Annotated in this window: 63 protein-coding genes and 1 tRNA gene (1 of these 64 running past the window's edge); 57 read left to right on the top strand and 7 right to left on the bottom strand. The window is 44.8% G+C overall.

Annotation, left to right across the window (positions count from 1 at the left end):
* Positions 1–603: the 5' end (the start) of a DNA polymerase IV gene (locus tag ACSZLD_RS04375; protein ID WP_444684357.1), read on the bottom strand. Its footprint begins 624 nt before the window's first position; the window shows 603 of its 1,227 coding nt (coding positions 1–603); it begins with the start codon at positions 601–603; its stop codon lies beyond the left edge, outside the window.
* Positions 604–968: 365 nt separating this feature from the next.
* Between ACSZLD_RS04375 and ACSZLD_RS04370 the strand changes: the two genes are divergently transcribed.
* Positions 969–2,279 (top strand): anaerobic C4-dicarboxylate transporter family protein, encoded by a 1,311-nt coding sequence (locus tag ACSZLD_RS04370; RefSeq protein WP_444684356.1) that lies wholly within the window; start codon positions 969–971, stop codon positions 2,277–2,279.
* A 70-nt stretch (positions 2,280–2,349) separates the two neighbouring features.
* On the opposite strand, the gene ACSZLD_RS04365 is transcribed toward ACSZLD_RS04370, so the two are convergent.
* Positions 2,350–2,658 carry a CC/Se motif containing family gene (locus ACSZLD_RS04365; RefSeq protein WP_168008866.1) on the bottom strand — a complete coding sequence of 103 codons (309 nt, stop codon included), beginning with the start codon at positions 2,656–2,658 and terminating at the stop codon, positions 2,350–2,352.
* Between the two features lie 290 nt (positions 2,659–2,948).
* Between ACSZLD_RS04365 and ACSZLD_RS04360 the strand changes: the two genes are divergently transcribed.
* From ACSZLD_RS04360 to ACSZLD_RS04125, 48 genes are all read left to right on the top strand, one after another.
* The gene (locus ACSZLD_RS04360) at positions 2,949–3,866 is read left to right on the top strand and encodes an aldo/keto reductase (RefSeq protein ID WP_444684355.1); all 918 of its coding nucleotides are present in this window, start codon (positions 2,949–2,951) and stop codon (positions 3,864–3,866) included.
* Positions 3,867–3,881: 15 nt separating this feature from the next.
* Complete coding sequence (locus ACSZLD_RS04355; protein ID WP_444684637.1) at positions 3,882–4,769, top strand: DMT family transporter; 888 nt, start codon at positions 3,882–3,884, stop codon at positions 4,767–4,769.
* A gap of 169 nt (positions 4,770–4,938) precedes the next feature.
* Positions 4,939–5,139 (top strand): cold-shock protein, encoded by a 201-nt coding sequence (locus tag ACSZLD_RS04350; protein ID WP_168008860.1) that lies wholly within the window; start codon positions 4,939–4,941, stop codon positions 5,137–5,139.
* Between the two features lie 169 nt (positions 5,140–5,308).
* Positions 5,309–5,509 carry a cold-shock protein gene (locus ACSZLD_RS04345; RefSeq protein WP_168008858.1) on the top strand — a complete coding sequence of 67 codons (201 nt, stop codon included), beginning with the start codon at positions 5,309–5,311 and terminating at the stop codon, positions 5,507–5,509.
* Positions 5,510–5,680: 171 nt separating this feature from the next.
* The gene (locus tag ACSZLD_RS04340) at positions 5,681–6,895 is read left to right on the top strand and encodes an ISL3 family transposase (RefSeq protein ID WP_444684636.1); all 1,215 of its coding nucleotides are present in this window, start codon (positions 5,681–5,683) and stop codon (positions 6,893–6,895) included.
* A gap of 296 nt (positions 6,896–7,191) precedes the next feature.
* On the top strand, positions 7,192–8,283 hold the full coding sequence (locus tag ACSZLD_RS04335; RefSeq protein ID WP_444684354.1) for a phosphotransferase: 1,092 nt from the start codon (positions 7,192–7,194) through the stop codon (positions 8,281–8,283).
* Positions 8,284–9,034: 751 nt separating this feature from the next.
* Positions 9,035–9,754, top strand: coding sequence for a YveK family protein (locus tag ACSZLD_RS04330; protein WP_444684353.1), 720 nt, complete (start codon positions 9,035–9,037; stop codon positions 9,752–9,754).
* Positions 9,744–10,403 carry a CpsD/CapB family tyrosine-protein kinase gene (locus ACSZLD_RS04325; RefSeq protein ID WP_444684352.1) on the top strand — a complete coding sequence of 220 codons (660 nt, stop codon included), beginning with the start codon at positions 9,744–9,746 and terminating at the stop codon, positions 10,401–10,403. Before ACSZLD_RS04330 ends, ACSZLD_RS04325 begins: the two co-directional genes overlap by 11 nt.
* A gap of 225 nt (positions 10,404–10,628) precedes the next feature.
* A complete protein-coding gene (locus tag ACSZLD_RS04320; protein ID WP_444684351.1) occupies positions 10,629–12,434 on the top strand; it encodes a polysaccharide biosynthesis protein in 1,806 nt (601 codons plus the stop codon).
* A 14-nt stretch (positions 12,435–12,448) separates the two neighbouring features.
* A complete protein-coding gene (gene galU / locus ACSZLD_RS04315; RefSeq protein ID WP_444684350.1) occupies positions 12,449–13,336 on the top strand; it encodes a UTP--glucose-1-phosphate uridylyltransferase GalU in 888 nt (295 codons plus the stop codon).
* A complete protein-coding gene (locus ACSZLD_RS04310; RefSeq protein WP_444684349.1) occupies positions 13,333–14,418 on the top strand; it encodes a glycosyltransferase family 4 protein in 1,086 nt (361 codons plus the stop codon). Before galU ends, ACSZLD_RS04310 begins: the two co-directional genes overlap by 4 nt.
* Complete coding sequence (locus tag ACSZLD_RS04305; RefSeq protein ID WP_444684348.1) at positions 14,415–15,560, top strand: glycosyltransferase family 1 protein; 1,146 nt, start codon at positions 14,415–14,417, stop codon at positions 15,558–15,560. Before ACSZLD_RS04310 ends, ACSZLD_RS04305 begins: the two co-directional genes overlap by 4 nt.
* Complete coding sequence (locus ACSZLD_RS04300) at positions 15,529–16,398, top strand: glycosyltransferase family 2 protein (protein WP_444684347.1); 870 nt, start codon at positions 15,529–15,531, stop codon at positions 16,396–16,398. Before ACSZLD_RS04305 ends, ACSZLD_RS04300 begins: the two co-directional genes overlap by 32 nt.
* 14 nt (positions 16,399–16,412) lie before the next feature.
* Positions 16,413–17,504: an EpsG family protein gene (locus ACSZLD_RS04295; RefSeq protein ID WP_444684346.1), complete on the top strand. Its 1,092-nt coding sequence runs from the start codon at positions 16,413–16,415 to the stop codon at positions 17,502–17,504.
* Position 17,505: 1 nt separating this feature from the next.
* Positions 17,506–18,165: an acetyltransferase gene (locus ACSZLD_RS04290; protein ID WP_444684345.1), complete on the top strand. Its 660-nt coding sequence runs from the start codon at positions 17,506–17,508 to the stop codon at positions 18,163–18,165.
* Positions 18,146–19,303: an aminotransferase class I/II-fold pyridoxal phosphate-dependent enzyme gene (locus tag ACSZLD_RS04285; RefSeq protein WP_444684344.1), complete on the top strand. Its 1,158-nt coding sequence runs from the start codon at positions 18,146–18,148 to the stop codon at positions 19,301–19,303. The genes ACSZLD_RS04290 and ACSZLD_RS04285 overlap by 20 nt, the downstream gene beginning before the upstream one ends.
* A gap of 25 nt (positions 19,304–19,328) precedes the next feature.
* Complete coding sequence (locus ACSZLD_RS04280; RefSeq protein WP_444684343.1) at positions 19,329–19,679, top strand: helix-turn-helix domain-containing protein; 351 nt, start codon at positions 19,329–19,331, stop codon at positions 19,677–19,679.
* On the top strand, positions 19,676–20,809 hold the full coding sequence (locus ACSZLD_RS04275) for an SAF domain-containing protein (RefSeq protein ID WP_444684342.1): 1,134 nt from the start codon (positions 19,676–19,678) through the stop codon (positions 20,807–20,809). The genes ACSZLD_RS04280 and ACSZLD_RS04275 overlap by 4 nt, the downstream gene beginning before the upstream one ends.
* A complete protein-coding gene (locus tag ACSZLD_RS04270) occupies positions 20,810–21,913 on the top strand; it encodes a glycosyltransferase (protein ID WP_444684341.1) in 1,104 nt (367 codons plus the stop codon).
* A complete protein-coding gene (locus tag ACSZLD_RS04265) occupies positions 21,882–23,075 on the top strand; it encodes a glycosyltransferase (RefSeq protein WP_444684340.1) in 1,194 nt (397 codons plus the stop codon). The genes ACSZLD_RS04270 and ACSZLD_RS04265 overlap by 32 nt, the downstream gene beginning before the upstream one ends.
* Positions 23,072–24,106: a glycosyltransferase family 2 protein gene (locus ACSZLD_RS04260; protein WP_444684339.1), complete on the top strand. Its 1,035-nt coding sequence runs from the start codon at positions 23,072–23,074 to the stop codon at positions 24,104–24,106. The genes ACSZLD_RS04265 and ACSZLD_RS04260 overlap by 4 nt, the downstream gene beginning before the upstream one ends.
* Positions 24,103–25,242: a CDP-glycerol glycerophosphotransferase family protein gene (locus ACSZLD_RS04255; protein WP_444684338.1), complete on the top strand. Its 1,140-nt coding sequence runs from the start codon at positions 24,103–24,105 to the stop codon at positions 25,240–25,242. The genes ACSZLD_RS04260 and ACSZLD_RS04255 overlap by 4 nt, the downstream gene beginning before the upstream one ends.
* Positions 25,229–25,681, top strand: a complete 453-nt coding sequence (locus ACSZLD_RS04250) for an FAD synthase family protein (RefSeq protein WP_444684337.1) — start codon at positions 25,229–25,231, stop codon at positions 25,679–25,681. The genes ACSZLD_RS04255 and ACSZLD_RS04250 overlap by 14 nt, the downstream gene beginning before the upstream one ends.
* Entirely contained in the window at positions 25,672–26,670 is a 999-nt protein-coding gene (locus ACSZLD_RS04245; protein ID WP_444684336.1) for a glycosyltransferase family 2 protein, read from the top strand. The genes ACSZLD_RS04250 and ACSZLD_RS04245 overlap by 10 nt, the downstream gene beginning before the upstream one ends.
* A gap of 2 nt (positions 26,671–26,672) precedes the next feature.
* Positions 26,673–27,623 carry a glycosyltransferase family 2 protein gene (locus ACSZLD_RS04240; protein ID WP_444684335.1) on the top strand — a complete coding sequence of 317 codons (951 nt, stop codon included), beginning with the start codon at positions 26,673–26,675 and terminating at the stop codon, positions 27,621–27,623.
* 12 nt (positions 27,624–27,635) lie between these two features.
* Positions 27,636–28,586, top strand: coding sequence for a glycosyltransferase (locus ACSZLD_RS04235; protein WP_444684334.1), 951 nt, complete (start codon positions 27,636–27,638; stop codon positions 28,584–28,586).
* Positions 28,486–29,850, top strand: a complete 1,365-nt coding sequence (locus ACSZLD_RS04230) for a glycosyltransferase (protein WP_444684333.1) — start codon at positions 28,486–28,488, stop codon at positions 29,848–29,850. The genes ACSZLD_RS04235 and ACSZLD_RS04230 overlap by 101 nt, the downstream gene beginning before the upstream one ends.
* Positions 29,786–30,904, top strand: coding sequence for a glycosyltransferase (locus ACSZLD_RS04225; protein ID WP_444684332.1), 1,119 nt, complete (start codon positions 29,786–29,788; stop codon positions 30,902–30,904). Before ACSZLD_RS04230 ends, ACSZLD_RS04225 begins: the two co-directional genes overlap by 65 nt.
* Positions 30,905–30,936: 32 nt before the next feature.
* Positions 30,937–32,691: an ABC transporter ATP-binding protein gene (locus ACSZLD_RS04220; RefSeq protein ID WP_444684331.1), complete on the top strand. Its 1,755-nt coding sequence runs from the start codon at positions 30,937–30,939 to the stop codon at positions 32,689–32,691.
* 14 nt (positions 32,692–32,705) lie between these two features.
* On the top strand, positions 32,706–33,731 hold the full coding sequence (locus ACSZLD_RS04215; protein ID WP_444684330.1) for a glycosyltransferase family 2 protein: 1,026 nt from the start codon (positions 32,706–32,708) through the stop codon (positions 33,729–33,731).
* Entirely contained in the window at positions 33,728–34,768 is a 1,041-nt protein-coding gene (galE, locus tag ACSZLD_RS04210; protein WP_444684329.1) for a UDP-glucose 4-epimerase GalE, read from the top strand. Before ACSZLD_RS04215 ends, galE begins: the two co-directional genes overlap by 4 nt.
* Positions 34,765–35,664, top strand: coding sequence for a glucose-1-phosphate thymidylyltransferase RfbA (gene rfbA / locus ACSZLD_RS04205; RefSeq protein WP_444684328.1), 900 nt, complete (start codon positions 34,765–34,767; stop codon positions 35,662–35,664). The genes galE and rfbA overlap by 4 nt, the downstream gene beginning before the upstream one ends.
* A gap of 12 nt (positions 35,665–35,676) precedes the next feature.
* Positions 35,677–36,651, top strand: a complete 975-nt coding sequence (gene rfbB / locus ACSZLD_RS04200; protein WP_444684327.1) for a dTDP-glucose 4,6-dehydratase — start codon at positions 35,677–35,679, stop codon at positions 36,649–36,651.
* Entirely contained in the window at positions 36,648–37,229 is a 582-nt protein-coding gene (rfbC, locus tag ACSZLD_RS04195) for a dTDP-4-dehydrorhamnose 3,5-epimerase (protein ID WP_444684326.1), read from the top strand. Before rfbB ends, rfbC begins: the two co-directional genes overlap by 4 nt.
* Entirely contained in the window at positions 37,210–37,815 is a 606-nt protein-coding gene (locus ACSZLD_RS04190; RefSeq protein ID WP_444684325.1) for a sugar transferase, read from the top strand. The genes rfbC and ACSZLD_RS04190 overlap by 20 nt, the downstream gene beginning before the upstream one ends.
* A 9-nt stretch (positions 37,816–37,824) precedes the next feature.
* Complete coding sequence (locus tag ACSZLD_RS04185) at positions 37,825–38,748, top strand: metallophosphoesterase (RefSeq protein ID WP_444684324.1); 924 nt, start codon at positions 37,825–37,827, stop codon at positions 38,746–38,748.
* Position 38,749: 1 nt separating this feature from the next.
* The gene (locus ACSZLD_RS04180) at positions 38,750–39,775 is read left to right on the top strand and encodes a glycosyltransferase family 2 protein (RefSeq protein ID WP_444684323.1); all 1,026 of its coding nucleotides are present in this window, start codon (positions 38,750–38,752) and stop codon (positions 39,773–39,775) included.
* A gap of 22 nt (positions 39,776–39,797) precedes the next feature.
* Positions 39,798–39,944: a hypothetical protein gene (locus ACSZLD_RS04175; RefSeq protein ID WP_444684322.1), complete on the top strand. Its 147-nt coding sequence runs from the start codon at positions 39,798–39,800 to the stop codon at positions 39,942–39,944.
* Between the two features lie 133 nt (positions 39,945–40,077).
* Positions 40,078–41,529 (top strand): aldehyde dehydrogenase, encoded by a 1,452-nt coding sequence (aldA, locus tag ACSZLD_RS04170; RefSeq protein WP_444684321.1) that lies wholly within the window; start codon positions 40,078–40,080, stop codon positions 41,527–41,529.
* Between the two features lie 99 nt (positions 41,530–41,628).
* A complete protein-coding gene (locus ACSZLD_RS04165; protein WP_444684320.1) occupies positions 41,629–42,762 on the top strand; it encodes a DEAD/DEAH box helicase in 1,134 nt (377 codons plus the stop codon).
* Between the two features lies 1 nt (position 42,763).
* A complete protein-coding gene (locus tag ACSZLD_RS04160) occupies positions 42,764–43,297 on the top strand; it encodes a GNAT family N-acetyltransferase (protein ID WP_444684319.1) in 534 nt (177 codons plus the stop codon).
* A 164-nt stretch (positions 43,298–43,461) separates the two neighbouring features.
* Entirely contained in the window at positions 43,462–43,593 is a 132-nt protein-coding gene (locus ACSZLD_RS04155) for a hypothetical protein (RefSeq protein WP_444684318.1), read from the top strand.
* 162 nt (positions 43,594–43,755) lie between these two features.
* Positions 43,756–44,367, top strand: a complete 612-nt coding sequence (locus ACSZLD_RS04150) for a hypothetical protein (RefSeq protein WP_444684317.1) — start codon at positions 43,756–43,758, stop codon at positions 44,365–44,367.
* Between the two features lie 20 nt (positions 44,368–44,387).
* Entirely contained in the window at positions 44,388–44,990 is a 603-nt protein-coding gene (locus ACSZLD_RS04145) for a GGDEF domain-containing protein (RefSeq protein ID WP_444684316.1), read from the top strand.
* Positions 44,991–45,003: 13 nt separating this feature from the next.
* Complete coding sequence (locus tag ACSZLD_RS04140) at positions 45,004–45,336, top strand: hypothetical protein (RefSeq protein ID WP_444684315.1); 333 nt, start codon at positions 45,004–45,006, stop codon at positions 45,334–45,336.
* Between the two features lie 171 nt (positions 45,337–45,507).
* The gene (locus tag ACSZLD_RS04135; protein WP_377908060.1) at positions 45,508–45,660 is read left to right on the top strand and encodes a BH0509 family protein; all 153 of its coding nucleotides are present in this window, start codon (positions 45,508–45,510) and stop codon (positions 45,658–45,660) included.
* Positions 45,661–45,777: 117 nt separating this feature from the next.
* Positions 45,778–46,143, top strand: a complete 366-nt coding sequence (locus ACSZLD_RS04130; RefSeq protein WP_444684314.1) for a CidA/LrgA family protein — start codon at positions 45,778–45,780, stop codon at positions 46,141–46,143.
* Positions 46,140–46,808, top strand: a complete 669-nt coding sequence (locus ACSZLD_RS04125; protein WP_444684313.1) for an LrgB family protein — start codon at positions 46,140–46,142, stop codon at positions 46,806–46,808. The genes ACSZLD_RS04130 and ACSZLD_RS04125 overlap by 4 nt, the downstream gene beginning before the upstream one ends.
* Before the next feature lie 167 nt (positions 46,809–46,975).
* Here ACSZLD_RS04125 and ACSZLD_RS04120 read toward each other — a convergent pair whose 3' ends face one another.
* Positions 46,976–47,410: a GNAT family N-acetyltransferase gene (locus ACSZLD_RS04120; protein ID WP_444684312.1), complete on the bottom strand. Its 435-nt coding sequence runs from the start codon at positions 47,408–47,410 to the stop codon at positions 46,976–46,978.
* On the bottom strand, positions 47,407–47,922 hold the full coding sequence (locus ACSZLD_RS04115; RefSeq protein ID WP_377908064.1) for a YjcG family protein: 516 nt from the start codon (positions 47,920–47,922) through the stop codon (positions 47,407–47,409). Before ACSZLD_RS04115 ends, ACSZLD_RS04120 begins: the two co-directional genes overlap by 4 nt.
* 163 nt (positions 47,923–48,085) lie before the next feature.
* Here ACSZLD_RS04115 and ACSZLD_RS04110 point away from each other — a divergent pair, with 163 nt between their 5' ends.
* The 3 genes from ACSZLD_RS04110 to ACSZLD_RS04100 all read left to right on the top strand — a co-directional run bounded on the left by ACSZLD_RS04110 (position 48,086) and on the right by ACSZLD_RS04100 (position 49,120).
* Complete coding sequence (locus ACSZLD_RS04110) at positions 48,086–48,643, top strand: phosphatidylglycerophosphatase A family protein (protein WP_377908065.1); 558 nt, start codon at positions 48,086–48,088, stop codon at positions 48,641–48,643.
* 173 nt (positions 48,644–48,816) lie between these two features.
* Positions 48,817–48,990, top strand: coding sequence for a hypothetical protein (locus ACSZLD_RS04105; RefSeq protein ID WP_377908066.1), 174 nt, complete (start codon positions 48,817–48,819; stop codon positions 48,988–48,990).
* A 55-nt stretch (positions 48,991–49,045) separates the two neighbouring features.
* Positions 49,046–49,120, top strand: a tRNA-Val gene (locus tag ACSZLD_RS04100).
* A gap of 350 nt (positions 49,121–49,470) precedes the next feature.
* Here the strand turns inward: ACSZLD_RS04100 and nfsA are convergent.
* On the bottom strand, positions 49,471–50,217 hold the full coding sequence (gene nfsA / locus ACSZLD_RS04095) for an oxygen-insensitive NADPH nitroreductase (protein WP_444684311.1): 747 nt from the start codon (positions 50,215–50,217) through the stop codon (positions 49,471–49,473).
* A 368-nt stretch (positions 50,218–50,585) separates the two neighbouring features.
* Complete coding sequence (locus tag ACSZLD_RS04090; RefSeq protein WP_444684310.1) at positions 50,586–51,245, bottom strand: potassium channel family protein; 660 nt, start codon at positions 51,243–51,245, stop codon at positions 50,586–50,588.
* A 150-nt stretch (positions 51,246–51,395) separates the two neighbouring features.
* Between ACSZLD_RS04090 and ACSZLD_RS04085 the strand changes: the two genes are divergently transcribed.
* The 4 genes from ACSZLD_RS04085 to ACSZLD_RS04070 all read left to right on the top strand — a co-directional run bounded on the left by ACSZLD_RS04085 (position 51,396) and on the right by ACSZLD_RS04070 (position 55,480).
* Complete coding sequence (locus tag ACSZLD_RS04085; protein ID WP_444684309.1) at positions 51,396–52,505, top strand: mechanosensitive ion channel family protein; 1,110 nt, start codon at positions 51,396–51,398, stop codon at positions 52,503–52,505.
* Between the two features lie 28 nt (positions 52,506–52,533).
* Positions 52,534–53,562, top strand: coding sequence for an HD-GYP domain-containing protein (locus ACSZLD_RS04080; protein ID WP_444684308.1), 1,029 nt, complete (start codon positions 52,534–52,536; stop codon positions 53,560–53,562).
* A 78-nt stretch (positions 53,563–53,640) separates the two neighbouring features.
* Positions 53,641–54,354 (top strand): 2,3,4,5-tetrahydropyridine-2,6-dicarboxylate N-acetyltransferase, encoded by a 714-nt coding sequence (gene dapD / locus ACSZLD_RS04075; protein ID WP_377908071.1) that lies wholly within the window; start codon positions 53,641–53,643, stop codon positions 54,352–54,354.
* A 1-nt stretch (position 54,355) separates the two neighbouring features.
* A complete protein-coding gene (locus ACSZLD_RS04070; RefSeq protein WP_377908072.1) occupies positions 54,356–55,480 on the top strand; it encodes an N-acetyldiaminopimelate deacetylase in 1,125 nt (374 codons plus the stop codon).
* Between the two features lie 61 nt (positions 55,481–55,541).
* On the opposite strand, the gene ACSZLD_RS04065 is transcribed toward ACSZLD_RS04070, so the two are convergent.
* Positions 55,542–56,390, bottom strand: coding sequence for a mechanosensitive ion channel family protein (locus ACSZLD_RS04065; protein ID WP_444684307.1), 849 nt, complete (start codon positions 56,388–56,390; stop codon positions 55,542–55,544).
* A 261-nt stretch (positions 56,391–56,651) separates the two neighbouring features.
* On the opposite strand from ACSZLD_RS04065, the gene ACSZLD_RS04060 reads away from it, so the two are divergent.
* Positions 56,652–57,323: a potassium channel family protein gene (locus ACSZLD_RS04060; protein ID WP_377908074.1), complete on the top strand. Its 672-nt coding sequence runs from the start codon at positions 56,652–56,654 to the stop codon at positions 57,321–57,323.
* Positions 57,324–57,512: the final 189 nt, after the last annotated feature.

Here is a 57,512-nt window from a genome sequence, read left to right as displayed (position 1 = left end):
ACCGCGCATTCGGAGGTGGCGGCTCATTTTCGCGCCGGCCCGGAACAGCTTTTCGACCGGAAGAGGCCAGAGCCTGGATTCTACATCGTCTGACGTGAGCCGGGCCTGGCCGCTGCTGCTCTTCTTTGCAAACAAATCACACGCCATCTTAGCAAGCACTTTATTGTCGCCGATCCCGACACGTGCATAGACTCCCGTTTCCTGATAAACAGCTTCCTGAACGGCAGCAGCCGTCTTCTCCGGCGAACCGAAGAGGCGAATGGATCCGGATACATCCATAAACTGCTCGTCAATACTGTAAGGTTCCACTTGATCAGTAAACGTTTCAAAAATATCGGTGATTCGCAGGGACCAGTCGAGATAGTCCTGCATATGTGGGGGGACAATGCGCACGTTCGGGCACTTCAGCCGTGCGTCACGGAGGCGCTCTCCATTTGTAATACCAGCCTGCTTGGCTTCCGGACTTGCAGCAAGAATAACGCCGGATGGGCGCGAAGGAGCACCTGACACGACAAGCGGCGTTCCGGGGGCAAGTCCATACTTCTGCTGTTCCACTGAGGCGAAAAACGATTGCATATCGATAAGAAAAATAGTCTGGTTCATGTGGCACTCCTCCTGATGGAATCACTATGTTTATCTTACTCTGAACGAAAAAGCAGGTCAAGAACACATGTTCGCTTATTTATTTCCGCTTTTCGGTGATCATCAAACCTGATTTGATTCAAAAAAAACAGATTTGGGAGCAAATAACAGATGTAATCGATTTCATGATCTGATTGATGTGCATATGCGATAATACTCTTTAAAATAGGAGGAGCAGAAAGCTCAGAGCGTATTGAGAAAGCAGAGTCGGCAAAAATGCAAAGAAGCCGGCTACAGCTGACTCGTCTTCTCTGCAGTGTACTGCTATGATAAAGAGCGTTAAACAGACTGGACGTCTGCATAAATGAATCAGGAGGAACAGAACTATGTTTTGGATTCAGTTCGCGGTCGTTCTGGCCGCTATCGTAATAGGAGCACGAATCGGGGGTATCGGCCTCGGCGTCATGGGCGGGGTCGGCCTTGCCATTTTGACGTTTGGTTTCGGTCTGGAGCCGACGTCGCCGCCGATTGATGTCATGCTGATGATTGTGGCGGTTATCACAGCGGCCGGTGCCCTGCAGGCCTCTGGCGGTATGGATTATCTGATCGGGCTTGCGGAGAAAATCCTGCGCAAAAACCCGCAGCGCATCACATTTATGGCTCCGGTAGTCACCTATTTCTTCACTTTTTTTGCTGGAACCGGGCACGTCGCCTACACGCTGCTTCCTGTTATTTCTGAAGTTGCACAGGAATCGAAAGTACGGCCGGAGCGACCGATGTCCATCGCTGTCATTGCTTCGCAGCAGGCGATCACAGCCAGCCCGATTTCAGCTGCAACCGTTGCCTTAGTAGCTCTGCTGGCGCCGTTCGACATTACGCTCTTTCAAATTCTTGCCGTAACCATTCCGGCAACCTTTACAGCGATTATGATTTCTGCTTTCGTGATTCGGAAGCGGGGAGCTGAGCTGGAGGACGACCCGGAATATCAAAAGCGCGTGAAAGAAGGGTTGCGTCCTGCCGCAGTGAGAGAAAATACCGCAGAGGTAACAACCGTATCAAAGCTTTCGGTCTGGCTGTTTCTGGCTGCTGCGATGCTGATCGTTCTGCTTGGAAGTATTCCGGAGCTTAGACCTTCCTTTGCGGTAGACGGCGAAATGGAGCCGCTGTCGATGCCGTATACGATTCAGATCATTATGCTGACAGTTGCTGCAATCATCATTCTGGCAGGGAAAGTTAATGTGAATAAACTGGCAGAGGGAAGCGTATTTCGTGCAGGAGTTGTAGCTGTCGTTGCGATATTCGGGATTGCCTGGATGGGGGATACGTTCTTCCAGGCGAATATGGATCAAATTGAACCAGCGGTGCAGGGAATGGTGGAAACGGCCCCGTGGATCTTTGCATTTGCTCTGTTCTTCATGTCGATATTCCTGAACAGCCAGGCGGCTACAGTCAGCGCGCTGATGCCGCTTGCAGTAGGATTAGGCATCAACCCGCTGTTTCTGATTGCCATGTTCCCGGCAGTAAATGGCTATTTCTTTATTCCGAACTACGGTCCGCTTATTGCCGCAATCAACTTTGACCGCACCGGAACAACCAAAATCGGAAATTATGTATTTAACCACAGCTTTATGATTCCGGGACTGGTTGCGATTATTAGTGCCGTTGCATTAGGGTTTGCCTTTACGGCATTGTTCTAAAGCAAGTAAAACAAAAGAAGCCGTCCAGGCCGAGAGGCTGGGCGGCTTCTGTTTTAGCGGTAGAAAAGGTCTACCACGTATTTTCAGTAAAAAGACGGCGTACGCCGCTCACCTGCATCTGCTCAAACGGTGCACGTCCTCCGACAGAAAAGGTGACAGCGTGCTTCATCGTAAGGCTGCGGTGGAGATAAACCGTAATTCCATCGACATCAAACTGGTGATAAGCTTCTTTGTTCTCCGGCTCCGCGTGGGAAATATCATGATCAATCAGAATCCGTTTGTTTTTAATCAATCCCGGAAATACAAACGGATCAACCGTTACGACACCGCCCTGTTTCAGCAGCCATTGACGCGTACGCGTATTCATACGAACATCCATACAGTACAACCCTCCATAAACAAATATTTCTGGCGGCGGGAACCGGAGAACCCGCCTGATGCCAACAGAAAATCATGACGCATCACGTTTTTCCTGACCCAAATATAAACCGTATAAAGAGGGTAGGTAAATAAACCTGAATACTCAGATTTAAAAATAGTCAATCGTTTATTTACTCTTTTTAATCCCTTTTTATGTAAAAACAAAGTAAGCGGTTTCTGTACTGTCAGAAACGGCCTTATGCTACAATAAAACAGGTCTCAGATAAGAAGAAATCAAGGAGTGGTAGGATGAAAGTCATAAATATCGGAAACAGTCCTTTGCAGGCAGGGGAAGTAGCCCTGGGGTGCATGCGGATGGCAGACATGAGCCCGAAGGATGCAGAGAATGTAATCCGTACAAGCCTGGAAGAAGGGGTCACGCTTTTCGATCATGCAGATATTTACGGAAAGGGAGCTTCAGAGGAAGTGTTTGGAAAAGCCATTGACTTAAAAGGTGCCGATCGTGACAAGATGATTCTTCAGTCAAAATGCGGGATCCGCAGCGGGTTTTACGATTTTTCCAAGGAACATATCGTGACTTCCGTTGACAGTATTCTGAAGCGGCTCGGAGCAGATCATCTGGACATTCTTGTCCTCCACAGGCCTGATGCACTGATGGAGCCGGAAGAGGTGGCATCGGCATTTTCGGAGTTGAAAAAAAGCGGGAAAGTTAATTATTTCGGGGTGAGCAACCATCATCCCGGACAAATGGAGCTGCTAAAACAGTACGTAGACGTGCCGCTGATCGTTAATCAGGTTCAGCTTAGCCTGATGCATACACCAATTATCGATGCCGGGCTGCAGGTTAACATGCACCGGGATGGCGCGATTCACCGGGATGGGATGCTGCTGGAATACTGCAGAAAAGAAAACATCACCATTCAGGCCTGGTCACCGTTTCAGCACGGCATGATCGAAGGACCGTTTATTGACAATGATGACTTTCCGGAACTAAATAAAAAGCTGAGAGAGCTTGCTGAAGAAAAGGGGATATCGAAAACAACTGCAGCAGCAGCCTGGCTTCTGCGTATACCAGCTTCCATTCAGCCGGTAGTTGGATCGATGACTCCGGAACGGATCCGTCAGGCCGCCGCTGCTTCAAAGGTCGATCTGACCCGCGAAGAATGGTATGGACTTTATACAGCTGCAGGCAACGACCTGCCGTAAAGGAGGCAGCCCGTTATTTTACGTGGATCACTGCTCATGATGCTTGTTGTGCTGATATATTCAGGCAACATACTCACCGGCAAGGCAATTAACGATCTGCCGCCATTTACAATCGCCTTTCTGCGCCTCCTGTTTGCCTTTATCCTGCTGGCGCCGTTCGCCTGGCGCACCGCTTGGAAGCATCGGGATCTATTTCTGGAAAAGCGACGGCCTTTTATCTGGATGACGATAACAGGCGTGACGTTCTTTAATACATTCATATATGCTTCACTGCAATTTACAACTGCCTCTAATGTAGCTGTGCTGGAAACAGCTATACCTGCAGTTACCATTCTACTCGCTGCGATGCTTTTAAGTGAGAAGCTCGGCTGGCGTCAGTGGACCGGAGCAGCTGTATCCGGGGCCGGTGCACTGTTTGTCGTCACCGAGGGAGCGCTGTTTACGGGGAGAGGCATTGAATGGAATCCGGGAGATGTACTGATGATAGGAGCTGTGCTTTGCTGGTCTGCCTATTCTCTGCTTGTCAAAACCTATATGGGATTTTTTCCGGCATTTGCGGCGGTTTTTGTCATGAACGGTCTTTCTGTCGTCATTCTACTTCCATTCACAGCTGCAGAATGGTTTCTGCTGGGCCTGCCGCAGCCTGGATTGCCCGAAACAGCCGGAATTGTATATCTCGGCATCTTCCCGTCCATCGTTGCGCTGATCCTGTTTAACAAAGCCGTCGGTGAAATGGGAGCAGCAAAAGCGTCTGTTTTTCTTAATTTGCTTCCCGTCTTTACGATGGCGGGAGCCGCAGCCTGGCTTGATGAAAGTGTCAGGCTTCCGCATATTGGAGGAGCACTCATTGTGATGATGGGGGTATGGATGACGGCTTCCAGCAGAGGGAAAGAAAAGAAATAATAAAAAAGGGGTTTCCTTTTTAGGTTTCATGTACTATACTAGGAAATAGCTTATTGAGGTTCGGCTATGAAAGTAAGTGAAGAACTGGAAAGTTCCTCTTGCACGAATAAAAGAACTGCTCAATCAAGTAATATTATGCGGTTAAAATAACCGCGCAGGAGGATTATGCATGACTCAAGGTACAGTAAAATGGTTTAACGCAGAAAAAGGTTTCGGTTTCATCGAGGTAGAAGGACAGGACGACGTATTCGTACACTTCTCCGCGATTCAGGAAGAAGGATTCAAGTCTCTGGAAGAAGGTCAGACTGTTTCTTTCGAAATCGAGCAAGGACAGCGTGGACCACAGGCTGCTAACGTAACAAAGGGCTAATAACCAGCAGCATCTACTGTTCAAAGCAACACCAATTCACATTTTTGATCGCTTATTGAGATTTCAATCGTCACGTAAGATGAAGAACTAGTCAGTTCCTCTTGCACGATAATACGAGAGCTCAATTAAGTAATAAATATGCGGCACAGACCGCGCAGGAGGATTATCCATGACTACAGGTACAGTAAAATGGTTTAACGCAGAAAAAGGTTTCGGTTTCATCGAGGTAGAAGGACAGGACGACGTATTCGTACACTTCTCCGCTATTCAGGAAGAAGGCTTCAAGACTCTTGAAGAAGGTCAAACTGTTTCTTTCGAAATCGAGCAGGGTCAGCGTGGACCACAAGCTGCTAACGTAACAAAAGCATAATATCCTTTTTTAAGGATACAGAACTTCCGGGGGTTCTCCGGGAGTTTTTTTTGGGTTCTATAATATTTGTTGGGGTTTTAACACAATGGTGGCATAAAAAAACACGCAGGCTCCAATTCCTTTATACTTGAATTGCTGAGAAACAAGACAAAGGAGTGGAGCTGCGTGCACCTGCATGTTATCACAAAATCCATTGGATTAGAAGGCGTCATCGTGACCAACTGGACTTATCACAATCGAACCATTCAGATTCATGTCGAACTGCCTAAACGCCGACATACCTGTCCGGCCTGTCAGCGAAAGACTAGACGGATGCCCGATTACCGGATCCAAAAGCTGGATCATCTGAAACAGGCGGAGCGCTGGACGGTCGTGTTTTACCGAAAGCGCCGCTATGTCTGTTCCTGCGGAAAACGGTTCGCAGAAAGCGCCCCTTTCGTGGCACGGTATCAGCGTCAGACCATCGAGTGGAATCAAATGCTTACGCTAAAAGTCGTGAAAGCCAAAACGTTTACCGATACCGCAGAAAGTGCCGGTACCTCTCCCACGACCGTGATGCGCCGGTTTGACACCCTGGCCGCCCCGCAATGGAAGGCGGTAACCGAACTGCCTCCGGTGATTGCGATTGATGAGTACAAAGGGGATACACGGGCCGGCAAGTTTCAATTGATTATCGCGGATCCAGTCACCCGGCAGCCGCTGGACATTCTCCCGGATCGCCGGGCGGATACCCTCAAAGCGTATTTGCGGGAAAAGGGTCAGCGGGTCACCACGGTGGTGATGGACATGAGCCACAGCTTTAAGCATGCCGTGAACCAGGCACTCGGCCGACCGGTGATTATCGCCGACCGCTTTCACTATTGCCGGTATGTTTATTGGGCTTTGGAACGAGTCCGGCGCCAGGTCCAACAGTCATTTGATGACTACGACCGCAAAACCTGTAAACGGATGCGTCACGTGTTTTACAAGCGGGAAGCGAAGCTGACGGCGAAGCAGCGCTGGCACCTGGAACGCTTTCTGGCGAAGTCAGACGATCTGCGACAAGCACATGCGTTAAAGGAATCGTTCTGTGTTTGGCTGGATCAGGCAAAGGAACGAGGCGACCAGGATCTGGCGACGACCAAAACCTCCCTGCATGCGTTTTACCGCAAGGTAAAGAAATCCGGATTAGATGCCTTTCTTTCCGCCATCCAGACCCTCCAGAACTGGCAGCCGGAGATCATGAACAGCTTTGCCTATGGATATACGAACAGCTTTGTGGAGGGATTGAACAACCAGACGAAAGTGCTCAAGCGGAATGCCTTCGGCTTTCAGCGCTTTGATCGCTTTCGCATGCGCATCTTATTGCATCATCAGTACAAGGATATCAAGACTGGAATTGGATAAGGGGCAGGCGGAAGAACCACCTACCCCAACAATTGACTTAGAACCTTTTAATTTAACAGAAAGCGGTATGAAAAAACTATGTACATATATACTTAAAGAGAAGAGATGTAAACATGATCAGCGACTGCTGAAAAAATCTAATAAAGAAAAAACTCGAATAATTCAATAGTTGAAAAATAGCCAGATGTAAATAACAAACAATCTGTACTGCCGCAAAAATCCATCTAACAGCAGGAAAAATGTGCTTAATAGCGAACACTACAAAAGAGAACTAATTTGCACGGGGGGATGAAACTATGCACGTTTTATATCAGGAGATTGGAAAACGATGGGCTGTCATGAAGTCAAACGCGAAACAAATGGCGTTACATTTACAGGCTAACAGTCAATTCATGCAACAAGGTAAGTATATTGTGTTCGCTAACTATGCATTTAATAAAAATAACAGGCGGTTGTTTTACAATACATTTAATATAGTCAGAGAAAGCTCGGTTATAAAACATTTTCTAAAACAGTCAGGAAGTCGGCTGTTTACAGTGAGTGTAACAAGCGCTGAGAAGGATGATTTTCAAGCTGGAATCATGATCGTCACACGAGGCGGCGAATTAAAGCTATTTGATTTTTCCAAAGAAGAAGTAATGACAATTTATAAAGACAAAAAACAAATGATGCATGAAGCTGAAGCTTGGTCTGTCTTCAGTCCGTATTATCCGATGCCGGAGCTTATTGAGACTAATCAAGACACAATGACAATAAGAGAATCATTTGTATGGAACAGACCAAACAATATATGGAGTATTCAAGAAAAAGAAGAAGTGATGAATTCTGTACTGAAGCATACCGGATCGATGATTCGAAGTCGCATTCACTTATCATCAACAACTTCAGGAACAGAACTTGCAGCAGATATGGGAAATGGACCACTAAATCAACTATGGCCTGAATTAGTTCGTACAGCAGAGCCGCTGATGGCCGTTCGACTGCCGATTATAGAAACACATGGTGACTTGTATTTCCACAACATATTAAAACGGAATGATGGAACGATTTGTATCATAGATTGGGAAGGGTGGAAAAAAGCAACAGTGTTATATGATTTATTCAATTGGATATTTGAAGAAGCAAGACGATTTCGCGATGGTACTCTTTGTATACGCTATAGAAAAGGCTATTACGATGAAGTACTAGTAAGTGTATTAAGCGGTGCAGGACTTGATTTTAGAAGTGCTCCGAGAGAAAGCTGGATTAGTTTATTTTTATTGGAAAGGATGCACTTACATCTGGAATCAGGAGAACATTTTCAACGTGAATATGCACAAATTTATCAGCAGTTTTACGAGGACTGGGTAGTAAGACCACTCAACGAAGTAAAGCAGAAGAAATTCTAGTGAAACTAAAATGTATTCATTTAGTTAGTTTAGGAAGTGGTTTCCTTAACAAGAAAGTAAACTCAATAGCAGCAATTTACCCGGTAAAATCTCAGCAATACAAACATTAATGTTTTACTATGTAATGCACTCCAGGTAAATGCATAAAACAAAAAACAACACTAACTATAAAATTTTGACGGGAATGCGCGATAAAAGGTTACTTCTATTGTTAAACATGCATAAATTCAAGTATTTAAGGGACGGCTCTTTATTGAAAAGGGAAGTGTTTCTACTCGTACGTTAATATTGTATTGAATTTTGAAGAGAAGCGAATTCTCAAACGGAGCTGTCATTCCGAAAACTACTTTCCAGAAAGTGTTCACTCTCAAGCGAAAAGATTCCTGACTTTCTTGACCCCGCTGATGTTTACGTTTACCTGCAATTTAAATCAGGTATAGGCGATTTAATACTGTCAAAAAATGTCGCCACGTTAAATTGAATGGGGGTAGCATCAATTAGATACAGCGATTTAGCTAAACGAGCGTTATGAGAAAGTATTCTTCATGAGAGACGTAAGAAAAAAAGATCTCTCTTGAATAAATAGATCCAATCGTTCTTAAAAACGAATATTCACATAAAAAAAGAGAAAATAATCTAAAAAATCGGTTGACTTGTTCGTTATTACGAATTAAGCTTGTATAAAGAATTCAATAAAGAACAAAAACATTAATCTGTTCGTTATTAAGAATAGGTAGACAGGAGGCTTCAAATGAATGACAACGGTCAGGAAATCCAGCTTCGAAAAATCTTTCAATCGCTATTCCGAAAATGGTGGATTATTGTATTGCTGACAGTTTTAATCGGAGGAGGCGGCGCCTATGTATTTAAAGCAGAAACAGGCGAGCCGATGGCATCTGCTACAGCATCCGTTCTTGTCAATGACGGAGAGGGTGTTAAAGTGAACATGAAAACGCTCACGGCTATGATGAATGAACCAGCCGTACTGGAGCAGGTTGCATCGAAGCTGCCGTGGGAAACGAGCGTTGCAGCTTTAAATGGAAGTATATCTGCTGAAGAAGTGGAAGGATCACAAATCATCCGTGTGACAGCGGTAGGAGTGAATCCGGACCAAGCAGCAGAAACAGTGAATACTCTTGTAGAAACGTTCCCGGACATTGCCGGAGAAAAGGCAAATACACCGACGGCGATTGTGCTTTCAGAAGCTGATCCTGCAGAAGCAGGGTTCATAGCCGCTGAAGGAGCCGGAAGAATGATGCTGATTATGGTGGCGATAGGACTTGCAGCGGGAATTGGCAGTGCACTGCTGGTCGATGGCATGGATAGACGAATTCGCACAGAGAGAGAGGTGGAGCTGCTTCTGGAAGCTCCCGTGCTCGGTGCCACTTCAAAAATAAACAGGCTGGCCATGCGCCCTAAGAAAGTCAGAAAAAAATCCGTCGTCGTAAAAGAGGGTGAAAATGTTGTTTAAAACAAGGAAAGATATGCAGATTTTTTATACGGCAGCGGGAACAAAACTTGATCAGGAATATGGAAGAATTAAAGCAAACATCGTCTTTGGAGCTAAAAAGCGAAACACTCGAATCTTTAGCGTTTTATCTCAAAATCGTCAGGAAGGGAAGTCGACCCTGATTTCCTATTTAGGAATAGCCTTCAGTAAGGAAGAAAAAAGGGTGCTGCTCATCGATGGAAATTTTGAAAATCCAAAGCTTCATAAAATTTTCGGCATTGAAAATGATCAAGGCTTCAGCAATTTATTAGCAGACGGCGGGGGGATTCAGGAAACCGTACTTAAAACAGAATTTCCAGGCTTAAGCATTCTTCCTGCCGGAACGATCTCAAAGCAGCTGGAAACATCGATTCAGAGCAGCAGTATGGATGTGTTTCTGGAAAGTGCGAAAAGGAAATATGATTTTATCTTTATTGATACAGGTGCGCTTCAATCAACGATTACATCAAAATTACTTGCAGCTAAGAGTGACAGCAGCATCATCGTCGTCAGACGAATGAGAACGAACTCTCATGATCTTCAGGAGCTGAAAACGTCTTTAGAGAGTTACGATATTCATGTAACAGGCGCATTGTTTAACACAAGAAAGCTCGCATGGCTGAAGCGCTAATTTTTTTATAAAATTGTTCGTTATTAAGCACGTTAGTTCTTTTTAAAGTCAGGAGCCGCTGCTGTCTCCTTTATCAACGGCAGCACTCGTTTACGCTGTGGGTAGGAACCTTAGACGCAAGTCGTCGGTGGTGTGAAGTGAGGGTGGGTTAAAGGCCCGTTTTTTTCTGGTGAAGTGTCCGGACATGCCGGATAGTTCAGCAGAAAAAAAGAAAGGAGGAATAAAATGAAAAAGCGGGCATTTACCATATTGGATGCGTTGATCATAGCTGCGGCATTTACATCAAGCTTTATTATCGTGGATGTTGCAACTGTTGCATTTGATCAAATTTACTGGATCTCAATTGCCATTATTTTGATCAGCTACTTTATCAGTTCCGGCTATTTCCGTATGAACAGGCGTGTCTGGCAGTATGCGAGCATTGGAGAAATGAAGCTAATTATCAAAACGTTAACCGCGGCTGTATTCCTGAACGCGGTTATTCAGCTTGCAGTATTTAATTACATTCAATACCGGGTGCTGTTTGTTACCTGGGCGCTGATGCTGCTTGGTATTGGCGGACTGCGATTCATGCTGAGATTAAGGCAGGACAAATGGAAGCATGCCTCCGTTAAACGCAGAAGAACGATGATCATCGGAGCCGGCTCAGCAGGAACCATGCTCGCACGGCAGCTGATGCAAAATCCGGATTGTGACCTGCAGCCCGTAGTTTTTGTAGATGACGATAAGAGCAAGCGCGATCTGGATATATTATCACTTCCGGTTCATGGACCTGCCGAGCGAATTCCGGAAATAGCTGCACAATTTGAAGTTGAACGAATCATCATTGCGATTCCTTCCTTAAAAAAACGAGAGCTTTCAGACATTTACGAAGCTTGTTTAAAGACAGCTGTAAAAACGCAGGTGCTCCCGATGATCGAGGACCTGGTCACCGGAAAACTTTCTGTTAAAGAACTGCGCGATGTATCTCCGGAGGATTTGTTAGGAAGGGAAGAAGTGGAGCTGCATAAAGAGGTAATCTCAACAGGAATCGCACATAAAACGATTTTGATAACCGGAGCCGGAGGATCGATTGGTTCAGAATTGTGTCGTCAGATTGCTGCGTTTAAACCAAGTCGAATGATTCTTGCCGGGCACGGGGAAAACAGTATTTATCACATTTATATGGAGCTGAAACAAATTACTTCAGGAATCGAACTGATTCCGCTAATTGCAGATGTGCAGGATTTCCAGCGTATGCATCAAATCATGATGGAATACAGACCGCACCATGTCTATCATGCTGCTGCACATAAACATGTGCCTTTAATGGAAGTCAGCCCCCATGAGGCTGTGAAAAACAATTCTCTGGGAACCTATCATACTGCTCTGGCTGCATCCGAAGCAGGCGTTGATTCCTTTGTGATGGTGTCAACTGATAAGGCTGTTAATCCGACGAGCGTTATGGGGGCAACGAAGCGGCTGGCAGAGATGCTTATTCATCATTTAAATGAACAGAGTGCAACGGCTTTTAGTGTTGTTCGGTTTGGAAATGTACTTGGAAGCAACGGAAGTGTCATTCCACTTTTTAAAAAGCAGATTGAAGCAGGAGGACCGGTAACCGTCACCCATCCGGAAATGATCCGATACTTTATGACGATTCCGGAAGCATCGAGACTGGTTCTTCAGGCAGGCTCATTTGCAGAAGGAGGGGAGACATTTGTACTGGATATGGGCGAACCGGTAAAAATTAAAGATCTGGCAAAGAACCTGATCGCTCTAAGTGGTTATACAACAGAAGATATTCCTATTATTTATACCGGCATCCGTCCTGGTGAGAAACTTTATGAAGAGCTGTTAAATCCGGAAGAGGTACATGATGAACAAATCTACCCGAAAATTTATCTTGGAAAAGCTACTTCCATTCCGATGAACGAAATTGAACATATTTTAAACTCCTTTCATAAATGGGGTGAAGAAGAGATTAAAGAAGCTCTGCTGCAGGCTGCAAACCGAAAAACTGCTGCTCCAGCAGAAATTCCGACAGGATAAAGGAGGAATAGACAGTGAAAGTGAAAAAAGCCATTATACCGGCAGCAGGTCTCGGCACACGATTTTTACCAGCCACGAAAGCAATGCCGAAGGAAATGCTGCCGATCATCGATAAACCGACGATTCAGTATATTGTTGAAGAAGCTGTCGCAAGTGGAATTGAAGATATCATTATCGTAACCGGGAAAGGAAAGCGGGCGATAGAAGACCATTTTGACCATGCCTTCGAGCTGGAAGAGTCGCTGTGGAAAAAAGAAAAGCACGAGCTGCTTGAAAAAGTAAGGGTGTCCTCGACGCTGGTAGACATTCACTACATTCGCCAAAAAGAACCGAAAGGACTCGGTCATGCGGTATGGTGCGCACGCAAATTTATCGGGGATGAGCCGTTTGCTGTACTGCTCGGGGATGATATCGTTCATTCAGATAAACCGTGTTTAAAACAGCTTATGGATGAATTTGAAACACATCAGGCACCCATACTCGGGGTTCAGAAAGTACCCAGAAACGAAACAGGACGCTATGGAATTGTAGATGCTGCAAGCGTTCATGGACGTTTATACAAAGCATGTTCTTTAGTTGAAAAACCAAATCCTGCTGATGCACCTTCAGACCTTGCCGTTTTAGGCAGATATATTTTAACACCGGATATTTTTAAACGGCTTGAGCATGCAAAGCTTGGGGCCGGCGGAGAAATACAGCTGACTGACGCGATTAGGGATATTGCCATTGAAAAAATGGTTTATGCGTATGACTTTGAAGGAACTCGCTATGACGTCGGTGAAAAGCTCGGCTTCATTCAAACGACGATATCATACGCCATGAGGGACGCAGGTTTAAAAGAGGCGCTGATCCCTTTTCTGCAACATGAAATCAGGCAGGCGCTTCAGGAAGAACCGACATGAAAAAAATACTATTAATCGCGACCGTTTCCTATCACTTTAACGTGTTTCATCTGCCGTTTATTCGCTGGCTGAAGCAGGCTGGGTGGGAAGTTCATGCTGCTGCAGGAGGTTCAGAACAAATACAGGAAGTCGATCGGCAAATAAGGCTGCCAATTTCGAGGAGTCCGCTGGATCGAAACAACGCAGCCGCTTTTAAACAGCTGAAGAGACTTCTGGAAGCAGAGCAGTATGATATTGTTCATGCTCACACTCCGGTCGGCGGCGTATTGGGAAGACTTGCTGCGAGACATGTACCGCACACAAAACTCTATTACACGGCCCACGGCTTTCACTTTTGCAGCGGATCGCCGCTCAGCAGCTGGCTTATGTACTATCCAGTAGAAAGGCTGTGTGCACGTTGGACAGACACCTTGATCACCATCAATGAAGAAGACTATAAGCGTGCTGTAACCCACCGGTTTTCAGCAGGAAGAATCGTTCATGTCCATGGTGTTGGAGTAGAAAATACCGATGAACCTAAAACAAATATTCGACAAGAGCTCGGTATTTCAGAAGATGCCGTTCTTTTATTTTATGCGGCGGAATTAAATAAAAATAAAAATCAGCGATTGTTAGCTGAAATGCTTGCATACATGAAACATCCTGTTCATCTTTTGCTTGCGGGAAGCGGCGATCCGGAACCGGTAAAACAGGCTGCAATTGCCCACGGTACTGCTGACCGTATTCACTTTCTGGGAAACAGAGAAGACGTACGTAGTCTTTACCGGCAGGCTACCATTGCTGTTGCCTCTAGTCTGAGGGAAGGACTTCCAGTGAATGTGATGGAGGCTATGTCGGCTGAAACCCCAGTAGTTGCTGTGTCCAATCGCGGTCACCGGGAACTGCTCGCAGGTTGCGGACTTCTTGTCGGCCGGGATAAACCAAGGGAATTTGCTGCAGCCTTGGACACATTGTTAGACAACCCGGAGTTGGCGAATGATCTGGCTCAAAAAGCCAGAAAAAAACTAGAGAGAATGTATACAAGCCGGACAGTAGTCAATGAACTGGCTGGATTGTACGGAGAGGAGGCAGAAAAAGGATGAGAGAGCCGCTGAGAGTTCTGCACGCGGTCGTCAATATGAATCGAGGAGGAGCGGAAACACTTTTAATGAATTTATATCGAAGCATGGACAGAAAGCGAATACAGTTTGATTTTCTCACAAGCTTCGAAGGCGTGTACGATGACGAAATTCGTCGCTTAGGAGGACGAATATACCGAATTCCCTCGATTCGCAATGGACCTAAAAAGTACGTAAAAGGACTGGATACATTTTTTCGTGAGCATCCGGATACGATGATTATCCATTCCCATATGGATAAGCTCAGCGGCATCGTACTTGAACGAGCCGAGAAAGCAGGGGTGCCAATCCGGATCGCACACAGTCATAATACGTCGAGCGAAGGAAACAGTCTGATAAAGATATATAAATGGTCGGCAGGAAAAAAATTAAAATCCAGCGCAACGCACTTTATTGCCTGCTCAAAGGAAGCGGGTCGATGGCTGTTTCCGGATCAGAACGATTATCTTGTACTAACAAATACGATTCGGACAGAAACCTTCTTATTTAATAAAATGAACCGGCGTCGAGTAAGGGTTCAGCTTGGTCTTGATGAAACCCATACGCTTTATGGACATGTCGGAAGATTTCAGGCTCAAAAAAATCATTCCTATTTACTAAAACGGTTTGCGGCTTTACACGCACCTGAACCATCAGCAAGACTCGTTTTGATTGGCTCAGGCCCCCAGGAAAATGAACTCCGAAAACTTGCTTTACGACTAGGAGTAAACAAAGCAGTCCTGTTTGCAGGTATTCAGGAAGATATAGCAGGTTTTTTGCATGCAATGGATGTATTTGTATTCCCGTCATTACACGAAGGTCTGCCTGTATCGGTCATTGAAGCTCAGACAGCAGGACTTCCGTGCCTTCTCGCTGATTCAATAACGCCAGACATTGATATACAGGCAGGGCTTTGCAGGTTCCTGCCATTATCTGAACCGGAGCGCTGGGAAAAAATGATGGCAGGATTTATCGTGAGACGAAATGAGCGAAGGACAAGACTGATCGAAAAAAGGGCAGGGCTGTTCGACAGTAAGCAGGCAGCAGAAGATTTGCAGTCGTTCTATGAAAGCCGCAGTCGGGAGGTAGAGCGATATGGATCTGACTATCTTTACACCAACGTTTGACAGGGCTCATACCCTCCCACGCGTATATGAAAGCCTGCTTCGACAGACGGATAAACGTTTTATGTGGATGATTATTGATGATGGTTCAACAGACAGCACCGCTGCACTGGTGAATCAATGGAAGAGGCAGGGGGACATACCTATTATCTATCAGTATCAGAACAATCAGGGCATGCACGGCGCTCACAATACTGCTTACAGCATGATCAGCACCCGATGGAACACTTGTCTTGATTCGGATGATTTATTTCTTCCAGAAGCCGTAGCACATATTTACAGGGCTGCAGCTGAATGTCCGGATTACTGTACAGGTATCGCTTTTCATAACTGCAACATGAACAGAAATCGAATTGGAACAGCCTTTCCGGATGAGCAGACATCTACTCTGTACGATCTATACCGCCGGCACCGAGTAAAAGGAGATAAAAAACTTGTTTATAAAAGTAAATGGACCAGAAAGTGGCCGTATCCGATATTTGAAAAAGAGCGGTATGTAGGTCTTGATTATAAGTATTTGAACATAGATGCGAAAGGACCGCTTTACTTGTGCAGTGAGGAAATCTGCCAAGTGGACTACCGGGATGATGGGTCAAGTAAAAACATGATCAGGCAGTATAAGCGGAACCCGGCCGGTTTTTCCTTTTACCGAAAAGAAATGATGAAGCTGCCGCAAGCAGGTATTGGATTCCAATATCGAAACGCCATTCATTATGTCTCCAGTTCCTGGCTCATTCGGAACCACCGTTTTCTTAATGAAGCGCCGAAAAAATGGCTTACTGCAGCAGCAGTTCCGCCTGGAGCGATGCTCGCAGGCTATATCTGGTGGAGAAACAAGTAGATAGGAGGATAATCATGGAAATGCTCTGGCTGAACCTGGGGGCAGTTTTCGGATTTGCGGTGACGGCCAGATACTTTTCCAAATCCGTAACAGATACACTTCCGTTTCCCCCAAAAGTGAAACCAAATGCGGTGCTGGCTCTGCTGGCGCTTGCCATGATGGTAACAGTATCCGGGCTGCGGAGCGGTATTGGGGATACTTTTGTATACAGAGAAGATTATGATAACACCATTTGGACGCTGCAGGCAGCTTTGGAGGGAGACGAACCCGGCTTTGGCGTGCTTCAGTGGCTGCTTCAATCGATTTCCTACGACGGACAAATACTTATTTTCACTTGCGCACTCATTACGCTGACGATTATCACAGCGGTAACGTATCATTATTCGAGATTGTTCGAGCTGAGTCTTTACGTCTTTATTACTTCTGGTATGTTTCTTGTCTCCATGAACGGAATGAGGCAGTATTTAGCTGCTGCAATTGTATTTGCAGGTGCCTCCTTTTTATTCAACGGTAAGTTTATTCCATATGCTGCTTTAGTGTTGCTGGCATCCACCTTCCATCAAAGCGCACTGATCATGCTTCCGGTCTACTTTATCGTACGAAGGAAAGCATGGACAAAGCAGACAATTTTGTTGCTTTTTACAGGTGTCATTATCGCCTTCGGATATGAACAGTTCTCCTCTGTAATTTTTGGAGCGCTTGAAGATACGAGGTATGGCGGTTATTCAGAATTTGATGAAGGAGGAGCCAACATTATTCGCGTAGCCGTGGCTGCAGCACCGCTAATTGTAGCGTATATGGGGCGGCACAAGCTGGAGAAAATCTTTCCTCAGGCAGATGTGGTTGTGAATTTATCGTTAATGGGTGTCCTGTTTATGCTACTTTCAACCCAGCTTTGGATCTTTGCAAGAATGGCGATCTACTTCGATTTGTTTTCCCTGATACTCGTTTCCTGGATCGTGAAAGTGTTTGCCAAAAAAGATCAGCCGTTTATCTACTTTGCAATCGTCGGCTGTTATCTCATATATTTTGTGTTCGAATACTCAGTAACGTTAAACATTCAGTATAACAGCCAGTACATTCCACTGTTCAGAGGAGGTGAATGATGTGAAGGAACTGATTGTGGTAGGAGCAGGAGGGCACAGCAAAGTAGTGGAAGAAACCGTTGCACGAGAAGGGAATTACGTTATAAAAGCTGTGGCAGATGACAAATTTGATGAGGTTATCATGCACAAAGGACGTATTCATATGCCGCTAATGACGGCGGCATCGCTGCTGCAGCTGTTTCCGGAAGCACGGTGGATTATTGCTGTCGGTTCGAACGAAACGAGAAGAAGATTGAGGGAAAAGCTGCCGGTTCCACAAACAAAGTATGCTGTCATTATTGATCCATCAGCAGTTGTAAGCCCAAGTGCTGTCATTGGTTTCGGAACCGTCATTTTTGCAAATGCTGTCATTCAGGCGTCTGCCAAAATCGGGGAGCACGTCATCATCAATACATCCAGCATCATTGAACATGATGCGGTTGTAGGAAGCTATGTGCATGTTTCTCCGCAGGCGGTTCTTACCGGAGCCGTAACTGTTCTGGAAGGAGCACACATTGGAGCAAATGCCAGTGTTATTCCCGGGAAGACTGTAGGACAGTGGTCTATAGTAGGGGCTGGCTCGACGGTTGTGCATTCCATTCCAGGCTACGTCACGGCCGTAGGCTCGCCAGCGCAGCGGATTCGGAAGGGGGGGAAAGAAGTTGAAGAACATACGGGCTGAACCAATCTACTTGTCGCCGCCGCATCTCGGAGGTACAGAAGCAGACTATGTAGGGGAAGCATTTCGGGATAATTGGATCGCACCTGTTGGTCCTCATATTAAATTATTTGAAGAAGAAATGGCTGCATATTGCGGAGTGAACCGGGCGGTAGCGCTATCTTCCGGCACAGCAGCTATTCACTTGGCACTGGACGTGCTCGGGGTGGGAAAAGGAGACAGAGTATATTGTTCAACACTGACATTCGTTGCTAGTGCGAACCCGGTTTTGTATCAGCAGGCAGAGCCGGTATTTATCGACTCCGATCCGGAAACGTGGAACATGTCTACGGAGGTTCTGGAGAGAGCACTGAAATTTGATGCATCAAGAGGCAAACTGCCGAAAGCTTGCATTGTCGTGAATCTGTATGGTCAGAGCGCTGATATGAAGCCTATTAGTCAGCTTTGCAAAAAGTACGGTGTCTATGTAATCGAAGACGCAGCAGAATCGCTTGGTGCTGTTTATCAATCGTCATTCTCAGGTACTCTCGGGGACATCGGAATTTTTTCATTTAACGGGAATAAGATCATTACAACTTCAGGTGGAGGAATGCTTGTTACTGATAACGTGAATTTTGCAGATCAGGCGGCACACTTAGCGACGCAGGCTAAAGAAGCTGCCGAGCACTATGAGCATACCCGCTGCGGCTATAATTACCGGATGAGCAACATCAGTGCAGGCATTGGAAGGGGACAGCTGAGGGTGCTGAACAGGAGGGTGAATGAGAAGCGAACCATTTATCAGCGCTATGCAGAGTCAGCCCTGCCGTTTTCCTACATGCCGGAAGCATCATATGGAAGAGCAACTCGATGGCTGACAGCAGCTCTGCTGCCGAAAGGCGTTGCATCTGTGCCCTTTATCCATAAACTGCGGACTGAACGGATTGAAGCAAGACGTGTCTGGAAGCCGTTGCATTTGCAGCCGCTATTTAAACATGCTGATTCCTTTTTACACGAAAGAAATACCGCTGAAATGCTGTTTAATAGAGGCATTTGTCTTCCGTCAGGTACGGCAATGAGTGCTTCCATCCAGCAGGAAGTGATCGGAATCATGGAGGAATATTTCCATCAGTCCAATCCGCAGGAGGCGGTTGTTTTCTAAATCCAACCATAAAGAGGGTATGAACATGATTGGACAAAACATAACAAGACTCCGGAAAGCGAAGGGGATGACATTGACGGAGTTAGCAGAGCAGGCGAATATATCGAAATCAAATCTAAGTAATATCGAAAGAGGCATCAATGAGAATCCATCAATCAAAGTTCTGGAGAAGCTTGCTGAAGTTCTGGAAACAGATTTAATCGCCCTTCTTGGTATTCAGCCGGAAAGCGGAAGAACAGATGGACAGGAAAACCTGCTGGAGCGGATAAGAGAGTTAAATGTTAGTGAAGAAGATTTGAAAGAATATGAGAAAGTACTTGAATTTATAATCTGGCAAAAAAAAAAGGACGGTCTTGAAGGGGGGATGACAGGATGACAAAAATCGGTATATCCGGAACTGGTTTTATTGCCACAGGGCTTTATAAAAGACTTCAGCAGGATGAAGAATTCACCGTTTCCGGTATATTAACCCGGAGAAGACCTGAAGATGTCCTGCAAATAGAAACAACGCTGCTTACGAACGACATAGGGAAGTTTGCAGCTTCAGCTGAAATCATTGTCGAATGCAGCGGGGACGTACATCACGGAACGGAAGTGATCGAAGAGGCACACCGCATGGGACTTCCGGTTGTGACAATGAATGCCGAGCTTCAAGTAACAACCGGATCTTATTTCATAAAAACCGGCTACATTACCGAGGCGGAAGGTGATCAGCCGGGAAGTCTGGCTGCATTGAGAGAAAATGTCCTTTCTATGGGATTCACTCCAGTTGTTTATGGGAATATAAAAGGTTTTCTAAATCATCATCCATCCAGGCAGGATATGATGTACTGGGCAGAAAAAAAGGGATTGAGGTTATCCAAGGTCACCTCCTTTACAGATGGAACAAAAGTGCAAATTGAACAAGTATTGACCGCTAATGGACTGGAGGCAGACATTTTGCAGCAGGGCCTCACTGGCGAAACAGTGGATAATGTCGAAGAAGGAGGAAGAAGGTTGGCTGAAGCAGGTAATGGGCGGCCCGTCAGCGATTATGTTATTTGTCAGGCTGGACCTCCAGGAGTCTTCATCACAGCTTCCCACACAGGTGCACAGCAAGCGGCCCTGGATTATTTTAAGCTTGGACCAGGTCCTTATTACACCTTGACAACCCCTTTCCATTTATGTCATCTCGAGATCGTCAAGACGTTGCGACGAGTAGTAAACGGAGAGCCGCAGCTGCTTACAAACAATATTGCTCCACAGATTAGTGCGGCAGCTATTGCAAAGCGGACACTTGAACCAGGTGAGTTCATTTCGGAGGGATGCGGAAGTTTTGAGGTGCGAGGGGAAGCGGTAAAAACAGCACTTCAGCCGGATCATATACCGATTGGTTTAATAAAGGACGCTGTAGTGAAACGACCAGTGGCTGCCGGAAAAATACTTCACATATCAGACCTGGAGCTTCCGCGATCACGGGCATTATCCATTTGGAAATCGCTCCAGAGTGCTTCAGAGGTGAGATAAATGAAAAGCAGTACAGTTATTCACGTAACTGGTGCAATGAATATCGGAGGAACGGAAAAAATGCTGATGACGCTGCTTAGGATGAAGCCGCCCTGGAAGAGCATTTTTTTAACTTACGGCACCGGAACCGGTACGTTTGATCAGGAAATAAAGAATCTGGGTGGAGAAATAAGGACGATTCCCAATCCGGGATCGTTATCTGACCACTTTCAGCTTTTTCGAACTGTGAAGCCGGCGGCCGTTCACGCACACACTCTTTTTCAGAGCGGAATTCCCCTTGCAGCAGCAAAAGCGGCGGGGGTGCCAATCCGAATTGCCCACGCTCACACGACTGCGGACCCTTCAGACAAAAAAGGAAGGTTCATTTATGAAAAGCTTATGAGAGCAAGCATAGCGTTGAGCGCGACTGACTGTCGGGCCTGCAGCTCGGCAGCAGGAAATTATTTATTTGCTGGGAAATCGTTTGAAGTCATGCCTAATCTGTTTGATCCTAAGCAATTTAAACGACCTCCCGAAGCGGAGGTGCTGAGATTAAAACTAAAATACGGGTGGACGGATAAACTGGTATTAGGCAGCGTAGGCAGACTGACAAAGGTGAAGAATCATGCATTTATGTTCGATATGGTAAGCGAGCTGCAGAAGCAGGGGATAAAGGCTGTTTTACTGGTTGTTGGAGACGGAGATCAGCTTAAAACGCTGAGGCGGAAAGCAGAGGAACTGTCAGTTGCTGAATTAGTCACATTTACTGGTGCTGTCGAGGATCCATCCATCTACTATCACTTGATGGATGTTTTTTTAATGCCATCTGTTTTTGAGGGGCTTGGGATTGCAGCACTGGAAGCTCAAGCTTCCTTAACCCCGGTGCTAGGCTCAGAGGCTTTGCAGCCGGAAGCCGACCTGGGAGGAGGGTTGCTCTACAGACTGCCTCTGGAAGCCGGATCTGCAATCTGGGCAGAAAAAGCGGTATCTGTTGCAACAGATTCACATAAAGGTACAAGTGATCCTGTCGCAGTGCCCCCGGAAGAAGTGTTGAAACATTATTATCAGCTCTACAGGTGGAAAGGAGGCGGACATGAGCAAAAAACTGCTGATTATATCATTTGATCTGGGAATAGGCGGAGTCGAGAAGAGCCTGATATCCTTGCTTGAAGAGTTAAGTAAAAGCTCTTATGATGTTCATTTATTTCTTATGAGTCATACAGGAGAGTTAATGGATGAAATTCCCGATAACATAAAGCTCCTTCCTGAAATGCCTGCTTATGCTACATTTAGAAAATCAATTAAAGATACCTTTGCAAGTCGGTTTTTTAGAATAGGCTGGGAAAGACTGCTTGCTAAAGTGAAGGCAAATGCTGCTGGAAAACAGTTAAATCTGGAAGAGCCTGGATACAGGCAAATGCAGTGGATGTGGGATAGAACGATTAAACGGCTCCCACAAATACCAGGTACTTATGATATGGTGATCAGTTTTTTGTGGCCGCACTATGCAGCTTTAAAAGCAAAAGCCCCCAAAAAAGCGGCATGGATTCACACTGATTTCTCAAAGGCTGAAGTCGACCGGGAGCTGGATCAGAGAGTCTGGAAAAGCTTTGACACAATCGCTGCTGTTTCTGGTACAGTTCGTCATGCTTTTTTATCCGTTTACCCTGAATTCAGTCATAAAACAGTAGTAGTCGAAAATGTGCTTCCAACAGAGCGGATTATAAGGGAAGCACAAGCATGCGAGAAAGTATCCTCAGATAAAAAGCATATACTGACGATTGCACGTTTATCGCACGCCAAAGGAATTGATACAGCAATTTATACGGCGGCTGAATTAAAAAAGCGGAATCGCTTTTCTTTTTTGTGGCAAGTAATCGGATATGGCGGTGAAGAACCTGCATTAAAAAAGCTGATGGAAGAATTGAACGTGCAGGATTGCTTTCAACTACTAGGTAAGAAGCGTAATCCATACACGTATTTGAAAAGCGCTGATTTATATGTTCAACCGTCCAGATATGAGGGAAAAGCGGTCACCGTTTCGGAAGCGCAGCTCTTCGGTATTCCGATAGTCATTGCAGGCTATCCGACAGCAGCAGCTCAGGTGAAACATCTCGAAAACGGAATAATTTCCGGGCAGACATCAGCAGATTTAGCGGACAGTATTGAAGATGTGCTGCTTCATGAAGAAGTGGCAGCTCGGCTGAAGGCCGGTTGCGCAAAGCTCGATTTTTCAACTGAAAGCCAGATGGCTCAATTTCATGAATTGATCAGGGGGGGCCCATGAATACACTCATTACGCTTATCGTACCTGTCTATAATGTGGAACCCTATATTGAAGAATGCCTTACTTCACTTGTTCAGCAGACATATCCGCATTTACAGATTGTGATCGTGAATGACGGTAGTAAAGACAAAAGCAGGAAGATTGCAGCTTTCTTTCAAAAAGAGGATGCGAGAATCACGATCGTAGATAAAGAAAACGGCGGATTATCGGACGCTAGAAACGCAGGGATGGCTCTCATCAAAGGAGAATATACAGCGTTTGTAGACAGTGATGACGTACTCGCGAGGGACTGGGTGGAGAAATCACTCCGTGCTGCTTTACTGAACCGGGCTGATATTGTTCAGACCAATCATGTCTACATGTGGCCGGATAAAATGCTTATTGATTCCAGGACGCAGCATCACACTCTCCCGTTTCTTCTCGAACGTGAAGATGCGATGAAAGCACTCATAGATAACGTTTATCTGAAAAATTTTGCTTGGGGTAAACTGTATCGCTCAGAACTGATAAAAGACAAACCCTTTCCAGTAGGGAAGCTGTTTGAGGATATGTTCTGGCAGCATCTGGTGTTTCATGATGCAACGTTAGTTGCGTACGTGCAGGAAGCGTTATATGGATACAGGCAGAGAGAAGGAAGCATCATCGCTGCGTATTCCGTTAAACACCTGGACATTCTGGATGGAATTTTAGATCGCTGCAGGTTCATGAAACTGTATTACCCGAAGCTTTATGAAAAGCAGCGTGAAGAGGCTGTGCACATGCACCTCGTTCATTATAAGCTTCTCGCCCGAAAGCCGTTTAACAAACAATGGCAACAGGCCCGCAGGCGCATCAAGCGGGAAATGGTACAAGGATTATTAATGCAGCCGGTTTTATCGAGGGAAGAAATGATTAAACAGCATCGGCTGTTTCTAAAAAGTCCGCTTCTTTATATCGGCAGAGAAGGTATCGAGAAAGGAAGGAGAGCTGCAGGATTAACGCAGGCGGTATCACCTTTAAGGCCTGTAACAGGGGAGGCCGGCCTGATATGAACATAAAAGAAAAAGCAGCGTTCTTACTTCTTAAAGTGATGGCTATCTTTCCGGTTAAGTGGAACAGAGTGGTGTTCATGAGTTACGACGGTGCAGAATACAGCTGCAATCCCAAATATATCAGTGAAGAAATGGCCAGATCCCAAGCGCATTTAGAAGGAATCTGGGTGTTAATTAAACCGCGCACAGATGCAGCATACAAATCGGTAAAGCCGATGACGCTCGCATATTTTTATTATCTTGCGACAGCTAAAATAATCGTGACGAATCAGCGTCTGCCTTCTTTCTATCGTAAGCGGAAGCAGCAAAGATACATTCAGACTTGGCACAGTTCACTTAGGTTAAAAAAAATAGAAAAGGATGCATTCGATTTTTTACCGCAGTCTTACAGACAAAAAGCCCTTCGTGATTCGTCAATGTGTGATTTGCTTTTGAGCGGCTGCAGAACAAGTACTGATATTATGAATCAGGCTTTTTGGTATGATGGTCGGATTTCAGAAGAGGGTACTCCGAGAAACGATGTGCTTGTCAACGAATGGCGGAGAAAGATCACAGGAAAACAAGTTAAAAATAAACTTGGATTATCAGAAGACGAACAGCTTGCCGTGATTGCTCCAACCTTCCGTCAGCACGGTCAGCCGTCATTACCTAACGCTGAACATTTAAAACGAGTGCTTCATCAGTCCTTTGGAGGAAAGTGGCAGACACTCATTCGACTGCATCCTCATATCAGAACTTCTGACACAGCAGGCTACCGACGGACAGATGAGATTGATGATATGCAGGAGCTGCTTGCGGCTGCTTCAATTGTCATCACCGATTATTCATCGCTCATGTTTGATTTTATGCTGACGGCGAAACCGCTGCTGCTCTATACGCCAGATCTGGACACTTACTCTCAAGCAGAAAGAGGGTTTTATTTTACGTTTCATGAGCTTCCTTTTCCTGTTATTCGCGATGAGTCTCAATTGGTTGAGGTTTTGTCGAACTGGTCACAATCTGCCTACGAACAGAAGCGCCAGGCGTTTTTAGAAAAACATGTCTTCTTCGAAACAGGGAATGCTTCAGAAATAATAGCAGGTGAGATTGCCTCATTTTGTAAACGAGAGGAGATGAGCACAGTTGAAACAATATAAAACCGGATATACGACTGGTGTATTTGATTTGTTTCACATCGGACATTTAACTATTCTGGAGAAAGCTAAATCTCAGTGCAGTCATTTGATCGTTGGAGTCAGTACCGATGACCTTGTGATGAAGTCCAAAAATAAGCTGCCGGTTATCCCATTCGCTGAGCGGATATCAATTGTGGCTGCCCTTTCGTGTGTGGACGAAGTGGTCCCGCAATGGGATAAAAACAAGTACGCAGCCTGGGAGAGGCTTCGGTTTGATGCCATGTTTGTCGGAGATGACTGGAAAGGGAGCAGCTTGTTTCAGGAAACCGAACAAGCACTGTCTGTGCATGGAGTCGATGTGATCTACTTTCCATATACAAAAGGTATTTCTTCTACAATGCTTACGGAAAAGCTCAAAGTGATGAAAATAAGTGAGCTGGAGGGACAGCCGTGGAGCTAACTAAAATCAGCGTCATTGTTCCATTTATGAATGTAGAAGCCTATTTGGAGGAATGTCTGGAAAGCCTTGCAAAGCAAACTCATCCGAATCTCGAGATTGTCATGATTGATGACGGTTCGACAGACGGGGGCAGTAAGATCGCAGCAGCATATGCAGATCAATATTCACACTTTTATTTATATTCTCAAGCTAATCAGGGTGTAGCAGAAGCCAGAAACCACGGGATAAGACGAGCAACAGGCGAATGGATCGGCTTTGTTGATTCGGACGACTGGGTTAGAGCAGAGATGTTTAAGCAATTGCATAAGGCGGCTGAAAAAACATCTTCTGACATTGCTGTTTGTGGGCACGCCAGACAATATGGAGCGCGGGTCACAGCATTCAATGATGAAGTGAAGAGTATTGTTTTAAACAGAGAGCAGGCACTCCATGAACTATTCAAAGGAGAACTTTACAGGTTTGCACTGTGGAATAAGCTCTATAAAAAAAGCCTGTTCGTAAATATTACTTTCCCATCAGGTAAAATTCATGAAGATTTAGCCATTTCTCCATCACTGTTCACAAATGCTGAGAAAACTGTCGTCCTCTCTTGGACAGGGTACGTTTACCGCGCAAGAGAAAACAGCATTTTAATGGAGCGTTATCACAAAGGACGAATGGACAGCTACGAAGCCTGGGAGTACATCATTGAAAAGATGACTCTGGAAGAACCTGCGGTTATGCCTGAAGTGTGGAGGCGTTACACGTGGTGGACTATTGATGCTCTGTACACGGTGATGCAAGATCTTGCTTCCCGAAAGGAAGCTAATCAGTTTTTCGGAGCGATCCGCACTACGTTTTTAAAAAACTATGACGCAATAGCTCCACACATAACAGATAAAAAAACTGCAGCAAAAATAAAAATGATCAGGTCAGGTTTTTTTTACGCGAAAGAAAGTAATCGACTATTAGTAGTAACTATCATGCAAAGGCTTCAGCGGGGAGGTTAATCATGTGCAGGATATCTGTAATCGCTCTTGCATATAATTTAGAGGAATACCTGCCAGCCTGTATTGAATCTGTTTTGAATCAGACCTTTCAAGATTTTGAATTAATCATTATCAACGATGGGTCTACAGATAACAGTGGCGATATATGTGACAGTTATGCTGCCAAAGATGAGCGCATTACGGTCATCCATAAAGAAAATAATGGCATCGCATCAGCAAGAAACACCGGAGTAAAAAACGCCAATGGTACTTATATCAGCTTCATCGACTGCGATGACTGGTACCACCCGGAAATGCTGGAAGCTCTATATCAAGCCGCCATCAGTGAAAAAGCCGATATGGTTCTTTGTAATTATCAGGAAGTGATAGATGGTGAACCTGCAGCTTATTTTACCAGCTGGCCTGCACCTGTATTAATTGAAAAAGAAAACGCATTGGAAAAACTGTTTGATGACAAACATACATTTATCGTTCCGTGGAACCGCTTGTACCATAAATCATTGTTTAGTCGCGTCACCTATCCCGAACGAAAACATTACGACGATGAATTCACGGCCCATTCGTTTATCAATGAAGCGGAGAAGATAGTGCACATTGAACATGATTTCTATTTCTACAGAATAAGGAGCAGCAGTGAGACTAGAACAAGCATGTCTGCAAAGAAGTTCGATAAAATAGAAGCTGTTTCCAACAGGCTCATCTATTTAAAACCACATAAACAGCTTTATCAGAAAGGCCTGGTTCATTTTCATCATCTTTTCTTCTGGTATTATAACCAGTCGAAAGGAATGGTAGAACCTTCCGTAAGAATTCGTGGTAGAGCATGTTTTAAGAAGCATTTTATTCAACTGCTGATGACTAACCACCTGACAGTAAAAGAAAAAGCGGCTTCTGTATTGTTTTATCTATCTGATAATTGGTATGAGAAACTAATTACTAACAAAAGAGAGTAAGGAGTGGGAGCAGTGATCTCATGCATCGTCATACTTGATAAACATTGGAAACAGCAGTTCCGGCTGATTGAATCTGTGCTGAAAGGGACCTGCATGCCGGATGAATGGATTTTTATAACGGATCCACGTCATACTGATTTTTTGAAGAAAAAGCTGGAACAATATTCGCTGGCTTTTACGGTGGTAGAAGAAGAGATTCCGAATGAGGGAAGAGCACTCAATCAAGGCATTGAACGGGCTGCTCATTCGTTCGTATGGATGCCTGATATACGAGATGAAGTACATGAACGCATGCTTGAATTAATGAGAGAAGAAGCCAGTCATGCGGATCTTGTCATCGTCTCCCATCGCCCTGTTGAAGAAAGTGAAAACTGGGACGAGTCTGAAGCACACAGGAATTTTGAAATCGATAAAGCGGTTGTCTCAAAAAAAGAGAGCATGAGGCTGCTTATTGAATTAGATCGGATATTCTTCATTAACTGGAATAAACTGGTGAAAAAGGAGCTTTTGCAGCAGGGGCCATTTCCGGAAGGAGTCAGTGAACCGGAAGAATGGATTGCTCATGAACTTCTTCATCATGCCGCTAAAACCGTATGGATTAAGAACAAACTGTATTTTTACTTAATTGAGCCTGTAAGAAAAGGAAGTGCCGAGGCGATTCAAATGGAAGCCTATCATTTTGACAAACTTCCCGCATTAAAAGGAAGATTTATGTATTTGAACGATCATTACAAAGACCTGTCTTCCCAAGCACTTTATCAATACTTTCAGCAATTTTACTGGTGTTATAAACAATCACTTATTGAAAGGCCGGACCTGCAAGAGGAACGGGCAAAAGCCTATAAAGATTGGAAAAAACTGAATGGAAAAGTATTATTCTCTTCAAGGTTTAACTGGAAGCAAAAAACAGCTAATACAGTTTTTTGTACGAATCCAACGCTTTATGAGAAGATATTTAAATAAACAGAGAGAGGTGGAGGGAGTGAGGATTCACATAACGATCGAATCGCTTGAATGCGCAGGAGCTGAAAAAAGTCTGATTACGTTTTTAAACTTGATCGATTATAGCATTCACACAGTTGATCTCCAGCTGATTACTAAAGGAGGTCCCCTCGAAAAGATGGTACCTGCTGAAGTTAACGTTCTACCTGAACTTGAGTATGTATCGAAGTGCAGAACATCAGCTGGTGTCATGTTAAAAGAAAATCTCAGCATGAGCAGTGACAGAATTCGTTATTCTGTGCTGATACGGCATCCAAAAGCAAATAATCGCAGAAAAGCTAGATATTTCTGGCAGACGGCTGCAAAACACATTCCAATAAATCAAAAGTCTTATGATGTAGCGATCGCATATTCTCAGGGAATTCCCACGTTTTATGCCGCCGAAAAAGTAAGATCCAATTCTAAGCTGGCATGGGTTAATGTGAGCTACGAGTTAAATAAGAAGGAAGCACAGTTTCAACGTGTTTTCTACGAGCAAATGAATCAAGTCATTGCGGTATCAGAGTCAGCCAAGGAAATATTTATTAGCAATCAGCTGATGGAGCCTGAAAAAATAACTGTTTTTGAAGATATTCTAGATGCTGGCCTGATACGCTCACTGGCAGCGGAAGCAAGTCCGAAATTAAAGGGAAACGTAAAAATCGTAACAATAGGACGCTTAGCGAGACAAAAAGGGTATGATCGGCTGATCGAAACAGCAGCTATCTTAAAGAATAAGCAAATTGATTTTGACTGGTATGTGCTGGGGAAAGGACCACTTGAGAGAGAAATAAAAGAGATGGCAAATGAGTATGGAGTGAATGACAAGATTCATTTTCTGGGCGTGAAAGATAACCCATATCCATATTTAAGACAGGCAGATGTCTATGTACAAACATCAAGTTTTGAAGGGTATGGAATCGCGATAGCAGAAGCCAGAACACTCGGGATTCCAGTCGTAACGACTCCATTTGATGCGGTTTATCAGCAGATGAGACACTTGGAGAACGGAGTTATCTCTGCTTTTGAGCCCGAAAAATTAGCTGAAGATATCTCAAAACTGATTAATAATAAAGAACTTCGACAGCATATTTCTATAGCGCAGATTAACGAAACATCAGTGGATGGTGATTTGAAGCAGAAAGTAAATGATCTGCTCGCGAGCAAAGGAGGTTTTCCTGTTGAAAAAAGTTCTGTACCTGTTAATCAGTATGAATTTAGGCGGTACGGAAAAAGCATTTATTAATGAATTAAAGCGTTATAGTGAACAAGATGAAGTAACTGTCTTACTGTTAAAAAAAGAGGGTGAGTTATTAAAGGAAATTCCTGACTGGGTTACAGTGAAGGATTTTCCTTTTTTTGATTATTATTATCATAACCTCATGTATCATCCGAAAGAAAGATTAATCGAGTCGCTCCGGAAAGGGCATCTGATGAAAGCGATTGATCTTGCCCAACTGCATTTGAGAATGAAATTGACAGGCGACAGGAGAATCCAGTTTAAACGTTTATTTGAATCAATACCGAAAGATAAAACGCTCTACGATGAAGTGCATGCATATGCAGGACCAATGGATTTTATCAGCTATTATGCAGCCTTCAGGACAACAGGAAAGAAAAAAATACAGTGGATTCATTTTGATGTTAATGAGATAGGGTTTGATCCTTCCTTTGCCACAAAAGTATACCTTCAATTTGATCAAATACGAGTAGTCTCCTCAAAAGCAGCAGATGTTCTAAGGGCAAGACTTCCTGAACGAAAAATGGATATTATAGCATTTCAGACGAATATAGATCACGAAGAAATCGTGCAACGCTCACTGCAGCGAACCATGCGGATAAAAAATAAAGCAATTACTATCGTTACAACTGGAAGAATGATGAAAGAAAAAGGGCCCGATCTTGCCATTCATACGTTGAAGCTACTGCTTGATGATGGCATCGATGCTGAATGGTATTGGATCGGCGGAGGCAAATGGACCGAAGATATAGCAAAGCTAAGAAAAGCCTGTAATCTCGAGGAGAGATTTCACATGCTGGGTGTACTCGAAAATCCATACCCGTATATGAAACAGGCAGATATATACGTACAACCATCCAGGCACGAGGGCTTTTGCTTAACAATAGCCGAAGCTAAGATCCTTCAATTACCGATTGTATCCACATGTACAACCGGAGCAGTAGAACAGTTGAAGGATGATAAGTCTGCCCTGCTTACCGGATTTACACCTGACGAGCTGGCTCAGGGGATTAAAGAAGCAGTCAGAAACAAAAAAGACAAATACAGCATGGTAAAATAGCAGATTCCGTTAAACAAAGAGGGGTGTCAATATTGAAGGATAATTTGGCGAAAACATTGGCTTTATTTCAGAAGAAAGATAATAAGAAGCTGCTTATTATATTTGTTTTAATGGTAGGAGCTGCATTATTTGAAACAATTGGAGTTGGAGTAATGCTCCCTTTTGTAGGTATTATTACCAACCCTGAAATCGTAGAAACTCAACCGGTTATTAGATGGATCTATGATACAGCCGGATTTACTGGGCATCAGCAGTTTGTTATTGCTGCAGTGGGTTCGCTTCTATTTGTGTTTGTTGCAAAGAATGTTTATCTATTGAGCTTTTTCTACATTCAGTTCCGTATTTTGCTAAATCAGCAAGTGAAGCTATCAAGCCAGCTTCTGAAAACGTATTTGAGAAAGCCGTATACGTTTCATCTTCAGCGGAATTCATCCGACTTGCTTCGAAACGTTACCGCAGAAGTACCAAAAGTCTTTCAAGGCATTATTTTAGCCGTTTTTCAATTATTAACAGAGGTGCTTGTCATTATCTGTATTGTGACGCTTTTGATGTTCACAGCGCCAACAGCGACAATGACGGCCGCAGGAATACTTGGAGGATCAATTGGCATATTCTTTTTAATCTTTAAAAAGAAAATTAGTAGACTGGGGACTGAGCAGCAGCGAGTAACTGGTACTATGATTAAATGGATCAATCAAAGTTTAGGAGCAAGCAAGGATGTGAAAGTGTCCGGACGTGAGAACTTTTTTATTCATGCCTTTCAATACTACAGTCAAATAAAAGCGAACAACGGCAGATATATGAAAATGCTTGATTCAGCTCCTCGTTTGTTTATTGAAACTATATTGGTTTTCACGATTCTAATCACTATGCTCGTTATAATGAACCAAGGAGCAGATACGTCCGAATTAATCACGATTATGGCTCTCTTTGCTATGGCAGCCTTCCGATTAATGCCTTCCATTACGAGAGTAATGGCGTTGTTAACTCAAATTCGCTATAACAAACCGGCCCTGGATATAGTCTACGAGGATTTTATGATGGGAAATGAAGCAGATAAAGAACAACTGACACAGGCTGAACTGCCGCGTCGCTTTAAGCATTCTATCGAGGCGGAGAAAATTTCCTATTATTATCCTGATCAGTCAGAACCAGCCCTCAAAAGTGTATCATTATCGATTCCAATAGGATCTGCTACTGCATTTATAGGGGAATCAGGATCCGGAAAGTCAACGTTAATGGATGCACTGCTTGGATTGTTGAATCCAACAGAAGGGGCGATTAAAGCTGATGGCAAGGATATACATGCAATGAAACAATCCTGGCAGCGGAATATTGGATATATACCGCAGTTTATCTTTCTTTCAGATGATACAATTTTAAGAAATGTTGCATTTGGGATTCATGAAGCAGACATTGACGAAGAAGCAGCATGGAGAGCTTTAGAGCAGGCGCAGCTAAAAACCTTTGTAAAATCTCTTCCTGATGGTATTTATACAGAAATAGGAGAACGCGGAGCAAGACTTTCAGGCGGTCAGAGGCAGCGGATTGGAATTGCCAGAGCATTATATCATGATCCTCAGATTCTGTTTATGGACGAGGCAACATCTGCCCTCGACAGCCGCACGGAGAAGGAAATCATGAACAGTATTAATCAGTTAAAAGGCGAGAAAACAATTATAATTATCGCTCACAGACTGTCAACCATCGAACGGTGCGACAAGGTTTACGAAATGAGCAACGGCGTACTTCATGAATCTGCAATCTCAGATAAACCTACAGGGTGAAAGGAGGTACATCCATGTATCCCAAGGTCACGGCGTCTGTAACGTGCTATAATCTGGAATCTAAAATAACCGGTACGATTAAATGTCTGATTGATCAAACATATCCGAACCTGCAAATTTTGATTGTTGATGATGGATCAACTGATAACAGCCTTCCGGTCATTCATGAACTAGCAAAAAGCGACTCGAGGATCAAGGTTATTAGCCAGAAAAACGGAGGTCCGGCTGCAGCGCGAAATACAATATTGGACAATGCTGCTGGTGAGTATATTCATTCCGCAGATGGAGATGACCAGCTTCATCCTCGAATGATTGAAATTCTTATGGAGATGGTTTTAGCAAATAGGGCTTCGATAGCTGTTTGCCAGGCATATAGAGTGAAACAGGATTCTTTCCCGCCTGCTTTTTCTGAAGTGAAAGTGGAGCCCTCTGCCGTCATGACTGGAAGAGTGGGTGTTCACCATTTACTTTCAACAAATATGTATGGTTATGAGCTGTGGAACAAATTATTTCAAACCAAGTTGTTCGATCACGTACGATTCCCGACAGGTCGCAGCTTTGAAGATGCTGCTGTTGTGTATCAGCTTTTCCACGAGGCTTCAGTAATAGCAACAACAGCAACGAAGCTTTACTACTACCGCATTCATGAAAACAGCCTTACAAGAAATCAATTAAGTTTATTTACCATGAAAAGACTTGATATTTTGCAGAATTATGATGAGTGTTTTTCGTTTTTAAAAGGGCACAATTATCCGCTCTCCTTACTGGACCAAGTCAGCGCAAGTCACTTCCGGTCGCTCAGATGGATGCTTATCGACCTCGAGCAGCATCCTGATCCTGCAATTAGAAAATCTGTAATTGAAGAAGTGCATCGTCATCTGATTAACTATAAGATAAAGCTTTTAGGCAATAAAAAGCTTTATGCAAAAGAAAAGCTTTATTTACTCGCTTTTTTACAGTTTCCGCAGCTTATTTCAAGACTGCTCCGATCCAGAAACACGAAAATTTATAAAAAGAACTTAAAGGAGGAGCCGGCATGAAAGTACTCATCACCGGCGGTGCCGGGTATATTGGGAGCCATACGGCAGTCGAGCTTATTGAAGCAGGCTGCCGTATTGTCATTGCCGATAATTTCAGCAACAGCAGTTTAGAAGCGGTAAAAAGAATCCGAACGATTACAAATTCAGCGGTCCCCTGCTACTTCGCTGATCTGCGCAGAGAAGAGACGGTAACGAGGATTTTTCGAAATGAACGGCCAGACGCAGTGATTCATTTTGCCGGATTGAAAGCGGTAGGTGAGTCAAATGAACAGCCTGTCGACTATTTCGACCACAATCTTGGTACAATGATACAGATTTTAAAAGCGATGCGTGACTTTAACTGCCTTAATCTAGTTTTTTCTTCTTCCGCGACCGTTTACGGAGATTTAGCACAGATGCCGGTAACGGAAGATGCACCTCTTCTAACAACTAATCCGTATGGACGAACAAAAAAAATGATTGAAGAAATGCTAATGGATACGTCAGCCGCATATCCAGAGATGTGCATCACCGCACTTCGCTATTTTAATCCAATCGGTGCGCACTGGAGCGGGCTGATCGGAGAAGACCCGCTAGGTATCCCAAACAATTTAGCGCCGTTCGTGACACAGGTAGCCGCCGGAAAACGTAGTTATCTGCAGGTTTTCGGAAATGATTATGAGACGGCAGATGGAACAGGTATCAGAGATTACATTCATGTGACGGATTTAGCTAAGGGGCATATCGCCGCTATTAACAAAGGGAAGGTACGAACCGGCTATCACGTATATAATCTCGGAACCGGCTATGGTACAAGTGTTCTGGAGCTTATTCACATGTTTCGCATTGTTTCGGGAAGAAAAATACCTTTTGTGGTCACGAACCGGCGCCCGGGAGATGCAGCTGTCAGCTTCGCAGATACTCGCAAAGCAGAGCAGGAACTAGGCTGGAAGGCGATGCTGGGACTGGAAGATATGTGCCGTGACAGCTGGAACTGGCAGCAGAAAAATCCTGCGGGCTATCGCAGTGAAATGATTATGGAGGTGGAAACATCATGAAAGGGATTATTCTCTCTGGCGGAAAAGGAACCCGGCTTTACCCGCTGACGAAATCAATGTCCAAGCAGCTGCTTCCGGTTTATGATAAGCCAATGATTTACTACCCGCTTTCGGTTTTGATGCTGGCAGGTATTAAAGAAATCCTGATTATATCAACAGAAGAAGATACGCCGAGGTTTTCACAGCTTTTAGGAAGCGGTGAAGATCTCGGCATTTCTATTTCCTATGCCGTTCAGAAAGAAGCTAAAGGACTGGCAGATGCATTTTTAGTTGGCGAGTCTTTCATCGGATCGGACGATGTTGCACTCATTCTTGGAGATAATATTTTTTACGGCCATGAGTTCACGCAGCATTTAACTAAGGTTCGGGAAACAAACAGAGGTGCAACTGTATTTGGCTATAATGTTAAAGATCCTGAACGGTTCGGAGTTGTTGAATTTAACGAACTTGGAAACGTATTGTCAGTTGAAGAGAAGCCGGCACAGCCTAAATCCAGCTATGCGATAACGGGACTATACTTCTTTGACAGCAGAGTCGTTCACTTTGCCAAGCAGGTCGTGCCGTCTGCCAGAGGGGAAATTGAAATTACAGATGTCCTGGACCAGTACCTGCAAGAAGATGATCTACGGGTGGAATTGCTAGGGAGAGGGTTTGCCTGGCTCGATACCGGAACACATGAATCCCTGCTGGAGGCTTCCCAGTTTATTGAAATTATCGAGAAGAGGCAGAGTTTGAAAGTAGCATGTCTGGAAGAGATTGCGTATATCAAAGGATATATTACGAAATCGGAGCTGCTGGAGCTTGCTGTTCCGCTTCGTAAAACGGAATACGGCAAATATCTGGAGCGAATCGCAGAAATCGATTCACCTCATATGCCTAAGCTCACAGTTATCTAAAGAGAGGGGATTATGATGAATATTCTTGTAACCGGGGGAGCCGGGTTCATTGGCAGGCATCTTGTGAAACGCTTAGAGCAAAATCATATGGTCGTGAATATGGATAAACTCACCTATGCAGGAGACATTCAGGCGTTCTCAGAGCAAAAGCATCCTGTAAAAGCAGATATTTGCGATACGAAGTCTGTTCGTTACCTGCTGCATCGCTATCAGATCGACGCGGTTGTACATGCCGCAGCAGAAAGTCATGTGGACCGCAGCATTGCAGGTCCGCTTGCCTTTACGGAAACAAACGTCACAGGTACTCATATCATGCTTGAGGAAGCCAGGAAAGCAGGTGTGACCAGGTTTGTACAAGTCTCAACCGATGAAGTGTACGGCAGCCTTGGCCCTTCAGGCTCATTCCATGAACAGTCTCCCGTTCAGCCGAGCAGTCCATACTCAGCCAGCAAAGCAGCGGCTGATATGCTGGCGCTGGCCTACCAAAATACGTATGGGATGCAAGTAATGGTAACTCGCTGTTCAAATAATTACGGGCCATATCAATTCCCTGAAAAGCTGATTCCAAGAATGATCAGCTGTGCCATGCATAACCAGCCGCTTCCGGTTTATGGTGACGGATTAAATATAAGGGATTGGCTGCACGTCGATGATCACTGCCGTGCTATCGAGCTTGTCTTAATGAAAGGGGCTTCTGGCAGTGTATACAACATTGGGGGTTCTTCTGAATTCACAAACCTGGAAATCGTTTCAGAGATTTTGAGAGAACTCGGGAAGCCTGATTCTCTTATTTCATTCGTTCCGGACAGGCTCGGCCACGACCGGCGCTATGCAGTAGATGCATCAAAGATAAAAAGGGAGCTCGGATGGCAGCCGGCTTATTCGATCACAAAAGGTCTTAAAGAAACGATTTCCTGGTATCGAGAGAATCGAAGCTGGTGGGAGCCAAAACGCCAGGACCGTTTAAAAAAGGTGGGAACGGCATGAAAATAACGGCGTTACGTGTTGAAGGAAGCTTTACACTCGACCCTGCTTTGTACGGAGATCACCGTGGTTATTTTATGGAAACGTTCAGAGAGTCCCATTTAAAAGATGCAGGCATAGAGAGGCCATTTATCCAGGAGAATCAATCCTTTTCAGCATCAGCAGGAACGTTAAGAGGGATTCATTATCAGCTGCCACCATATGAACAAGCCAAATTAGTCCGCTGTATCCGGGGAAGCATCTACGATGTGGTCATTGACCTTCGCAGGGATTCCCCGACATTTCTGCAGCATGCAGCAGTCGAACTGACATCGGATAATCGAAAGCAGCTTTATGTACCGGCAGGGTGCGGACATGCTTTCATGACACTTGTACCTGATACAGAGGTGCTGTATAAAACAGATGCGTATTACGCTCCTGAACACGAAGCAGGTATTCACTGGGCGGATCATCAGCTGAATATCAGCTGGCCGGCACTGAAGCCTGTTCTCTCTCAGAAAGATGAAAAGCTGCCAGTATTTCAGTTTGCCAGGCTCCCGGGTGTAAAAGGAGGAATTAATGATGGGGAAAAGGTTCGTTGATGCTGCAGCTGCTTTGACGCTGCTAATCATTCTTAGTCCGGTTATCGGTTTTACGGCTTATATAATCAAAAAAACGATGGGTGGTCCGGTGATATTTAAGCAGCTGCGGCCTGGATTACATGAAGAATTATTTTTTCTGTACAAATTCCGAACGATGACAGACGAAACGGACGAAGATGGGGTTCCTCTGCCGGATTCTTTGCGCCTGACACGTGCTGGAGCGATGATCAGAAGGTGGAGCCTGGATGAACTTCCTCAGCTCTGGAACGTGCTTAAGGGGGAGCTCAGCCTCGTAGGACCGCGGCCTCTGCTTGTAGAATACTTAAGTGAGTATACGGATGAACAGCGGCTTCGTCATACCGTGAAACCAGGCATTACAGGGCTCGCTCAAATCAGCGGACGCAATAATCTGTCATGGGAAGAGAAATTTGCTTTTGACGTGACATATGCTTCCAGCCGCACGTTCATGATGGATATGAAAATTCTCTGGCTTACGTTTATAAAAGTGTTAAAGCGCGAAGGAATTGATCAGAAAGGTGGCGTTCAAAAGTATAAGCGTGCACCGCATGCTGAAGCAGGACGGTAGGTGAAGTGAATGAAAAAAGCCGCATTGATTGCAGCGGTAGGTATCATGATCGGAATCGGCCTTTACTGGCACAGCAATGCCCAGATCCAGGTAGTGAAGGAAACCGTGTATATCGACGGCTTGCCGGAGGCGTTTGAAGGATTTACACTTCTGCAAATCACAGACCTTCATGAACAGACATTTGGCTCAAGGCAGGATAAGCTTACGGAAGTCATTAATGAGCTCGATTATGATATGCCCATATTCACTGGCGACCTGCTTGATGATGAATACAGTACAAATACGCAGCCTGTTTACGATTTAATTGAAGGAATGCACAATCTGAATGACGCTCTGTTTGTAGGCGGAAATACGGATCCTGATGCATTCCTGCCGGTCTATGAACGCGATGGCATGAAAAATATACTGGTCGAAGGGCTTTCTGAACGAGGAGTAAAGCTGCTTGATTCCGCTTATCGGATCGAGAGGGGAAATGATTCGATCATAGCCGCAGATTTTGACATGCTGCTCCGCTTCGGAACGTCGAGTACTCAGGCTCCGCAAAGCGAACATGTTGCTGCACTTGATCAAGAGATGGAAAATGCTGATTTGAAAGAATCGGTTGTCTTGTCGATCTATCATTACCCGCTCCCTGATATAAGACTCGACATGTATGAGGATGACTCTGCGGTGAACCTGCCGCAAATCGATCTTCACATCGCCGGCCATTATCATGGAGGAGAAATCCGCATGCCGTTTTATGGAGCATTGCTGGTACCCGAAGCTTACTACAGCAGATTTGGGCTTTTCCCCCCTCAGGACAGAGTCAAGGGTCTTTGGGAATACGCGGGTATTCAACAGTATGTCAGCACCGGATTGGGGTCAAGCGGTTTTTTGAATACGAGACTCTTCAATCCTCCGGAAGTGAATCTTATTGAACTGAAGAGGGGATAGTATGAGGAACACTCCAGAAATAAGTGTCATTGTACCAGTGTACAACGGTGAATCGTTTCTGCCCTTTGCTTTGGAGAGCGTGCTTAATCAGAGCATGGAGGATTTCGAAGTAATTTGTATCAACGATGGCTCATCAGACGGCAGTCTAGATATACTCAATGAATACGCGAATAAAGATGCACGTGTAAAAGTGATTCATAAAGAAAACGAAGGTCTGGCTAAAACACGAAATGACGGAATAGCGTGTGCACGAGGAACTTATATCGCATTCCTAGACCAAGATGATTATTATCATCGCAATATGCTGAAATCTTTACATGAAGCAATGAAGCGAACAAACGTCCGTTTGGCAATGTGCAAAGCGGTTAAAACAGAACAGAGAAGTGTGGAATTAATAAATAGTAGCAGCGATTCACCCATAAGTGCGGAGTCCATTTTAACTGAAAATGAAGCGCTGGAGCTCTTGTTTCATCCATTTGCGTTTCAATTGGTTGTGCCATGGAATAAGCTGTATCATCATACAATTTTTGATTCAATACAGTACCCGGTGGGGAAAGGATGTGACGACGAGCACGTAATTCATCACATCATTAAAGCTTCTGAACGTATAGTATTTGTAAAAAAAACACTTTATTACTACTATCATAATGATGAAAGTTTTATGAACTCGCCTTATCACAAACTTCGAGCAGACGTTTTTAGTGCTTACGAAGACCGTATGCAGTTTTTCAAAGATCAAGGGAAATTGGAATGGTGTGCAAAGCAGGCGACGATGACTCTCCACATGTACATTATTCATTACAGGATGACCAAAAACCTTATCCATTACCAAAAGCAGTTTAGCCGGGACTATAAAACATTTTTTAGAAAATACAAACATTTTGTAAGAAAAAGAGGCAAATTAGAACTGCAGCTATTTTATGTACATCCTTATCTGCATAAGATTTTTGAATCAGCAAGGCGAAAACTATCAAAAATGAATAAAAAACTGAATTTTCAGTTTTTGATTAACCAAATACGGGAATAGAGGTTTAAGGGAGGTGAGCTGGATGAAGCGACGAATTCCTCTCATTCTCGAAACAGACAAGACAGCTTATGAAGCAGCAGTTGAGAACATGATCAGTGAAGGCGGTCCAGTGTATGTCATAGATGACATGGAGGAACAGGACATAGAGCAGGAGCAGCCGATACACTAAAGCTGCCGGTACGTAATGGTGCCGGCAGCTTATTTTTCTGCGTCCTGGTGCTTACGTTTTGAAAGGTAACGGTTTATCGTTACCTCTAATTCGGGTACATACAGACTATCACCTACTAGGAGGTAGTCTTTTCATGAATACACATAAATTGTATATTAACGGTTCGTATACGGAATCATCAACAAAAGAAACCATCGATGTGATCAACCCCGCTACAGAGGAAGTGATTTCCTCCATTTATAACGGAACAGAAGAAGACGTGGAAAAAGCAGTTCAGGCAGCGGCCGATGCCCAGAAGAGCTGGGGGGCTGTTCCAACGAACGAACGCGGTCGAATCGTACGGGAAATAGGTCAGAAAATGACGGAGCACCGTGACGACTTCATTCGGCTTCTTATGGAAGAGCAGGGAAAAAGCGACGAAATGGCTTCAGGAGAAGTCGATTTAGCACTTGATTATTTTCAATATATGTCGGAATGGTCGAGACGGATTGAGGGAGAAATTGTTCCGAGCGACCGTCCAAATGAAAACATTTTTATTCACCGCCGACCGATTGGAGTAGTAGCTGGAATCGTGCCTTGGAATTTTCCGGTATTTATCCTTGCTCGTAAGGTGGCAACTGCACTGATGGCAGGATGTACAATTGTGCTGAAACCAAGCCAGCAGACGCCGAACACAGCTGCTTTTTTCACAGAACTGGTGCACAACATGGATATACTCCCTAAAGGAGTATATAACTTCATTACCGGAAAAGGTTCCACAATCGGTAACGCACTGGCATCACACAAAAAAGTGGAGATGGTTACAATGACCGGAAGTGTACCCGCCGGTGTAAAGGTAATGGAAGCGGCAGCTCAGAACATTACCAAGGTTAATTTGGAATTGGGCGGGAAGGCTCCAGCCATTGTTACAAAACACGCTGACTTAGACACAGCAGTTAAAAATATTACGAAAAGCAGGATCATTAATGCCGGTCAGGCATGCACTAACGCAGAGAGAGTCTATGTGCATGAGGATATAGCGGAGGAATTTACGAATAAAATCACGGAAGAAATGAAGCAGGTGACATTCGGGGATCCGCTGCAGGATAAGTCGCTTGACATGGGGCCTCTCGTCAGTGAAGACAGGCTGAAAGAGGTGGACGAAATGGTTCAGGGCGCTGTAAAAGCCGGAGCCAGCATCCTAACCGGTGGAAAAAGAGCCGATACGGAGAAAGGGTTCTTTTATGAGCCTACTGTTATCTCAAACGCAACGCAGGACATGGAGATCATTCAGGAAGAGATATTCGGACCGGTTCTCCCGATCGTTACGTTTACAGAAATCGAAGAAGTAATCGATAAAGCTAACGACTCTGATTACGGACTGTCGTCCTCCATTTTCACAGAAAACTATAACGAAGCGATGCAGCTTACAAACGGTCTTCGATTCGGTGAAACGTTCGTAAACCGTGAAAACTTCGAAGCGGTTCAGGGTTATCATGCAGGCTTTAGAAAGTCCGGTATAGGCGGGACAGACGGAAAACATGGTCTCGGTGACTTTCTCAGCACGCAGGTCGTTTACATGCAATACAAGCAAACTAACGAGTAACAAAAAAAGCCGGCAGCCGCCGGCTTTTTTGTGCATTGCGGCAAAGGTCTTGTCTCCTGTACAATAGATGGGATAGATATGCAGAAATGAGGACCTACTATGACAGAACAATTAAATGAATTACGTCCTTTTCTTCAGGAAAACTGGGAAAAGGCTGCTTATGAGAAATTCACTCCAGTACAGGAGAAAATGATTCCAGCTGCGCTTCAGCAGCAGAACATCATATGCGAAGCACCAACCGGCTCCGGTAAGACGCTTGCCTACCTGCTGCCGGCACTTCATCATATGGATGCGCAGGAAAAACAACCTCAGACTGTTATTGTAGTTTCGTCAAGAGAGCTTGCAATGCAGGTTCATGAGGAGGCACAGGCTTGGACGTCGGGCTCATCCTTCACTTGCGCGCCGTTGATTGGCGGAGCCAACGTGAAACGACAGTTGGAAAAACTGAAAAAAAAGCCCGCTGTCATCACCGGTACACCCGGTCGTCTGCTTGAGCTGATTCAGCAGAAGAAATTAAAAATGCACGCTGTTAAAACGCTTGTTTTTGATGAGGCAGATCAGCTTTTTTCCAAAGAACATAAGGAGGCAGCTGGCCGTATTGCCGGAGCTGTTCAGCGGGAGTGCCGCAAATATATTGTCTCTGCTACCCTTCCTAAACGTACGGTTGAACAAGCTAAAGAGTGGACCGGCAAAGCCGATGTGATTCGCATCAATCGTTCCGCAAAAGCAGATGGAAACGTGGAGCATCTTGTTTTAAAGGGAGCTTTACGCGATAAAATGAAGCACTTGCAGAAACTGAGCTCTATGAATGACGTGTATGCGATTGTGTTCTGTAATGACCGTTATCAGCTTGAACAAGCTGCAGGAAAGCTGGAGTTTAAAGGCCGCAAGCCAGCTGTTCTGCATGGGGAAACGTCCAAACAGGAAAGAGAAAAAGCGCTGAAAGGTTTTCGAGAGGGAGAATCCAGACTGTTAATGACGACAGATGTAGCATCACGGGGAATGGACATCGAGCAGGTTACTCATGTTATTCAGCTTGACCTACCAAATGATGTGAATCAATATGTACATCGCTCCGGGCGAACGGGCCGGGCCGGAAGAAGTGGTACATCGGTTTCCCTGTTAACCCCTAGCGAAACAGATCGAATGAAGGAAATTGCTGCTGTTTTGAAAATTTCCCTGCACGAAGCAGAAATCGAATATGGAGTATTGAAGAAGAAAAGGAGCGTATAATATGCTGATTCGGAAAGCGGATGTGTCCGATGCAGAAAGCATTGCTGCGATTCATGTAAATACATGGCTTCATACGTATCGTGATATTCTGCACGAAGATGCATTAAAAAGCTGGACGATGAAAGAGCGAGTCAAGCGGTGGGAAAACAGTCTTCCGTCAGCCATCAGCGGCGGAAACGCTATGTATGTAGCTGCTGATCAAGGGACGCTGTGCGGATTTATTTTATCAGGAACTATGCGGGATGCGAAGCTGCGTATGCGCTACAGCGGTGAAGTCTATGGGTTGTTTGTCCATCCTTCCTACCAGCGCAAAGGCTTTGGCACCGGATTGCTTCATACGGCACTTGAGCACCTGCATGGGCTTGGCCACAAACGAGCTGCCCTATGGCATTTGGAGAACACATCTTCTCGCTCCTTTTTTAAAACAGAGGGAGCAGAGCTTGTTTATGAGAGCGAGGTAACGATTGCGGGTAAGGCATACACCCAATCAGCTTTTGGTTTTGAATCAACGAAAAGATCGCACGTTAAAAGCTGAATGTCCGAGCCGTTGGTTGTTGCGGACGGTTTTTTAGTGAGTTTTCAGAACCAGGCGCATCGTTTACGGGACTATTGGACAAAGTACTGAAATCAAGCAGGAGGCTTCGACTGTACAGCGAATGTTTAAATGAAGATGACAGAACAGAGCTGGAGGAATCGATTATGCGTGAGCTTGTCTTATATGCAGCTGTCTATTTGATTCCTGCCTTTTTACTTGGCATGATGTCAGTGGATCTGCTTCGAAGACATTTGAGCAGCCGAATGCATCAGCTGCTGAGCCTATATATGTTCTGATATATGATGTTGTTTCTGGCAGAGTATTTTCGCCATATGCTGCCTGTGACCTACAGTGCAGATCTTGTAATGTATTGGTTTGGAAACGCGGGAATTTTAATACCCGGCTTTTTCTTTCACTTTTACTTCATTTTTTCCGGACTTTCAGAAAAGGTGCCGAACGTGATTTACCCATGGATTTTCTATTTGCCGGTTGGCTTTGTAGCAGCAACGTACCTGACAGGTACAAATATTATTAACAATGAAGAATTTGTTCAAACCGGATATTGGATTTACCCTGTGTTCAATGACTCCTATCTCATGACATTGACGGCAGCCAACGTTGTCAGTGTACTTATTGTTTTCTTACTGGTTTACTCGCTTCTGAAATCAAGAACAAAAGCTGAAGCGAAACTTTACAAGGTGCTTTTATTTGTAGCTTCCTTAGTACTTATTTGGGATGTGGTCTTTGGATATTGGGAATTTAGAGGCGTCCTGCCTCCGCATCCGTATATATTTGCAGGTCTTTTTTGGGCAGGTGCCCTGTTTTATGCGATGAACAGGCTCGATTTTATGGAACGTTATGACAGGCGGTATGAACTGTTGTATCAACGAAACCGCACAGCTATACTATTTGTAAAGCGGGATGGTGTTATTCACAGTGCCAACCCTTCTGCCGAACAATTGCTGGAAAAAAAGGGACTGGAAGGCTCTTTTTTTACTTCCTTTTTAGCATGGATGCGGGAGTGTGGCAGGGCCTGGATACTGATGCAGCCTCTCGAAGCAGGCGTTTAACGCTCAAAGTGGGAAACGGCTTGAATAAGCATGTGATTGCAGATGCAGAGCAGCTGTTTATCGACCACATGCCTTTGCAGGTTTTACTTCTTAGAGACGTTACAGAAGAAACGAAAGCTAAAACGATGATTGAGCATCTCGCTTATCACGATCCATTAACGGATAGTTGGAAAAGCGTGCTTTTTATGAGAAGGCTGAAGAGGCGGTTGAAGCATGGGGAAAAGGGGCCCTGTTTGGATGGATTTAAGCTGGTGAATGATCTGCACGGGCATCAGACCGGAGACGACTTTCTTATTTATACGGCTGACATCCTGCAGCATGCGGCAGGGCCGGATAGTATGACAGCCAGAGTAGGCGGGGATGAATTTTATGTGATAAAAAAGCTGAAGCGGGAGGACTCAGTGGAAGCGGCAGCTGAACAAATGATGAACGTCATTCGTTCACCTCGCTTTAAACTGACGGAGACAACGTATCTCCCTGTTAAAGCGAGTGTCGGCATCAGTGTGTTTCCGGATCAGTCAATAAAGTTAGACTACTTGATACATTTAGCGGATACAGCCAGGTACAAAATGAAGCAGAACGGTAAACAGAATTACGCCATAGCAAGACTAACGGCGGATTAAAGGCGGAATTAAAATGTGGATAAATGATTTAATACTGGTGCTGATCGGATTCGCTCTGGGAATTGTTTCAGCGGGACCATTGAAAAACATAGTGACGGGAAAATGGAAAGAGGATGCTCGACAGAATAAAAGAGTGAAGCTGCTGTCAGCATTGCAGCAGGAAGCAGTTTACGGATTTACTGCTGAAGAGCTCAATCAACGAGTCTTTAACAGAAAGCTGGATGAAGCAGATGTCATCGAACTTCTAAAGGAAATTGCAGAGAGCAATTTAATCTATTACAAAGCGAATAAATGGTATTTTTCCGAGAATACACATCGCAAACATCAACAGCACTATCGTCATTAAACAACCTATAAAGCTCTATCAAACCCGTTGCTGACATTAAGTCGGCAGCGGGTGTTTAATTAGGTAAAAAAGTCGTCAAAAAAATCAGAAAAAAGCTTGCGCAAAAAACAGAACTGTTATACAATAACTTTACATTATAAAAACTGTATTAATACAGAGGAGGCGGTTTACATGAAACGTACAGAAAGGGAAAACATGATAACATTTATCCAGAAGGTAAAGCATGTTTCTGCAGAGCAAATGATGCGAATGAGCGACGAGGATGTGGACCACCTTTATACGAGAGCATATGAAACATACGAAATGTACGAAGAACTGGTTTGATAGGTAAAAAAGCGGTATTATTGGAGAATACGGAACAGAAGAAAGAGCATCCGGTTTATCATACGGATGCTCTTATTCTATGAACATACATACATGTACCTGCTTGGAGGAAATAAAATGCTGCAGTATGCTGGCAGGCTTGTCCTGCAGATTGGATTTTTATTTATCATTTACCAGTCAGCGGTCTGGCTTGTTCAGCTGACTGCTCTGCCCATTCCCGCAAACGTAGCAGGAATGGTGATTCTGATGCTGCTGCTTTTTTCAGGGCTGCTTCCGGAAGCATATGTACAGCTTGGAGCATCAGCTATGCTCCGATACTTAGGGCTGTTATTCGTACCCTTTTGTGTAGCGGCGGTTCTTGGTCCGGCAGCGAACGGGCTCGTTTCGCTAGACCAGCTGATTATCCTCGCTGTTACAACTGTAGCAGGTATTGCTGCCGGCGGACTGGTTTTTCAATATTTGGAAAGGGGGAGCCAAAAGTGAGCTACTTGCTGTTATTTATTACGGTCATGTTTTTCACGATTGCCGTCAAGCTGTATAAAAAGCGTCCTGCCATTTACTTGAATCCAGTTATCGTAACGACGGCAGCAGTTCTCGCTGCTGCAGGGGTTCTTGGAGCTGATTCCGGTGATTATCGTTTTACCCTTGCTGCAGCAGCCTTTATGCTTGGGCCCGCAACAACGGCACTCGCCGTACCAGTTTATCAGCAGCGGCACCGGATAAAAGAAATTGTTTGGCCAATGCTTGCTGGGATTACAGCAGGTACAGCTGCTGCGCTGATTTTGACACTTTCGGCAGCCTTGATTGTACAGGCAGGATCTGTACTTTCTGCCACATATGCAGCTCGGACGGTGACCGTTCCGATCGCGCTCGAACTTGTTGCTATCTATGGCGGCGATCCGGAGCTTGTTATCTTACATGTTATGTTTACCGGCATTATTGGAGCGGCTGCAGGACCAGCACTTCTCACAAAATTGAACGTCACCTCGCTGTATGCTCGAGGGACTGCGGTGGGGGCTGTAGCACACGGTATCGGCACCGCACAGATGGTTCAGGAAAGCAGCGAAGAGGGAGCCTCATCAGCCGTTGCAATGGCACTGGCGGGTATCGTACTCAGTTTACTGCTGTCCGCTGCGCCGCTCATGTAAGCACTTGACAAGCATGGTCTCATCAGTAGTTGAACGAGCAGCATTCCAACGCTTGGCGGATAAGAACCCATTATCGTACTCTATTTGTAAATGTAAGGATTTACGCTGCAAGAGCTTTTCTTCTTAATAAAAGCCGGCTCCAACTAAGGAGACGGCTTTTTAATCAATCATTTAACTACTGTTTTTTCCATTTTAACATGAGGAATGCCAGCATCCATAAAGGGTTCTGCAGATACTGTCTTATAACCGAGCTGTTCATAGAAGCTTTGTGCATGTGTCTGCGAATGAAGCAGCAGCTTTCCATAAGACTTTTCGGCAGCCGTCTTTTCCATTTCTTTCATGATAGCTGCCCCCAGTCCCTTTCCGCGTAAATGCCGCAGTACGCAGACACGTTCCACTTTAACGCCTTCTGTAACAGGCCGAAGTCTTCCTGCGCCAGCAGGTTTATGGTCCTCATAGAGGATAAAGTGAATCGACGCTTTTTCATGGTCATCAATCTCTCTTTCTGAAGGCACGCCCTGTTCCACAACGAAGACGCTGTGGCGGATCAGTCTAGTATCAGCCAGCTCTTCATCTGACACAGCAAGTTTCACTGTGATCATGAACGTCCGCCAAGAAGAAATGTCTCATGAACGGTCCATGTTCCGTTATCCAGCTGATACAGCAGGGAAAAACGATCGACCATTTCCTCATGCTGGATGGACTCCAGTTTCAGGCGGCCGAAAACATCTGATAGTTCATCGTAATTCATTTCCTGCCCGATGGTAATGTGGGGGACGAAAGGATGCTCACGCTCGCGCTCCAGCGGACCTTCATTTAATTTCTGCTGAAGGTCGCGAAGCTCTTCCGTTTCCGCTATTTTCATGTAAAGTGTGTTCGTGACAGGGTAGAAGCTGCTGTATCGAAGCACCTCGAGCTTAAAAGGTTCTGAACGCTCTGCAACCTTGCGGACTTCCTTTACAAAATCACCAAGCTCGGACTCCTTCATGTCGAATGGGTCCTTCAGTGTCAGGTGAGGGGGGACCATTGAATATTTTGTATCATAGCGCTTGCGGTAGGAATTAGCTATATCCTGTAGTTTTTTGGATGGAAAGACAGCAATACCGTATCTCATCGTCATCAGCCTCCTCAAATGCGTCATTTGCTGTATTCATCATAATATATTTTGGGTATATTTACAAAAGTCGTTTGTATGAAAGAAGCATTTTCTTTTGAAGCAGGAATTTCGGCTCATCATGCGGAATATGTTAAGATCAGCAGTATGAGGAGTGATGCAGATGAAGAAACAACCAATTAAATCGCACGTCGTTGAAAAAGCAGCACGGGAGCTGTTAAAAGAGCGAGGCGTATCAATAGAGGAAATTGCGGATATCGTGTTTGAGATGCAATCCAAATACAGCGAGTCTCTGACAAGAGAGGACTGTATTGAAAGCGTTGACGCTGTGCTTGAAAAACGTGAAATTCAGCATGCGGTGCTGGTTGGAATTGAACTGGACAAGCTGGCTGAAGAAAATAAGCTGTCAGAGCCGCTGCAGTCGATCGTTGAATCTGACGAAGGGTTGTTCGGTGTAGATGAAACGATTGCGATCGGATCGGTCTTCGGATACGGGAGTATTGCCGTTACTACATTCGGTTATTTGGATAAAGAAAAAATTGGGATCATTAAAAAGCTGGATTCGAAATCGGGAGGTCACGTGCACACCTTTCTTGATGACCTTGTATGCAGCATAGCAGCAAATGCGTCAAGCAGGCTCGCACACCGGATCAGAGACAGGGAAGAACATCTTGATCAAAAAGAAATTGAACACCGCGATCAGGAAGAAAGAATGGCATAACTAGTAATTTTTCCGCCTTTGACTTTTGTCTTAGGCGGTTTTTAACGGACTGAATTCTAGTTCCATTGGTATATGGGAATATATGTGCAGCATGATGTGCAGCGTGCAAGTTGAAGGAACGGCAGGAGACATGCTATTATTTAACAGAAGCTAACAGCAGAGGTGAAAAAACGATGGCTCCACGCTGGATTTACTTTAAGCAGATATTTCCTACTAAATTTCAAGCCAGCTGTACGAAGGCGAAAATTGAGGACAATTGGATGAATGGCTACGAAGTTGGACCGTCTGTAGAGATACGCCGATTAAAAGATGATCGGTATATTGTACGTTATACGTATGACGAATAAAACAGGTTGACGAAATAATCTTCCTGCGGTATAGTATTAATTGTCGCCGAAACGAGTTCCGTTAGCTCAGCGGGAGAGCACTTGCTTGACAGGCAAGGGGTCACTGGTTCAAATCCAGTACGGAACACCATTTATATACATTCAAACTGTCAGTCCATCAAGTGGACTGACAGTTTTTTATTGGTTATTTCAATTCCTGCTAACTAAAAGAAGCGGCCGTAAAGTCGTCCGCTTCATCATGTCGATTCGAATACATTAAGAGGATTCAATATAAGAGAAAGCATGTTCCGCTAAGCAGGCACGTTAAAGCATGTACTTGCAGATCTGCTCTCGGCACAGAAAGAACCGTGCAGCTTTTAGGGAAGGGCTGCTTGTACCTCTGGATAACGTTGTTATCATTTTATAGCGGGATTGACAGAAGCCAAGCCATTATCGTGCTGAAACAGGCTTTGGCTGAAAGCAGCGAACGTATTTGAAGGTTCAGTGTCGATTATAGCCTTTATCTTCAAGAAATTGCTTCATGTGCGGTCGTTTAACGTCCTTTAACAATCCACTGACCTGCTCTGTCCAGCGGTCTGATCTGCTGCCACCTGTCCGTTCTTTATAGTAGGCAGATATGGTATCGTTGTATGCTTTAAGCTGTTCAGCGTGCACTTCAGCATCTGGATACACATTTTCAAAGTAAACGCCCTCAACTGGAAGACGGGGCTTCCGATCAGGAGCTGCCTCGGGAACGCCAACTGCCAGTCCAAAGAGGGGGATAACATAATTTGGTAATTGCAGCAGATTGGAAACTTCTGCAATATTGTTTCGCAGCCCACCTATATAACAGATACCAAGCCCCATCGATTCAGCTGCAATGGAGCAATTTTGTGCAGCCAAAGCAGCGTCTGTGACGGCGACGATCATTTTTTCGGCAGATTCAACTGCAGGTTTCACCTCTGTCTGTTCCATTTCACCGGCTTGAATATGACGATGAAAATCCGCACAAAATACAAAAAAATGACCATTCTCAGCAACGTAAGGCTGATTACCTGCAAGCTTAGCCAGGGCCTCTTTCTTCGGGCGGTCCGTTATACCCATAATGGAATAAGCTTGCACAAAGCTGGATGTAGACGCCATTTGAGCGGATTCCACAAGCGTGCGAATAACGTCCGGCGATAACGGTTCATCTTTTAATTTTCTGACGGAGCGGTGGTTCAAAAGCAGTTGCACGGTCTCATTCATGTTCATCAGTCCTTTACTTTTCAGTCGTTCATATTGTAGCATTTATGTGAACGTTAAACGAGAACGACGCAGTCAGCTGGAAAATATGTCATAATCGGTATAGCATCAGCCAAAGAGGTGTAGAAGATGGAAATTGTTAAGAAAGTGATTATTTTAATTTTGCTGGCAGCATCAGGCGGTCTTGCGATAACATTTGCCGTGCTGTCTGTACTCGCTGTACTGGAAGCGCTTTGATAAAAGAAACTGGTTCTGCAGTTAAAAAACGAGTGCCGGAGGTCATTTGACGATCTCCGGCGCTCGTTTTTAAATATAAACAGTCATCAGACAGCAAAGGGTGAATATGGATGAACACCGGATCCGCGGGGAAATCAGCTCAGTTCACCTTCACGGAACCGCCGGAGATCGCGCTTATCGCCGATTAAAATTAAAATATCCCCTTCTTTTATCGGCTCGGCGGGATCTGGCGTAACGTCAACCTGATGCTTTTGTTTTACGGCCATCACTGTACAGCCGTATCGCTTTCGAGGATCCAGTTCAATCAACGTTTTGCCGGCCACTTTTTTGGTTGCAAGCATTTCAATAATAGAATAATCAACAGATAAATCGATATAATCCAGCACCGTATCTGATGTGAGGTATGCAGCGATTCTGCTTCCCATTTCTTTTTCCGGATGGAAGATCCGGTCTGCGCCAATTTTATCCAGCACTTTATGGTGATAGTCATTTTGTGCTTTTACCCATACGTTTGGCACCTGCTGATCTTTAACGTGCAGCGTCGTCAAAATGCTTGCCTGGATATCATCGCCTATTGCGACAATTACATGATCAAAGTTGCGTATGCCTATTTTCTCTAGAAAAGCCTCATCTGTACCGTTACCGACAAACGTTTCTGTAGTAAAAGATCTCGCTGTTGAAAGCTTTTTTTCGTCTGTATCAATCGCAATGACTTCGTGACCCATGTGATAAAGCTCACGGCAGATACTGGATCCAAATCGGCCCATTCCAATAATGGCAAATTGTTTTTTCATAGTTGCATTCCTTCTTTATTAGTTGATGGAGGAGCTATATGTCAGTCCCGTTACAATCTATTAACGAAAAGAGTATAGCATTTACAGCTTCATTGGAACAGGGTAGACTGATATAGATTAAAGGCACATGCCCATTTGAGGTGAAATGAAATGGAAGAAAACTTTCAGGAAACGCTGCCTGACGTTGTGGAAGATATTCAACAAGCCTTTACGTGGCAGGAATTTGCTGTCGGTATAGGTATATTTTTGTTGTTTCTTATATTTCGAAAGGTATTCACTACGTATATATTTAAATTTATTATTGCGGTTTCAAGGAAAGCCCCAATTGAAACATTAACGAATGTGCTTCTCGCATTTGAGCGGCCGGTGCGTTCTTTCTTTGTGTTTATTGGGATATATGCAGCGTTTGTGTATTATCCAATCGAGGCAGGAACAGAGGATTTTATTAATCAGCTGTTTCGCACGCTGATTATTTTTCACGTAGCCTGGGGGTTGTTTAACCTTACAGCACCCGGTTCGTCCACATTCAACCAAATTGGCAAACGGTTTAAAATTCAGTATGACGATATTTTACTTCCGTTTTTATCTAAGCTGATCCGATTCGCTATTGTCGTCATGGCATTAAGCATTATTGCATCGGAATGGAATTACAACGTGAGCGGATTTGTAGCGGGTCTCGGATTAGGTGGACTGGCGTTTGCTCTTGCGGCTCAGGAGTCCTTATCGAATTTCTTTGGCGGGGTCGTAATCATTACAGAGAAGCCTTTTAAGATGGGTGATTGGATTAAGACGCCATCGGTGGAAGGGTTTGTCGAGGATATTTCCTTCCGTTCAACGAAAGTCAGAACGTTTGAAGATTCTTTAATTACGGTACCCAATTCGACGCTTGCCAATGAGCCGATTGAGAACTGGACAGAAATGGGGAAAAGGCAGATTACGTTTGATATCGGTGTTCATTACGATACTCCTTCTGCTAAAGTCCGGGCCGCAGTTTCTGATATCGATGCGTACTTAAACCGGCATACTGATATTGATGATGAATTGATCATCGTTAAGTTTAACAGCTTTGGCGACAGCAGTTTAAACCTGTTCCTTTATTTCTTTACTAAACCTACGGGATGGGTGGATCACATGAATATTCGTGAAGAAGTGAATTTTGGCGTTTTGGATATTTTGGAGGAGCATGGCATGCGAATTGCGTATCCGACCCAGACTGTTCATCTTCAACATTCAGCTGAAAAAGCCGATATACACTCCTAGAGGATAAGCAGACAGGAGTGAGAGAAGATTGAGGTATACACCCCTTGAACACGCAGGATCAGGAGAAAAGCTGGCCCGCGACATATTCGCGGTGGATGGCAGAGTGCTTTTGAGTAAAGGAGTTACGCTTACAATCGGCCTCATTTCCAAGCTGCGAGATATGGGAGTGACGGGTGTTTACATGGAGGACAGCCGCTTTGCAGATATTCCTCAGGAAGAGCTGGTATCTGAAACGACGAAACGAAACGTGATGGAGATTCTAGCTGCTTCAGGACCTCTTCTTTCGGGCAGCACCATTCAGGAGTTCCGCGGTCTTTCAGAAACCGTGGAAAATCTGATTGACGAGATTACTGCGAATAAAGATGTGCTCGCTTCCATTACAGATATTCGGTCTGCTGATAATGAACTGTTTTTGCACATGCTGAACGTCGCCATGATATCTGTTCTTATCGGGATCCATATGAAACTGGAAAGAGAAAAGCTAAAGGAGCTGGCAGTTGGGGCTCTGCTGCACGATGTAGGAAAGGTTGAGCCCTCCTGTCTAGCTGCTGAACGTGATAAGGATACAGCGGGTAAGCAAACGCATCACGCGTGGAAGGGGTTTCATCTATTGCGCAAAGCTGCCGGAGTTAGCACATTATCTGCTCACGTTGCACTTGCTCATCATGAGCATCCCGACGGCTCCGGGATGCCTAGAGGACTGTTCAGTAGAGATATCCACCTGCTGGCTAAAATCGTTGCATGTGCAAATATGTTTGACCGGCTTCATACCAGCGGAGTTCTTCCGCATACGGCCTGTGAACAGATGATGGCACTCAGCGGTTCGCATCTTGATCATGCGGTCGTCTGGCGTTTTATGAGAGCTGTTGCCTTTTATCCTAACGGAACACAAGTGAGACTGTCTACAGGCGCAACAGGAATTATCATCAGACAGCATGCTGGTCTGCCTCAGCGCCCGGTAATTCGCCTGCTTGAAAAAAGCGGAAGTGATTTCAGCTATAGTGAAATTGACTTGGCCGAAGAGACAACATTGTTTATCGAAAAAGTATTTGCATAAACACTAACGATTGCAATCAACGCTATTTCTTACTATGATAGTAAGGTGTGAACTATAGTCTGAAGGAGGAAATACCCCATGAAACAAATGGATGCAAATGAAATTATTCAGTATATTTCCGATGCTGAGAAATCAACACCGGTAAAAGTACATATCAAAGGAGACCTCGATGGTATCGATTTTGGAAACAATACAAAATCGTTTCTCACAAACGGCACAGGTGTGCTGTTTGGCGAGTGGGCGGAAATCCAGGAAGTCCTGAAAAAGCATGACGACAAAATCGAAGATGCAGTGGTAGAAAATGACCGCCGTAATTCGGCTATCCCGCTTTTGGACATGAAAAATATTCATGCACGAATTGAGCCCGGCGCGTTAATTCGTGAACAGGTCGAAATTGGCGATTCTGCTGTCATCATGATGGGCGCTTCGATTAATATCGGTTCTGTTGTAGGTGAAGGTACGATGATCGACATGAATGCGGTGCTCGGAGGTCGTGCAACAGTTGGGAAAAACTGCCATATCGGTGCAGGAGCAGTGCTTGCAGGTGTAATTGAACCTCCTTCTGCAAAGCCTGTAACCGTTGAAGACGGTGTTGTCATCGGTGCTAATGCGGTCGTGCTTGAAGGAGTAACAGTTGGTGAAGGTGCAGTTGTAGCAGCTGGTGCTATCGTTACAGAAGATGTACCTGCAAACACGGTTGTAGCTGGTACGCCTGCAAAAGTGATTAAAGAAATTGATGATAAAACAAAAGGGAAAACGGAAATTAAACAGGAACTGAGGAAGCTGAAGTAGGATGGATAAGCTTCATTTATCAAAGCGCCTGGCGGACCGTCGCCGGGCGCTTCATCAAATTCCGGAACCTGGCTTTCAGGAAGTTAAGACGCAGCGGTATCTGCTCAACATCTTTGAACAACTGTCACTTGCAGAGGTGCACACTTGGGAAACCGGCATCGTCGTGTTTATTCCAGGTACAGAAGGAACGCGTACGATAGGCTGGCGCTCCGATATGGATGGACTGCCAATCACGGAGGAAACGGGATTATCATACGCTTCTATCCATAAAGGCATGATGCATGCCTGCGGACATGACGTGCACATGACAATCGGCAGTACACTCGTCGAGCATTTTGCTGAAAATCAACCGGTTTCGAATCTTGTTTTCTTTTTTCAGCCGGCTGAGGAAGGTCCCGGCGGAGCAGAGCCGATGCTGAAGTCGGAACTCTTCGAGCGGTTTCGTCCGGATGAAATGTATGCCCTGCACATAGCACCTGAATACGAAGCTGGAACAGTCGCCGTAAAACCAGGCATTCTTTTTGCGAATACTAGTGAACTTTTCATAGATTTGTGGGGAAAGGGCGGTCATGCAGCATTCCCTGATCAGACGGAGGATATGGTAGTAGCCGCCGGTCATCTTGTAACACAGCTCCAGACTGTAGTGTCCAGAAACGTGGACCCGCTTGATGCTGCAGTTGTAACGATTGGTAAATTGGAAGCTGGAACGAAGCAGAACATTATTGCGGGTCATGCAAGGCTTGAAGGAACGATTCGTACGCTGTCTCAAGCAGCCATGCAGGAGGTAAAAGGCAGAATCGAAAGCCTCACTTCAGGAGTTGAAGCGGCATTCCGATGCAGATCGACCATTGATTATGGAGCAAACTATATGCAGGTCTATAATGATGAAAAATTGACAGCTGAATTTATGCGTGCGGCCGAAGCGCATGAATCGATTTTGCTTGTCGAGTGCGGAAAAGCAATGACAGGTGAGGATTTCGGATATTTCCTGGAGGAAGTCCCTGGTGTCATGTTCTGGCTCGGTGTTGACAGCGAGCATGGGCTTCATTCGAGTATGCTCGATCCTGATGAGGCTGCGATGGAACCAGCTGTAAAATGGCTGATCAGCTGGCTCGGATCACGTTAATCAAAAAACAGGTGGTTAAAACCCCCGCGTCATAGCTGACGCGGGGGTTTTGTTAAAGATTTCAGCCAGAAGGCTGATCACCTTTATACAGGTTAACTTGGTGTGGTAATGGAATTTCAATGCCATTCTCATCGAGTGCCTCTTTGAGAGCTTTTCGCAACTTTCGTTCCACAGCCCATTGCTCCATATTAACCGTTTTTCCTAGAATTCGGATGACTACATCGCTGTCACCCAGATTTTGTACACCGAGAACATCAGGACCTTCGACAATTGCTTCTTCTTCAGCAGCAATCCTGTCGCATACGGCTTGCATGACGCGGACTGCTTCATCGATGTTATCATCGTAGCTGATGCTGATATCAACGATTGCCTGCATGTTCGAACGGGAATGATTACTAAGACTTCCGATTTCCCTATTTGGAATAAAGTGCACCGTTCCATCAAATCCGCGAACCTTTGTTGTACGCAGTCCAACTTCCTCAACTACACCGTCCATACCAGCGATCGTCACATATTCTCCGACGTCAATCTGGCGTTCAAGCAAAATGAAAAAGCCTGTCACAATATCCGACACCAGACCCTGAGCACCAAAACCAATCGCAAGACCGACAATACCGGCACCTGCAATTAAGGCAGTAACATCGTATTCAAAGATGCCGACGATCAAGGTAATTAAAATAAAAATTAAAATGTAGGAAAAAACATTCAGAGCAAGCTTTTCTAACGTCTGCGTCCGGGCTTCTGAAATATTGCGCTGCGTGCTCATTTTCGCAAAGCCGGATGAGATAAGCCTTCTTCCTATTGCTCTGGCAATAAAGAAAACGATTAAAATGCCGATAAGCTGCATGCCAACAGTCAGCGCTTTGGTCATAATCGCTTCCAAGTCAATTGCAGTAATAAACTCTGGCATAAAACAAAACTCCTTTTCAACAATGAAATGAATACCTTTATGAGTTTACCATAACTGAGAAGCCGGTCAAACCAGTCTGCAGAAGTTTTCATTTCCCCTTCAAAGAATGACCAGCAGAAACAGAGTTCTCCTACTTGCAGTCACTGAAAAGGGGGGATCTTCTTCTGAAGAAGAATTCGACATGCTCTAACGATCAGCGATTGAACTGTGATTTTCAGTCAGGTATGATAAAAACGTAATAGAGAGGAGCCAATGGATAAGATGAGGAAACAATTTGCTGTAATCGGTCTGGGACGCTTCGGAGGGAGCATCGTTAAGGAGCTGGTTGACCAGGGGATGCAAGTTCTGGCCGTTGATATAAACGAGGACAAGGTGAATGAGTTTGCCGGTATTGCGACTCACGCTGCAATCGCAGACACGACAGATGAAAGTACGTTACGAAGTTTAGGCATACGTAATTTCGATCACGTCATTGTAGCGATTGGAGATAACATTCAATCAAGCATCTTAACTACACTCATGCTAGTTGAGATAGGTGTCGCTCACATAACGGTTAAAGCGCAGAACGACTATCATGAAAAAGTACTTAATAAGATCGGCGCTGATAAAGTCGTACATCCAGAACGTGATATGGGGATACGAATCGCTCACAACGTTGTTTCGAAAAATGTTCTCGACTATCTGGAGCTGTCAGATGAATACTCTATTGTAGAGCTTCAGGCAGGCCCTCAGGTGCATGGGAGAACATTGATTGAACTGGATGTCCGCGCAGCATACGGGTGCAATGTGATGGCTGTGAAGCGCGGAGAGGAGATACATGTTTCTCCAGCAGCTGATGAGGCGCTTTATAACGGCGATGTGATTATCGTTATTGGAGCCGATCGGGACATTACGAGGATGGAGCTTGATTTATTTGATGATGATACGGCCTGATTATGCTTGTGTCTGGAATAAGCAAATTCGAAAGGGAGGGGCGAAGATCGGAATAAGGACTTCGGCTTGAAGAGGCTGGGACAAAATACTTCTCCAGCACGTAAAAAACGCTTTCGATGACCCAGGCGGGTCGTCGAGAGCGTTTTATTTGGGAGAAGCAATAACGAATCTGTCTCATGGCCGTGAACT

It is taken from the genome of Alkalicoccus luteus (genome assembly GCF_052061695.1).
Classification (GTDB): domain Bacteria; phylum Bacillota; class Bacilli; order Bacillales; family Salisediminibacteriaceae; genus Alkalicoccus; species Alkalicoccus luteus.
Note: the sequence above shows the minus strand (reverse complement) of the source record. Positions and strands in the feature narration are given on the sequence as shown.

Coding starts and splice junctions, on each gene's coding strand:
- ACSZLD_RS04370 (WP_444684356.1), top strand. CDS start 969: ATGTTTTGGATTCAGTTCGCGGTCGTTCTGGCCGCTATCGTAATAGGA.
- ACSZLD_RS04365 (WP_168008866.1), bottom strand. CDS start 2,658: ATGGATGTTCGTATGAATACGCGTACGCGTCAATGGCTGCTGAAACAG.
- ACSZLD_RS04360 (WP_444684355.1), top strand. CDS start 2,949: ATGAAAGTCATAAATATCGGAAACAGTCCTTTGCAGGCAGGGGAAGTA.
- ACSZLD_RS04350 (WP_168008860.1), top strand. CDS start 4,939: ATGACTCAAGGTACAGTAAAATGGTTTAACGCAGAAAAAGGTTTCGGT.
- ACSZLD_RS04345 (WP_168008858.1), top strand. CDS start 5,309: ATGACTACAGGTACAGTAAAATGGTTTAACGCAGAAAAAGGTTTCGGT.
- ACSZLD_RS04335 (WP_444684354.1), top strand. CDS start 7,192: ATGCACGTTTTATATCAGGAGATTGGAAAACGATGGGCTGTCATGAAG.
- ACSZLD_RS04330 (WP_444684353.1), top strand. CDS start 9,035: ATGAATGACAACGGTCAGGAAATCCAGCTTCGAAAAATCTTTCAATCG.
- ACSZLD_RS04325 (WP_444684352.1), top strand. CDS start 9,744: ATGTTGTTTAAAACAAGGAAAGATATGCAGATTTTTTATACGGCAGCG.
- ACSZLD_RS04320 (WP_444684351.1), top strand. CDS start 10,629: ATGAAAAAGCGGGCATTTACCATATTGGATGCGTTGATCATAGCTGCG.
- ACSZLD_RS04310 (WP_444684349.1), top strand. CDS start 13,333: ATGAAAAAAATACTATTAATCGCGACCGTTTCCTATCACTTTAACGTG.
- ACSZLD_RS04305 (WP_444684348.1), top strand. CDS start 14,415: ATGAGAGAGCCGCTGAGAGTTCTGCACGCGGTCGTCAATATGAATCGA.
- ACSZLD_RS04300 (WP_444684347.1), top strand. CDS start 15,529: ATGGATCTGACTATCTTTACACCAACGTTTGACAGGGCTCATACCCTC.
- ACSZLD_RS04295 (WP_444684346.1), top strand. CDS start 16,413: ATGGAAATGCTCTGGCTGAACCTGGGGGCAGTTTTCGGATTTGCGGTG.
- ACSZLD_RS04280 (WP_444684343.1), top strand. CDS start 19,329: ATGATTGGACAAAACATAACAAGACTCCGGAAAGCGAAGGGGATGACA.
- ACSZLD_RS04275 (WP_444684342.1), top strand. CDS start 19,676: ATGACAAAAATCGGTATATCCGGAACTGGTTTTATTGCCACAGGGCTT.
- ACSZLD_RS04270 (WP_444684341.1), top strand. CDS start 20,810: ATGAAAAGCAGTACAGTTATTCACGTAACTGGTGCAATGAATATCGGA.
- ACSZLD_RS04265 (WP_444684340.1), top strand. CDS start 21,882: ATGAGCAAAAAACTGCTGATTATATCATTTGATCTGGGAATAGGCGGA.
- ACSZLD_RS04260 (WP_444684339.1), top strand. CDS start 23,072: ATGAATACACTCATTACGCTTATCGTACCTGTCTATAATGTGGAACCC.
- ACSZLD_RS04255 (WP_444684338.1), top strand. CDS start 24,103: ATGAACATAAAAGAAAAAGCAGCGTTCTTACTTCTTAAAGTGATGGCT.
- ACSZLD_RS04240 (WP_444684335.1), top strand. CDS start 26,673: ATGTGCAGGATATCTGTAATCGCTCTTGCATATAATTTAGAGGAATAC.
- ACSZLD_RS04230 (WP_444684333.1), top strand. CDS start 28,486: ATGGAAAAGTATTATTCTCTTCAAGGTTTAACTGGAAGCAAAAAACAG.
- ACSZLD_RS04215 (WP_444684330.1), top strand. CDS start 32,706: ATGTATCCCAAGGTCACGGCGTCTGTAACGTGCTATAATCTGGAATCT.
- galE (WP_444684329.1), top strand. CDS start 33,728: ATGAAAGTACTCATCACCGGCGGTGCCGGGTATATTGGGAGCCATACG.
- rfbA (WP_444684328.1), top strand. CDS start 34,765: ATGAAAGGGATTATTCTCTCTGGCGGAAAAGGAACCCGGCTTTACCCG.
- rfbB (WP_444684327.1), top strand. CDS start 35,677: ATGATGAATATTCTTGTAACCGGGGGAGCCGGGTTCATTGGCAGGCAT.
- rfbC (WP_444684326.1), top strand. CDS start 36,648: ATGAAAATAACGGCGTTACGTGTTGAAGGAAGCTTTACACTCGACCCT.
- ACSZLD_RS04190 (WP_444684325.1), top strand. CDS start 37,210: ATGGGGAAAAGGTTCGTTGATGCTGCAGCTGCTTTGACGCTGCTAATC.
- ACSZLD_RS04185 (WP_444684324.1), top strand. CDS start 37,825: ATGAAAAAAGCCGCATTGATTGCAGCGGTAGGTATCATGATCGGAATC.
- ACSZLD_RS04180 (WP_444684323.1), top strand. CDS start 38,750: ATGAGGAACACTCCAGAAATAAGTGTCATTGTACCAGTGTACAACGGT.
- ACSZLD_RS04175 (WP_444684322.1), top strand. CDS start 39,798: ATGAAGCGACGAATTCCTCTCATTCTCGAAACAGACAAGACAGCTTAT.
- aldA (WP_444684321.1), top strand. CDS start 40,078: ATGAATACACATAAATTGTATATTAACGGTTCGTATACGGAATCATCA.
- ACSZLD_RS04165 (WP_444684320.1), top strand. CDS start 41,629: ATGACAGAACAATTAAATGAATTACGTCCTTTTCTTCAGGAAAACTGG.
- ACSZLD_RS04160 (WP_444684319.1), top strand. CDS start 42,764: ATGCTGATTCGGAAAGCGGATGTGTCCGATGCAGAAAGCATTGCTGCG.
- ACSZLD_RS04155 (WP_444684318.1), top strand. CDS start 43,462: ATGCGTGAGCTTGTCTTATATGCAGCTGTCTATTTGATTCCTGCCTTT.
- ACSZLD_RS04140 (WP_444684315.1), top strand. CDS start 45,004: ATGTGGATAAATGATTTAATACTGGTGCTGATCGGATTCGCTCTGGGA.
- ACSZLD_RS04135 (WP_377908060.1), top strand. CDS start 45,508: ATGAAACGTACAGAAAGGGAAAACATGATAACATTTATCCAGAAGGTA.
- ACSZLD_RS04130 (WP_444684314.1), top strand. CDS start 45,778: ATGCTGCAGTATGCTGGCAGGCTTGTCCTGCAGATTGGATTTTTATTT.
- ACSZLD_RS04120 (WP_444684312.1), bottom strand. CDS start 47,410: ATGATCACAGTGAAACTTGCTGTGTCAGATGAAGAGCTGGCTGATACT.
- ACSZLD_RS04115 (WP_377908064.1), bottom strand. CDS start 47,922: ATGAGATACGGTATTGCTGTCTTTCCATCCAAAAAACTACAGGATATA.
- ACSZLD_RS04110 (WP_377908065.1), top strand. CDS start 48,086: ATGAAGAAACAACCAATTAAATCGCACGTCGTTGAAAAAGCAGCACGG.
- ACSZLD_RS04105 (WP_377908066.1), top strand. CDS start 48,817: ATGGCTCCACGCTGGATTTACTTTAAGCAGATATTTCCTACTAAATTT.
- nfsA (WP_444684311.1), bottom strand. CDS start 50,217: ATGAATGAGACCGTGCAACTGCTTTTGAACCACCGCTCCGTCAGAAAA.
- ACSZLD_RS04090 (WP_444684310.1), bottom strand. CDS start 51,245: ATGAAAAAACAATTTGCCATTATTGGAATGGGCCGATTTGGATCCAGT.
- ACSZLD_RS04085 (WP_444684309.1), top strand. CDS start 51,396: ATGGAAGAAAACTTTCAGGAAACGCTGCCTGACGTTGTGGAAGATATT.
- dapD (WP_377908071.1), top strand. CDS start 53,641: ATGAAACAAATGGATGCAAATGAAATTATTCAGTATATTTCCGATGCT.
- ACSZLD_RS04070 (WP_377908072.1), top strand. CDS start 54,356: ATGGATAAGCTTCATTTATCAAAGCGCCTGGCGGACCGTCGCCGGGCG.
- ACSZLD_RS04065 (WP_444684307.1), bottom strand. CDS start 56,390: ATGCCAGAGTTTATTACTGCAATTGACTTGGAAGCGATTATGACCAAA.
- ACSZLD_RS04060 (WP_377908074.1), top strand. CDS start 56,652: ATGAGGAAACAATTTGCTGTAATCGGTCTGGGACGCTTCGGAGGGAGC.